Genomic DNA, 56918 nt, shown 5'->3' with positions numbered 1-56918 from the left:
GCACCGCGAAGCACAGCAGGCCAAGGAAGGTTTCGCGGCTGTAGCCCAAGGTCGACACGCCGTAGCTCAGGGAAAACGCCGTGGTGATATAGAACAGCGCATAGCACACCACCATCGACGCGGCGCCCAGCAGTACGGGCAGCCAATGCTGGCTGAACAATTCCACCAGCGGCACCTTGACCGGTTTTTCCTTGGCCACGGCGTTGGCGAACACCGGGGTTTCATGCAGCTTCAACCGTGCATACAGGCCGACCATCACCAGCGCGGCGCTGAGGATGAACGGGATGCGCCAACCCCAACTGCGGAATTGCTCGTCGTCAAGGCTCATGGCCAGGATCAGGAACAGGCCGTTGGCCGCCAGAAACCCGATCGATGGGCCAAGCTGCGGGAACATGCCGAACCAGGCGCGTTTGCCTTTCGGAGCGTTCTCGGTGGCCAGCAGTGCCGCGCCGCCCCATTCCCCGCCCAGCCCAAGGCCTTGGCCGAAGCGCAGCACGCACAACAGGATCGGTGCCCAGGCCCCGATGGTGTCGTAGCCCGGCAGCAAGCCGATCAGCGTCGTGCACACGCCCATCAGCAGCAGCGAGGCCACCAACGTGGACTTGCGGCCGATACGGTCACCAAAGTGTCCGAACAGCGCCGAGCCCAGTGGGCGGGCGATGAAGGCGATGCCGAAAGTCAGGAACGACGCCAGCATCTGCGCGGTGCCGGAGGTCTGCGGGAAGAACACCGGGCCGATCACCAGGGCTGCGGCGGTGGCGTAGATATAGAAGTCGTAGAACTCGATGGCGGTGCCGACGATGCTCGCCGTGGCGACCCGTGCAGTCGAGTTGGTCGGGGCGGCGGTCGCGGCCTCGTTATAGGTGGTGCTCATTGAGTTATCCCTGACAGTCATTGCGCGTTTGGACGCGGATTATTATTGGTCGAACACCCGTGGATCAGGGTTGTACGCGGTCGGGCGAAGCTTGGGTAAGCCGCAGGGATTATAGGAAGGGGTCTGGAATTACAACAAGAGCCGACACGCCGCAAATCAAAATGTGGGAGGGGGCTGTTTACCGTCAGGCAGTTACGCGGCGACGGGTATCCGGCTGGTGTGCCAGATCAGCACCTTGGCCACGCGGTTGTCCTCGGTTTCAAGGATTTCCAGGCGGTAGCGGCCGATTTTCAGGCACACCGCGCAATCCGGAATGGTCTCCAGCGCTTCGGTCACCAGGCCGTTGAGGGTCTTGGGGCCGTCGCTGGGCAGGTGCCAGCCCAGGCTCTTGTTCAGTTCGCGGATCGAGGCGGCGCCATCAATGATGTAGCGGCCATCGGGTTGCGCTTCGATATGCGGATTGTCCGTGCCTTGTTCACTTTCGAATTCACCGACGATTTCTTCGAGGATGTCCTCAAGGGTCACGATGCCCAGTACTTCGCCATACTCATCCACCACCATGCCCAGACGTCGCTGCTGTTTGTGGAAGTTCAGCAGTTGCAGTTGCAGAGGCGTGCTTTCCGGGACGAAGTAGGGTTCGTGGCAGGCGGCGAGCAGCGCCTCTTTGGTCAGGCTGGCGTCGGGCAGCAGATGCTTGACCTGCCGGGTATTGAGCACGGCCTGGACCTGGTTGATATCACTGTGAAACACCGGCAGGCGTGTGCGTGGCGAGATGCGCAGCTGTTCGATGATGGCTTCGATCGAGTCGTCGAGGTTGATGCCGTCCACTTCGCTGCGGGGCACCAGGATGTCATTGACGGTAATGTTGTCCAAGGCGTGGATGCCGGGCATGCGAGGGGTGTGGTCGGCGTCGGGCTCGGGTTCGTCATCGTGATCGTGACCGGGCAGAGGCTCGTCGCTCTTTTTCACCGCGCCGGATTTTCGTGCAAACGGGCGCAACAACAGCAGGCTGATGCCATTGAGCAGCCAGGCTGCGGGGTAGAGGATTTTCAACGGCACGCCCAGCAACGTATTGCCAAAGCCCAGCACCGCGTGCGGATGACGGATAGCCAGGGCGCGAGGCAGGTAATCGGCCAGCACCAGCAGGAGTACGCAGGAAATCAGCCAGCCGAGCCAAGGACCATTCAGCGCCCAGGCATAGATCGCCAGCAGCGTGCAGAGAATCACCACAGCGGCGCGACACAGGCTGTTGCACAGGATCAGGCTGTTACGCGGGAAGTTCAGGCGGGCGGCCGCTTTATCACCCTGGCGTGTACCGGGGCGCAGGGCGAGCAAGTGGTGTTGTGCCGCTTCAATGGCGGTAAACAGCCCGGCCCATAACACCAGCAAGGCGATTACTGCGAGCATCGGCCCTAAGGGCAGGTTATCCATGATTGCTGCCCGTCAGATATGCAGGATGTATTCGCGAACCAGCTTGCTGCCGAAATAGGCCAGCATCAGCAGGCAGAAACCGGCCAGGGTCCAGCGGATCGCCTTGTGCCCACGCCAGCCGAGGCGGTTGCGGCCCCACAGCAACACGCTGAACACCACCCAGGCCAGGCACGCCAGCAGGGTTTTGTGCACCAGATGCTGGGCAAACAGGTTCTCCACGAACAGCCAGCCGGAAATCAGCGACAGCGAGAGGAGTGTCCAGCCGGCCCACAGGAAACCGAACAGCAGGCTTTCCATGGTTTGCAGCGGCGGGAAATTCTTGATCAGGCCGGAAGGGTGCTTGTGTTTGAGCTGATGGTCTTGCAACAGCAGGAGCAGGGCCTGGAACACCGCGATGGTGAACATGCCGTAGGCCAGGATCGATAACAGGATATGCGCGAGAATGCCGGGTTCTTCGTCGATCACCTGCACGGTGCCGGTGGGGGCGAATTGTGCCAGCAGCACCGTCAGCACGCCCAACGGGAAGAGCAGGACCAACAGGTTCTCGACGGGAATCCGATAACAGGCCATCAGCGTCAGGGCAATGACCGCAGCAGCGATCAGGCTGGCGGCGCTGAAAAAGTCCAGGCCCAGGCCAACCGGCGTCATCAGGTGGGTAAACAGGCTCGCGGCATGGGCCAGCAGGGCGAGGACGCCGAGGCCGACCAGCAGGCGTTTGTCTGCCTTGGTGCCTTGGGCAAGACGAGTGCCCTGATAGAGGGTCGCAGCGGCATACAAAATGGCGGCGGCGAGGCTGGGTAGCAAACTGGGTGACAAGGGGACCATAAATCCTGATAGACAAGCCCGAAAGGCGCTGAGTTTGGCATACACCTGCGTTCCACGAAAGACTCCAGGACCAGACAGCGGGTGTGCATGGGCGCAGTCTTCGCTATAATCCGCGACCTGCCCACGCCGCAGGCTCGCCGAGCGCTGTTTTTAATAGCGATTTACCACAGCCTGGGCCGTCATTACCTCGGTCTACCAATGCATTTCGATGAATGGGGCCTGAAAGGATCGCGCATGTTTGAAAACTTGACTGACCGTCTCTCGCAGACGCTGCGCCACGTAACCGGCAAGGCCAAGCTGACCGAGGACAATATTAAAGACACCCTGCGTGAAGTACGCATGGCGTTGCTGGAAGCCGACGTGGCCTTGCCTGTGGTCAAGGACTTCGTCAACTCGGTCAAAGAGCGCGCAGTGGGCACCGAAGTGTCCCGCAGCCTGACGCCGGGCCAGGCTTTTGTGAAGATCGTCCAGGCCGAACTCGAAAGCCTGATGGGCGCTGCCAACGAAGACCTGAACCTCAGCGCCGTGCCACCGGCCGTCGTGCTGATGGCGGGCCTGCAGGGGGCGGGTAAAACCACCACCGCCGGCAAGCTGGCGCGCTTCCTTAAAGAGCGCAAGAAGAAGTCTGTCATGGTGGTGTCGGCCGACGTATACCGTCCGGCGGCCATCAAGCAGTTGGAAATGCTGGCGGGCGAAGTCGGCGTGACCTTCTTCCCGTCCGACCTGAGCCAGAAGCCGGTCGACATTGCCAACGCGGCTATTAAAGAAGCCAAGCTCAAGTTCATTGATGTCGTGATCGTCGATACCGCCGGTCGCCTGCACATCGACGAAGAGATGATGGGCGAGATCAAGGCGTTGCATGCCGCGATCAACCCGGTCGAGACGCTGTTCGTGGTCGACGCCATGACCGGTCAGGATGCGGCCAACACCGCCAAGGCTTTCGGTGATGCACTGCCGCTGACCGGCGTGATCCTCACCAAGGTCGACGGCGACGCCCGTGGCGGTGCTGCGCTGTCGGTGCGTGCCATCACTGGCAAGCCGATCAAGTTCATCGGTATGGGCGAGAAGAGCGAAGCGCTCGAACCGTTCCACCCTGAGCGTATCGCCTCGCGTATCCTTGGCATGGGCGACGTACTCAGCCTGATCGAGCAGGCCGAAGCGACCCTCGACAAGGACAAGGCCGATAAACTGGCCAAGAAGCTGAAGAAGGGCAAGGGCTTCGATCTCGAAGACTTCCGTGACCAGCTGCAACAAATGAAGAACATGGGCGGCCTCGGCGGCCTGATGGACAAGCTGCCGAATATCGGCGGTGTGAACCTGGCGCAAATGGGCAATGCCCAGGGCGCGGCAGAGAAGCAGTTCAAGCAGATGGAAGCCATCATCAACTCCATGACCCCGGCCGAGCGCCGCGACCCTGAGCTGATCAGCGGTTCGCGCAAACGTCGGATCGCCATGGGCTCCGGCACCCAGGTGCAGGACATCGGTCGCTTGATCAAGCAGCACAAGCAGATGCAGAAGATGATGAAGAAATTCTCCGCCAAAGGCGGAATGGCCAAGATGATGCGCGGCATGGGCGGTATGTTGCCCGGCGGCGGCATGCCGAAAATGTAAAGAATTCGAGCGGGGGCGTGCCCCTGCTCCGACCCACAGGGATGTGGGATCTCCAGCAAACCCGCCGTTGGCGGGGGCTGACCTGCCGTTTTAACCGACGGCTCTCTAGCAGATCTGAATGGCACGCTGATAGGCGCCAGAAAAAGACATTTGCAAAAGTCCGGATATTCCTTAGAATATGCGGCCTTTCGGGCACCTATGCCCGCTGTGCATTTAGATTTGCAGCACCGACTACAGGAACGATGTTCACATGCTAACAATCCGTCTTGCCCTTGGCGGCTCCAAAAAGCGCCCGTTTTACCACTTGACCGTAACTGACAGCCGCAACCCACGTGACGGCTCTCACAAGGAACAAGTAGGCTTCTTCAACCCGATCGCTCGTGGTCAAGAAGTCCGTCTGTCTGTGAACCAAGAGCGCGTAGCCTACTGGCTGAGCGTTGGTGCACAACCGTCTGAGCGTGTTGCTAAGTTGTTGAAGGACTCGGCTAAGGCCGCAGCCTGAGCAATATGAACGCGACGCCAGCTGTTGCTGATGATTTGATCGTTATCGGCAAGATTTATTCTGTTCATGGCGTTCGCGGCGAAGTGAAGGTGTATTCCTTTACTGATCCGACTGAAAACCTGTTGCAGTACAAAACCTGGACGCTCAGGCGCGAAGGGAGTGTGAAACAGGTCGAGCTGGTCAGCGGACGCGGGAGCGATAAGTTCCTGGTCGCGAAGCTCAAGGGTCTTGATGATCGTGAAGAAGCTCGTCTTCTGGCTGGTTATGAGATCTGCGTGCCGCGCAACCTGTTCCCTGAATTGACCGACGGCGAGTACTACTGGTACCAGCTGGAAGGTCTGAAGGTTATTGATCAACTCGGGCAATTGTTCGGGAAAATCGATCATCTTCTGGAAACCGGCGCCAATGATGTAATGGTGGTCAAGCCTTGCGCTGGCAGCCTGGATGATCGCGAACGCCTGCTGCCCTATACGGAGCAGTGTGTGTTGGCTATCGACCTGGTAGCGGGCGAGATGAAGGTGGAATGGGACGCGGACTTCTAAGCGTGGCTAATTTGCGCATTGAAGTGATCAGTTTGTTTCCCGAGATGTTTTCCGCCATCAGCGAGTACGGCATCACCAGTCGGGCGGTGAAACAGGGGCTCTTGCAGCTCACCTGTTGGAACCCGCGAGACTACACGACGGATCGACATCACACTGTGGACGATCGCCCATTTGGCGGTGGCCCGGGCATGGTGATGAAGATCAAGCCCCTGGAAGACGCGTTGGTTCAGGCCAAGGCAGCTGCCGGGGAGAAGGCGAAGGTAATTTACCTGTCCCCTCAAGGCCGTCAGCTGAAACAGGCTGCGGTACGCGACATGGCGAATGAGGAAGCATTAATCCTGATTGCCGGTCGCTATGAAGGCATTGACGAGCGATTTATTGAAGCTCATGTCGATGAAGAGTGGTCGATTGGGGACTATGTCCTGTCTGGCGGCGAGCTGCCGGCGATGGTCCTGATAGATGCGGTTACACGACTGCTGCCTGGAGCTTTAGGGCATGCGGACTCCGCGGAGGAAGACTCCTTCACGGACGGTTTGCTGGATTGCCCGCACTACACCCGACCGGAGGTGTATGCGGATCAGCGTGTTCCCGACGTATTGCTAAGTGGCAATCACGCACACATCCGGCGTTGGCGTTTACAGCAGTCCCTTGGTCGGACCTATGAACGACGCGCCGATCTTCTGGAAAGCCGCTCGCTTTCTGGAGAAGAGAAGAAGCTGCTCGAGGAATACATCCTCGCGCGGGACGATAGTTAACAACGTATCGATGGTAGGTCCATTGACTTACCTTAGGAGCACAGCATGACTAACAAAATCATCCTTGCACTCGAAGCAGAGCAGATGACCAAAGAGATCCCTACCTTTGCCCCGGGCGACACTATTGTCGTTCAGGTGAAAGTGAAGGAAGGCGACCGTTCGCGTCTGCAAGCGTTCGAAGGCGTGGTAATTGCCAAGCGTAACCGTGGTGTGAACAGTGCTTTCACTGTTCGTAAAATCTCCAACGGTGTTGGCGTAGAGCGTACTTTCCAGACCTACAGCCCGCAAATCGACAGCATGGCCGTCAAGCGTCGCGGTGACGTACGTAAAGCCAAGCTGTACTACCTGCGTGACCTGTCCGGTAAAGCAGCTCGCATCAAGGAAAAACTGGCTTAAGTCCAGCTTCCCGATGCAGAAAGAAGCAGCCTACGGGCTGCTTTTTTGTGCCTGAAATTTGTCCATTCCCCGGTATTTGTCCATGACCACCCGCCCCGAAGAAATCCAGCGTCGCACCGATCTGTCCGTGACCCACGTGACCAAGGCCGTATTCCCGCCCACCACCAACCACCACAACACCCTGTTCGGCGGCACCGCGTTGGCCTGGATGGATGAAGTGTCGTTCATCACCGCCACGCGCTTCTGTCGTTTGCCGTTGGTGACGGTCTCCACTGACCGCATCGACTTCAATCACGCGATCCCGGCGGGCTCTATCGTTGAACTCATCGGGCGGGTTATCAAGGTAGGGAACACCAGCCTCAAGGTGGAGGTTGAGGTGTTCGTTGAGAGCATGAGCGCCGATGGCCGCGAGAAGGCGATCCAAGGTGTGTTCAGTTTTGTGGCGATTGATGCCGATAAGCGTCCGGTGCCTGTGCTGCCTGGGTTTGTAGACTGATCCTGGACCGAGCCGCGGCCATCGCAGGCAAGCCAGCTCCCACATTTGATCGGTGGAGGGTGCAAATCAGTGACCCGACACAAAACCCCTGTGGGAGCTGGCTTGCCTGCGATAGGATCTAACAGACACTACAGTAATCCGCCCGAGCCCTCATGCCTGCCATTGACCACCCCCTGATCGACCGCTTCCTCGACGCCCTCTGGCTGGAAAAGGGCCTGTCGGACAACACCCGTCAGGCCTACCGCAGCGACCTTGCCCTGTTCAACGGCTGGTTGCAGGATAAAAACCTTGAATTGGTCAATGCTGGCCGCGAGCTGATCCTCGATCACTTGGCCTGGCGCCTGGAGCAGAATTACAAGCCGCGTTCCACTGCGCGATTCCTCTCCGGTGTACGTGGCTTTTATCGCTATCTGCTGCGGGAAAAACTCATCACCCTGGACCCGACGCTGCAGGTCGATATGCCGCAGCTCGGTAGGCCTTTGCCCAAGTCCTTGTCGGAAGCCGATGTCGATGCTCTGCTTGCCGCGCCCGACCTCAGCGAGGCTATCGGCCAGCGCGACCGCGCCATGCTGGAAGTCTTGTATGCCTGTGGCCTGAGGGTCACCGAGTTGATCAGCCTGACGCTGGAGCAGGTCAACCTGCGTCAGGGCGTACTGCGGGTGATGGGCAAGGGCAGCAAGGAGCGGCTGGTGCCGATGGGGGAGGAGGCGATTGTGTGGGTCGAGCGCTATATGCGCGATGCCCGTGGCGAGTTGCTCGGCGGCCGTCCCAGTGATGTGTTGTTCCCCAGCCAGCGCGGTGAGCAAATGACCCGCCAGACGTTCTGGCATCGCATCAAGCACCAGGCCAAGGTCGCGGGGATTGGCAAGAGCCTGTCGCCCCATACGTTACGCCATGCATTTGCCACCCATTTGCTCAACCACGGCGCGGATTTGCGCGTGGTGCAAATGCTGCTCGGGCACAGCGACTTATCCACCACCCAGATCTACACCCATGTGGCGCGCGCGCGATTGCAGGATATGCACGCCAAGCACCACCCACGAGGCTGAAAACCGCCAATTTATACCGCCACGGGCTGCCCTGCGGCCCAACTGTGGTAGGCTTTGCCGGTTAGCAAAGGTGACGGTGCCGGCCCGTGTCTACTGAGATCGCGGTGTTCCTTCCCGTCCCTGCATCTGCCTTCAGGAGTTCCCATGCGCTTGACCCAGATTATTGCCGCCGCAGCCATTGCGTTGGTTTCCACCTTTGCCGTCGCTGATGACGCTGCCGAGCAGATCATTCGCAAGAGCCTGGCCAACCTGCAGCTCGACACCCCGATCGAAAGCATCAGCGCCAGCCCGATGGCCGGCCTGTATGAAGTCAAGCTCAAGGGCAGCCGCGTGCTGTACGCCAGTGCCGACGGCCAGTACATCGTTCAGGGCTATCTGTTTCAGCTCAAGGACGGCAAGCCGGTCAACCTGACCGAGAAAGCCGAGCGTCTGGGCGTGTCCAAGCTGATCAATGGTATCCCAGTGGCTGAAACCGTGGTTTACCCGGCCATTGGCGAGACCAAGACCCACATCACGGTGTTCACCGACACCACCTGCCCGTACTGCCACAAGCTGCACGCCGAAGTGCCGGCGCTGAACAAGCTCGGTGTGGAAGTTCGCTACGTTGCGTTCCCGCGCCAGGGCCTGGGTTCGCCGGGTGACGAGCAGTTGCAAGCCGTATGGTGCTCGGCCGACAAGAAAGCGGCCATGGACAAGATGGTCGACGGCAAGGAAATCAAGGCTGCCAAGTGCGCCAATCCGGTCTCCAAGCAATTCGCCCTGGGCCAGTCCATCGGTGTGAACGGTACGCCGGCCATCGTTTTGGCTGACGGCCAGGTGATTCCGGGCTACCAGCCGGCACCACAAGTTGCCAAACTGGCGCTGAGTGCCAAATAAACCAGCATCGTCGAACCTTTGACGATCATGGCCCGTTGATAAGTCGACGGGCCATCAATTGAAAGCCGCAGTCGTGCGGCTGTTTTCCACGGCCGACCTTGCGTCGGCCGTTTCATGGGGAGTTCTTCAGTGAAACCGGTCAAAGTAGGCATCTGTGGATTAGGGACCGTCGGTGGCGGCACCTTCAACGTACTTCAGCGTAATGCTGAAGAAATTTCCCGCCGTGCAGGGCGTGGGATTGAAGTGGCGCAAATTGCCACGCGTTCGCCAAAGCCTCAGTTCGAAACGACCGGTATTGCGATTACCAACGATGTCTTCGCCGTGGCCACCAACCCTGAGATCGATATCGTCATTGAGCTGGTGGGCGGCTACACCGTAGCCCGTGAGCTGGTGCTCAAGGCCATCGAGAACGGCAAGCACGTGGTCACTGCCAACAAGGCGCTGATCGCCGTGCACGGCAACGAGATCTTCGCCAAGGCCCGCGAGAAGGGCGTGATCGTGGCGTTCGAAGCCGCCGTGGCCGGTGGTATCCCGGTAATCAAGGCGATCCGTGAAGGCCTGTCCGCCAACCGTATCAACTGGGTGGCCGGCATCATCAACGGCACCGGTAACTTCATCCTTACCGAAATGCGCGAGAAGGGCCGTACCTTCGAAGACGTGCTGGCCGAAGCCCAGGCGCTGGGCTACGCCGAAGCCGACCCGACATTCGACGTGGAAGGCATCGATGCCGCCCACAAGCTGACCATCCTGGCGTCCATCGCCTTTGGTATCCCGCTGCAGTTCGACAAGGCCTACACCGAAGGCATCACCAAGCTGACTACCGCCGACGTGAACTATGCCGAAGCCCTGGGCTATCGCATCAAGCACCTCGGTGTAGCGCGCAGCACCCCGGCCGGTATCGAGCTGCGTGTGCACCCGACGCTGATCCCGGCTGATCGCCTGATCGCCAACGTCAACGGCGTGATGAACGCGGTGATGGTCAATGGTGATGCTGCCGGTTCCACGTTGTTCTACGGCGCCGGCGCCGGCATGGAGCCGACCGCTTCTTCGGTGATCGCCGACCTGGTGGACGTGGTTCGCGCCATGACCAGCGACCCGGAAAACCGCGTACCGCACCTGGCCTTTCAGCCGGATTCGCTGTCGGCCCACCCGATCCTGCCGATCGAAGCGTGCGAAAGCGCCTACTACCTGCGCATCCAGGCCAAGGATCATCCGGGCGTGTTGGCCCAGGTCGCCAGCATCCTGTCCGAGCGCGGTATCAACATCGAGTCGATCATGCAGAAGGAAGTCGAGGAGCAAAACGGCCAGGTGCCGATGATCCTGCTGACCCACCGCGTGCTTGAGCAGCACATCAACGATGCCATCACCGCGTTGGAAGCCTTGCAAGGCGTCGTCGGCCCGGTCGTGCGTATTCGTGTCGAACACTTGAACTAACCGATTGTTCCAGGGGCCCCGCGCGTTCGGCGGCCTCTGTTCGAGAATGTTTTAGAGGAGCCAGTCATGCGTTATATCAGTACCCGCGGCCAGGCACCGGCCCTGAATTTCGAAGACGTCCTGCTGGCAGGCCTTGCCACCGACGGCGGCCTGTACGTGCCGGAAAACCTGCCACGCTTCACCCAGGAAGAAATCGCCTCCTGGGCCGGCCTGCCGTACCACGAGCTGGCGTTCCGGGTGATGCGCCCGTTCGTCACCGGCAGCATTCCGGATGCGGATTTCAAGAAGATCCTGGAAGAAACCTACGGCGTGTTTTCCCACAGCGCCATCGCGCCGTTGCGCCAACTGAACGGCAACGAGTGGGTATTGGAGCTGTTCCACGGCCCGACCCTGGCGTTCAAGGACTTCGCCCTGCAACTGCTCGGTCGTTTGCTGGACTACGTGCTGGAGAAGCGCGGCGAGCGCGTGGTGATCATCGGCGCGACCTCCGGTGACACCGGCTCGGCGGCGATTGAAGGCTGCAAGCACTGCGAAAACGTCGACATCTTCATCCTGCACCCGCATAAGCGTGTGTCCGAAGTGCAGCGTCGCCAGATGACCACCATCTTTGGTGAGAACATCCACAACATCGCCATCGAAGGCAACTTCGACGACTGCCAGGAAATGGTCAAGAACAGCTTCGCTGACCAGAGCTTCCTGAAAGGCACACGCCTGGTTGCGGTGAACTCGATCAACTGGGCGCGGATCATGGCCCAGATCGTCTACTACTTCCACGCCTCCCTGCAGTTGGGCGGCCCGGCGCGCTCGGTGTCGTTCTCGGTGCCGACCGGCAACTTCGGCGACATCTTCGCCGGCTACCTGGCGCGCAACATGGGCCTGCCGATCAACCAGTTGATCGTCGCCACCAACCGCAACGACATCCTGCACCGCTTCATGAGCGGCAATCAGTACGTCAAGGAAACCCTGCACGCGACCCTGTCGCCGTCCATGGACATCATGGTTTCGTCGAACTTCGAGCGTCTGCTGTTCGACATGCACGGTCGCAACGGCTCGGCGATTGCCGGCTTGATGGACACCTTCAAGAGCGGTGGCGGTTTCAGCGTGGATGAAGAGCGCTGGACCGAAACCCGCAAGCTCTTCGACTCCCTGGCCGTGGACGATGCTCAGACCTGCGAGACCATTGCCGAAGTCTATGCCCAGACCGGCGAGCTGCTCGACCCGCACACCGCCATCGGTGTGAAGGCCGCCCGCGAATGTCGTCGCAGCCTGGATATCCCGATGGTGATCCTGGGCACTGCCCACCCGGTCAAATTCCCCGAAGCGGTGGAGAAGGCTGGTGTTGGCAAAGCGCTAGAGCTGCCGGTGCACCTGACCGACCTGTTCGAACGTGAAGAGCGTTGCACGGTGTTGGCCAATGACTTGAAAGCCGTGCAGGCGTTTGTCAGCCAGCATGGCAACCGGGGCAAGCCGTTGTAAGGCAAACCGCGTACACAAAAACGCCGCTGTCCCTTCCTTGGGGCAGCGGCGTTTTTTGTTTTTGGCAGGCCCGATTAAACGACGGTCTACGTAAGCAGCTTATGTGCCAGGGCCATTACCGTACCTACGGCTGTGAAGAAGCCTATCGCGATGCCTACGGGGTACCAGAAGACTTCACGGGTTATCTTGTGGACTTCAGCGTTGAACTTGCGCTGTTCAGCATAGATACGTGATATGTCTGCGTGAATTTTCTCGATCGAGGCTTGTTGTTCATTGTGTTCCAGCATCATGTTCATCCTTCGCAATAAGGGCCTTTTGATATGCGCTCTCGCCTGCGCGGCGCAGTGAAAAACACTCAACGAGTATAGGATTCGCTCTGCGCCCCGGCGTCTGCAAACCCCAAAACAGCCACCCATTGCGTAAGCACTTATGTGCGGCCGTTTTTTCGTTGTCATGTTGCAAGTGCATGCTGGTTCTCGTCATCCCCTGACGGGCCTATAAAGACGAAAAAGCGAACTTTCCTACGTAACAACCAGTCACTTAGGATAGATGCAGCTCCCGTTAAAACGATTGTTCCCGAACTATTGAGTGGTGATCGAGATGGAAAGTATCAGCCTATTGCTCGAAGAAGCACTGAGCCCTTATCAGGTTACGCTGACCACCGCGGGTGTTCAGGACGAGTGCTTGGTGACGGTGAAGAATCCTGCTGGCGCTATCGTCGTCGAGCGTGAAGTCGACCGCGCCCAATTGATGGATAAGCGCGTGCTGGTGGACGTAGTGGACTGCTTGCTGCGCTATATCAAAATCGCGGAAGGGCGCGTGGAGCCCTCGGTCATCGCGGCCTTGCGTAACGCTGCCCAGACCCGCAGCGCTGCCCGCGCATGAAGAATTGTTCACTGATGGAAACTTCCTACAGCATGGCCGGTCAGATTTTGTAACAGCAAGAGCAAACATTGTGCTCCGGTGTTTGTGGCTTGCTGTACTGGTCTTTGTTGGCCACGTTTAACCCCGAAGTGTCTCCCCACGCTTCGGGGTTTCTTTTTGCCCGCGATTTGTCAGGGCATGGGCGTGTCCTGGTAGAACCGGGGGTGGTCGATCAGGTATTGCGCGCGTAGCGTCGGGTCGAGCCAGGCCGCGTAGGAGTGCAGCAGTTGAGCTTGGGGCAGTTCGCTCAACACTTGGTTGATGTGTTCAATCGCCTGGTGGCCCTGGCGCGTATTGGAGCAACCGATGTGAACACGCTGGTAGGGCATGGAGCCGGCAATGGGATAGAACGCCAATGTCAGCGGCTCAATACCCTGGCGCAGCGCGTGATAGCGAATTTCAGTCCAGTAGCCCAGCACCGCTTCCAGACGCCCCAAGCGCTGCATTTGCAGCAGGCTGCCCAGTGCGTCGTTTCCGTAGTGCAGTACGCGGTTGTGTGCGTCCGTGTGCTCCAGCACGTCGTCGATGAACGCCCCGTAGCTGCGCTCGGCCACCACGCCCAGGCGTGCGTGTTTATCCAGCAGGAGCGCCGAGAGGTCGACCCGCTGCTGTGCGATAAACGGCGCGAGCACTTCACGGTGGTCCTGGCGTACCACCACGCCGTTGCTGACGATGGAAAAAGCCGGACGCGAATACACCACCCACTTGGCCCGCTCCGGCGTCCACAGCATGGTGGGGTCGCAGGTCAGGGCGGTTGTCTGCAGCATTTGCAGGCCGCGCGCACGGTTGACGTGCAGAATCTTGTGCTGGTACTCGGGCAGGCGATCCATCAGCATCGGCAGCAATTCGTCGATGGCGCCCTGACCCTTTTGCGGGCCGTCGAAGATGATCATCGGCGGCAAGTCGCGGATCAGCCAGGTCAAGGTGTCCGCCGCCTGGGCTGGCAATGGCAGAAGTCCGAACAACGGTGCACAAAGGCCCAGCAGCCAACGATGCGCCATTATCTTGAGTTGGCCATCAGATCGCCCCTTGCTCACGTAAACGGGTAATGGCCGCGGCGTCGTAGCCCAGTTCGTTGAGCAACACACTGTTGTGTTCGCCCAACTGCGGCCCGACCCACTCGCAACTGCCGGGAGTATCTGACAGCTTGGGCACGATGCCTGGCATTTTGAAGTCCTTGCCGCCTGGCAACCGGGCCTTGAGGAACATCTCTCGCGCCAGGAATTGCGGGTCACCCAGCATATCCTCGGCACTGTAGATCCGACTGGCGGGCACCTCGGCCTTGTTCAGTCGCTCCACCACCTGCTCCAGTGACAGTGAGCTGACCCAGCGATCAATCACGCCATACAGCTCATCACGGCGGCCATCGCGGCCGTCATTGCTCGCCAACTGCGGGTCGTTCGCCAGGTCTTCACGGCCGATGGCGCTCATGAACCGTTTGAAGATCGCATCCCCATTGGCGCCGATCTGCACATGCTTGCCGTCCGCGCTGGTATGGATCGACGACGGCGTAATGCCGGGCATGATGTTGCCGGTGCGCTCGCGGATAAAGCCGAACACGTCGAACTCGGGGATCATGCTTTCCATCATGGCGAAGATGGCTTCATACAGTGCTACATCCACCACTTGCCCCACGCCGCCATTCACTTCGCGATGACGCAGCGCCATCAGCGCCCCGATCACTGCCCACAAAGCAGCGATAGAGTCGCCAATGGAAATCCCGGTGCGCACCGGCGGGCGGTCCTCGAAACCGGTGATGTAACGCAGCCCGCCCATGGATTCGCCCACGGCGCCAAAGCCCGGCTGATCCTTCATCGGCCCGGTCTGGCCAAAGCCCGAGAGCCGCACCATCACCAGTTTCGGGTTCAGCGCGTGCAGGGTTTCCCAGCTCAGGCCGAGCTTTTCCAGCACGCCGGGGCGAAAGTTCTCGATGAGGATGTCGGCGTCCGCCAGCAGTTGCTTGAGAATCGCCAGCCCGTCCGGGTGCTTGAGGTTCAGCGTCAGGGATTTCTTGTTGCGCGCTTGTACGAACCACCACAGCGAGGTGCCCTCGTACAGCTTCCGCCATTTGCGCAGCGGGTCGCCTCCATCCGGGGATTCGACCTTGATCACCTCGGCGCCGAATTCCGCGCAGATACGCGAAGCGAACGGGCCGGCGATCAGGGTGCCGAGTTCGATGACTTTCAGGCCGGCAAGCGGTTTGGCATTAAACGACATGAGGATCCTTGGCTACGCAGAGCGGGTGTGTGAAGCCTTTTAACATAGGCGGGCGGCCAGGGATAAGCATGATGCAGCGCAGGATTCGTTGAATGGCCCCGCCATCGGTTAGACTGGCCGCCTTTCCCTGTCTCTAGAAGCCCGTTCATGGCCCAGCCGTCCACGACCTACAAATTCGAACTCAACCTCACCGACCTTGATCGTTCGGTGTACGAGAGCGTCAAACAGACCATCGCCCGTCACCCTTCGGAAACCGAAGAGCGCATGACCGTGCGCTTGCTGGCCTATGCCCTGTTTTACAACGAGCAATTGGCGTTCGGTCGTGGCTTGTCAGATGTAGACGAACCAGCCCTGTGGGAAAAAAGCCTGGATGATCGGGTTCTGCACTGGATCGAAGTCGGCCAGCCCGATGCTGATCGCCTGACCTGGTGTTCGCGTCGCACCGAACGCACCAGCCTACTGGCGTATGGCAGCCTGCGTGTGTGGGAAGGCAAAGTGGTGCCGGTGGCGAATAACCTGAAGAACGTGCACATCGCCGCGGTGCCTCAGGAGATTCTGGAGACCCTGGCCAAGGACATGCCCCGCGTGATCAAGTGGGACGTTATGATCAGCGAAGGCACGATCTTCGTCACCGATGACCGTGGCCAGCATGAAGTGCAACTGCAATGGCTGGTTGGCGGACGCGATTGAAAAATGTGGGAGCGAGCAAGCCCCCTCCCACAGTGATTTGTGTTGTATGAAGAATTGTCGTTTAACCGTTGTATCCGCAGAGAAGTCATCACCCCCGTATGCGTATCGATCCTCGCCCGTTGCCCGCCGTCCTGCCATTCCTCGGCGATCTGCCGCCGCTGTTGACCCGTCTCTACGCCGCACGCGGTGTGCAGTCCGAGGCCGAGCTGGATAAAGGCCTCGCGCGGTTGATTCCCTATCAGCAGCTCAAGGGTATCGACGCGGCGGTTGATCTGCTGGTGACGGCCCTGGAGCAGCGCCAGCGCATCCTGATCGTTGGCGACTTCGACGCCGATGGCGCCACCGCCAGCACCGTGGGCACTTTGGGCCTGCGTTTGCTCGGTGCGGCCCATGTGGATTACCTGGTGCCCAACCGCTTCGAATACGGCTATGGCCTGACCCCGGAGATTGTCGCCGTGGCGTTGCAGCGCGAGCCGCAGTTGCTGATCACCGTGGACAACGGCATCTCCAGCGTCGAAGGCGTGGCGGCGGCGAAGGCGGCGGGGTTGCAGGTGTTGGTCACCGACCACCACTTGCCGGGTGATGAGTTGCCGGCGGCCGATGCCATCGTCAACCCGAATCAGCCAGGTTGTGAGTTTCCCAGCAAGGCCTTGGCTGGGGTGGGCGTGATCTTTTATGTGTTGATGGCCCTGCGCGCACGCCTGCGCGATATGGGCTGGTATGCGAACAAGCCGCAACCGAACATCGGCGATCTGCTTGATCTGGTCGCCCTGGGCAGCGTCGCCGACGTGGTGCCGCTGGACGCCAACAACCGCATCCTGGTGCATCAGGGCCTGGAGCGCATTCGTGCTGGTCGCGCTCGGCCGGGGATCAAGGCGATCCTGGAAGTGGCCAAGCGTGACGCCGCGCGCATCACCTCTACCGACCTGGGCTTTATCGTGGGGCCACGGCTCAATGCCGCCGGGCGCCTGGACGACATGAGCCTGGGTATCGAATGCCTGCTCACCACGGATTTCGCGGCGGCGCGGGAAATGGCAGCGCAACTGGACGGCATGAACCAGGACCGTAAATCCATCGAGCAAGGCATGCAGCGCGAGGCCCTGGCCCAGCTCAAGGACCTGCCGGTGGAATCGATGCCCTACGGTCTGTGCTTGTTCGACCCCGAATGGCATCAGGGCGTGATCGGCATCCTGGCTTCGCGCATGAAAGAGCGCTATTTCCGCCCGACCATCGCCTTCGCCGACGCCGGCGATGGCTTGCTCAAGGGCTCTGGGCGCTCTGTGCCGGGTTTTCACATCCGTGATGCCCTGGCGGTGGTCGCCAGCCAGCATCCCACCCTGATCGCCAAATACGGCGGCCACGCCATGGCGGCTGGTCTGACATTGCCCGAGGCGAATTTCCCACTGTTTGCCGAAGCCTTTGATGCCGAAGTACGTCGGCAATTGCGAGAAGAAGACCTCACCGGACGCCTGCTGTCCGACGGCACCCTGGCGGTCGAGGAGTTCCACCTGGAGCTGGCCCGCGCCCTGCGGCATGCCGGGCCGTGGGGGCAACACTTTCCCGAGCCGTTGTTTCACGGTGTGTTCCAGCTGGTAGAACAGCGGGTGGTGGGTGAGCGGCACCTGAAGGTGGTGCTCAAGAGCGAATGTGGCTCAGTGAAGCTCGATGGCATTGCCTTTGGGGTGGACCGTGAGGTCTGGCCGAACCCGACTGTGCGCTGGGTGGAACTGGCCTACAAGCTGGATGTGAACGAGTTTCGTGGGAATGAAACCGTGCAACTGATGATTGCGCATATCGAGCCGCGCTGAATCTTACTGGCAATGCAAAACAAATGTGGGAGGGGGCTTGCCCCCTCCCACATTTGGTTTAATTACTCGGCCTTGGCCTGGTGCTTGACGATGATATCCACCAACCGCTGGGCCAGCGCCGGGTAGTTCTCGTCGAAGTGATGCCCACCGGGCAGCTTCAGCGCCTCACCTACGGCTGTCTTGTCGGTGCAGCCACTCTCGTCGACTTCTTCGGCGCCATAGATGCACACCACTTTCTCCGGCGGCAGCTTGGCCATTTCCGGGCCGGTCGCGGCTTCTTTGCCGGCGTTGCCCAGCCAACCTTCCACTTCGATCTCAAAGCTGCCGGTGCGGGCGAAGGCCAGGAGAATGATCGCGTCGACGCGCTGCTGCTCGTTTTCCGGCATGCGGTTGTAGATCGCCGGCAGCACGTCGGCGCCGAACGAATAACCGGTCAGCACGAAGCGCTTGGTGCCCCATTTCTGGCGGTAGTGCTGCATCAGCTCGGTCAGGTCTTTGGCGCTTTGTTCCGGGGTCTTGTGCTGCCAGTAGTAGCGCAGGGTGTCGATGCCGACCACCGGGTAGCCGATCTTGGCCATTTCGCCCGCGACGTCACGGTCCAGATCACGCCAGCCGCCATCACCGGAGAGGAACAGGGTCACAGTGTCCTTGGCCTGGCCCGCCGGGACTTCTACTACGGGAATCGCCAGGCCGCCGTTGTCCGAACCCACCAGTTGCTTGCGCAATTCGTTGTTCAGCACCTGCGGGTAGTGAATGTCGTAGTCGCTGATGCTGGTGGTGGCGCGCGGTGTGTCGCGTACGAAACTGGCGCTTTCGTCGTCAGGGTTATCGTTCCACGCGACCAGCCAGTTGCCGTGTGCGGCCGTTTTCGGCAGTGGGTCCTTGCAGCCTTCCTGCACCAGAGCGAAGCCGACGGAGATGGCGTTGGCGTTGTCGTCGTTCTGTGCGGCCAGCCAGCGCCAGGCCAGCGCCGCGCCAGGCCCGATGCCGCTGACCAGGGTCGCCGGGCCTTTGAGCTGGCCCAGGGCGCTTTGCAGCGCTTGTTCCTGCAGCTTGCAGTCATCTTTTGGCAGGATCACCTGGACGATCTGCGCCTTGCCACCCTGGCTGAGGGTGATCAACTGGCTGTCGGTCAGGGTTTCGTCGGCCATCACCGCCACGGCGACGCGGGCTTTGGACGTGCCGGCTGGGGTGACGCGGGTCATCACCGAGCCGTCGGCCTGGGGCAGTTGCTCCAGGGTCGGCTGCGGGGCAGGGCGTTTCAAGTACCAAAAGCTGCCACCCAGGACCAGGGCCAGCAGCACTACAAAGGCCAATACATACCGCCAGGAGCGTCGAATCATCAGCGTTTCACCAATCCAGTCAAGCCGCCCGCGATCAGGGCGGCGGTATCGGCCAGTGCCACCAGCGGATCAAGTCCTGCGGGCACGGCCATGTAACGGGGTTCCCAGTCGGGCTGGAACTTGTCTTTGAAGCGGCGCAAACCTTGGAAGTTATACAGCTGCTCACCGCGCCGGAACACCATCGAACCCAGGCGCTGGGTCAGTGGCGCGCCGCGTCGCGGTTGCAGGCCCGACAACGGCACCATGCCGAGGCTGAAGCGGGCGTAGCCGTGACTCTTATAGTGTTGAATCAGGCCGACCATCATGAACTCCATGGTCAACTTGGGTGCTTCCGGATGGGCACGCATCAGGTCAAGGCTGGCCAGGTCGTGATTGTACGTCTCAAGCAGGTTGGCGAAGGCTACCGGGCGTCCTTCGAAGCGAATGATCGCAATGCGAAAGTGCTTGAGGTAGTCATCACTGAAGCGTCCCAGGGAAAAGCCCTTTTCGCGCACATTCTTACCCGTCAGCCAAGCGTCCGAGATGACTTTTAATTCATCCATCGGCGCCGTACCCGGTTCATGGATCTCCAGGGACAAGCCGTCCCGGGTGCCACGGTTCCAGGTGTAGCGCAGGTCCTTCATCTCTTTGCCCTTGGCTTCCAGGTCAAAGCGTTTCAGGTCGACGCGGGCTTCTTCGCCCAGCTTGATGGCGGTGAGGCCGATGTCCATGTAATACGGCAGGTTCTCTGCCCGCACCTGATAGAACACTGGGCGCGCATGGTGGATATCGCACAGGTCGCGGAACTGCCAGATCATCTCGGCCCGTTGTTGTGTCGGCCCGATCGGGTCGTACAAGGCCACCAGGCTGCGGCCGCGACGGGCATACATCAGGAAGGCTTCGTCGTTGGGGTGGAACAGCAGCGCCTTGTCACCGGTCAGCGCCAGGCCGCCGTCGGGCTGGGACGAGGCCATCAGGATCCTGGAAGCACGCTCCAGCTCATCCGGGGTCGGCAGGTGAATCACCGGGCGTGCGGTGCGCAGCAGCCAGGTCAGCGACACGATCACCAGTAGCACGGCGGCCCCCAGCAATGAGCGCAGGCCGCGTGGGGCGTTGGCGTCGAGGGTGAACTGCCACCACAGTTGATGGCTGTACGGCACATCTTGATAGGCAAACAGCAGCAGCCAGATCGAGGCGCCCAGCACGCAGACGCTGGCCACCAGATACAGCGGCGAAAACGGCAGTTCGGTCAGGCGGCTGGCGCGGTAGAACGAGCGGCGGAAGATCGCCAGCAGTATCGCGGTCATGGTCATCAGGCTGGCTTCTTCCCAGTCGAAACCCTTGAGCAGCGAAAGCAGGGCGCCCACCAGCAGCAGCACCATGGTCAGCATCCAGGCCGCCGACAGACGTCGACGCAGGCCCTGGGCGAGCAACAGGCACAGCACGCCGATCAGACTGGCACCAAAGTGCGAGGCGTCAATCAGGCGGTGGGGAATCAGGAAGCCGATGTTTTCCAGGCGTGAGTCGATCTCTGGCGTGGCGCCGGAAAACAGCAGGACCACGCCGGACAAAAAAACCAGTACGGCCAACACCGGTGCCGCCAGGCCTGAGGCGACGCGCAGGCTCTGCTGGGTCTGGAACAGCCGCTGCGCTTCGTTGATCAGCAGGAACACGCACGCGATCAGCAGTGGCAGCACCACGTAGATCATGCGATACAGCAGCAGCGCGGCGGCCAGTGGCGCTGCGCCAAGCTTGTCTGCAAACGCGGCGAGCAGGATCGCTTCGAACACCCCGACACCGCCCGGCACATGGCTGAGCACGCCGGCGGCGAGCGCCAGCAGGTACACCAGCAGGAACGGGCCGAAGGGCGGCGCTTCCGGCAGCAGCAGATAAAGGACGGTGGCGGCAGCGGCGACATCCAGCGCAGTGATCACCAGTTGCAGGAACGTCAGGCGCCGGCCGGGCAGGCGCAGGGTGCGACGGCCGACCTTGACCAGCAGGTTGTCGGGGTAAGGTTGCTCCGGCAAGCGGCGGCGATAGATACCGATGCACAGCGCGGCCGACAACAGCAGCACGGCACCGGCAATCGCGCCGAGCAAACCTTGCGACAGGTGCAAGTAGGTCGACGCCGCCGGCAGGTTGCTCAGCGTCGCGAGTGCGGCCAGTGGCGGCAGGGCACAACCCAGGGCCAGGCTGGCGAACACGGTCATATGGGCGACTTCCGAAGCCCCGATGCCATGGCGTGCATATAAACGGTAACGCACCGAACCGCCGGAGAGCATCGACAGGCCAATCGCGTTGCCAATGGCAAAGGCGGTGAAGCCACCATGGGCCAGGGTCTTGGCAGGCAACTTCACTCCGGCGTAGCGCGCCCCGGAAAACTCATAACCCAGCAGAATGATGAATCCTGCAACGGCAGCGGCAAAGGCTCCGAGCAGGGCGGGTTTGGGCACTTCCAGGATCGAGTCGTGGAGGGCGTAGAGATCCAGTTCCAGCAGCAAGTGGCGGCAGGCGATCAGGGCGATGCCGAACAGCAACAGAGTGACCGCCAGCCCGATGGGTTGCCGGTATTTGCTCAACAGATCCAGCCAACGTAAACGGGTGGGAGTGATCGGATGTTCTGCTGTGACGGTGTCTTGTGGTTCAGACGAGTTGGCGCGCATCAATCACCTCGTGGATTGTGCGCGACAGGATGGGGGTATCCAGCCAAGTTACCAATCCCTATGGACAAAATAATCACAAATATTAACGCGGATCACCGAGTGCGGCGACAGCGGCCATTGGTCGTAGAGGAGTAAGCATAGCGTGTGATGAGATGGACTCCACAAACCGTGTACGGTTTCATGAAAGATGCCATGCCATTGTTTCAGAAGAACTTTTTCGTCAGATACAAAAAAGGCCACTCTTTCGAGTAGCCTTTTTTGATGTTTGGTTGCGGGAGCCGGATTTGAACCGACGACCTTCGGGTTATGAGCCCGACGAGCTACCAGACTGCTCCATCCCGCGTCTGTGGGCGGCATTCTACAGCCAAGCGGCGAGGTGTCAACCGTTAATCAACCGATGAGTCAAATAAGTGTGAATTAACTGCCCAGGCAACCTAAGTTCACGATTGAAAACGCTTTTTGGTCGGCGTGCTTGCTGTGGTGAGTGGTCTTGCTGTGGTGAGCGGGCTTGCTGTGGTGAGCGGGCTTGCCCCGCGCCGGGCTGCGAAGCAGCCCATAGTGAAGTTCACGCGATCCCCGATTGAAAAACAGCCACGCACAAAAAAGGCCACTCTTTCGAGTAGCCTTTTTTGATGTTTGGTTGCGGGAGCCGGATTTGAACCGACGACCTTCGGGTTATGAGCCCGACGAGCTACCAGACTGCTCCATCCCGCGTCTGTGTGTCGGCATTCTACAGAGGATCGCGAGTGTGTCAACCCGCGATTCGAAGAAAAGCGCTTGCGGTTCAATCGGTTAGCTCTCCATATGGGCGTATATGGGCTGCGCGGGCCAGTCGGGCCAAGGGTTTGGGCTCTATCGGGATGCTGATTTCGATTGAGAAAATAAATTCTTCTGCGAAATTTCCTACCGCTCAGGCGGAAGATTCAAACTACTGGTGCTATATACAGGGGTGAGTGCGATACTGCCCGCCCGTTGGATTTCACCCCTTCTATATATGACGCAGCGCAAAATCATCCACGTCGACTGTGATTGCTTCTACGCCGCCATCGAGATGCGCGATAACCCGAGCCTGGCGCAAAAACCGCTGGCGGTGGGCGGCTCGGCGGACCGACGGGGCGTGATCGCTACGTGCAATTACGAGGCGCGGGCGTATGGCGTGCGTTCGGCCATGTCGTCGCGCCATGCCTTAAAGCTCTGCCCGGACCTGACCATCGTCAAGCCGCGTATGGATGCCTATAAGGAAGCGTCGAAGGAAATCCAGACGATCTTTCGCGACTACACCGACCTGATCGAGCCATTGTCCTTGGATGAGGCCTATCTGGACGTGTCCGACAGCCCACATTTTGGCGGCAGCGCCACGCGCATCGCCCAGGATATTCGCCGTCGCGTGTCCAACCAGTTGCATATCACCGTGTCGGCAGGCGTGGCGCCGAACAAATTCCTGGCCAAGATCGCCAGCGACTGGAAAAAGCCCAACGGTCTGTTCGTGATTACGCCGGACCAGGTCGAAGATTTTGTCTCTCAGTTGCGCGTCAGCAAGTTGCACGGCGTGGGCAAGGTCACGGCCGACAAGCTGGCACGTTTGGGTATTGAAGACTGCCTGCAACTACGCGAGTGGAACAAGCTGGCGCTGGTGCGCGAATTCGGCAGTTTTGGTGAGCGGCTTTGGAACCTGGCCCGTGGTATTGACGAGCGCATTGTGCAGAACGACAACCGCCGGCAATCGATCAGTGTGGAAAATACCTACGATGTGGACCTGCCGGATCTCTCAAGCTGCCTGGAAAAACTCCCTGAGCTGATGGAAACCCTGGCGGGGCGCATGGCGCGCATCGACAGCAGTTACCGTGCGGGCAAGCCATTCGTTAAGGTGAAGTTTCATGACTTTACCCAAACGACCTTGGAGCAGGCCGGGGCGGGGAGGGATTTGGAGAGTTATCAACAGCTGATGACCCAGGCGTTTAATCGCGGAGGGAAACCGGTGCGGTTGCTGGGGATCGGGGTGCGGTTGCTGGATTTGAGCAGTGGCAATGAACAGCTGGAGTTCTCCTGGTAGCAACCGTGAGCAAAATGTGGGAGGGGACAAGCCCGCTCCCACATTTGGATCTTCACATGGCCTAAGGCTTAGCGTGCGCCGGGATCTGCCACCAGCCGCCCTGCATCCTTGGTCAACGCCTGCAGAAATTCCTGCTGCAACTCCGGATCATTGCGGGTCAGTTCGATCAGGCTTTGTTCCAGTTCACTGGCTTCTTCTTCCAGGCCCAGCTCCGACAGGCGCTTGACCCGGTGCACCCACTGGCTGACTTCGTCATCTTCCAGGTCGTCGTAGATCAGGCCGTGGGCTTCCAGCAGCTTGCCACGCAAGGTGCTGCTGATGGCCAGGGTCGAGTCCGAATGCACGTCGTCCTGGCCATCTTCCACGCTGATCTTCAAGGTCGTGACGCGGTTCAGGTCTTGCTCGGCAAACGGGCTGTCCAACAGGTTCAGGCGCAGCACGCCGTTGCGGTCGGTGGTCAGCTCGTGGATCTTTTTGCCGGCAGTCACCTGTACCGGTCGTTCGCTCCAAGGCAAGCTCGAATACTCCACACGTTTATCACGCTGGACTTCATCGATACCCGCCAGGTTCTGTTGCGCGCGGCCGTGGGATTGCACGTTCATGAACGGGTTGAGGCCGTCCACGCCGTAGCTCAGCCAGTCGTGGGTCATGCTGGTCGGCAAGTTGCCGAGGGCGAAGATATTCGCCACGTTGGCACCCGCGCCCGCCACCAATGCCACCGCACCCAGGGGCAGCTCATAGAGTTTGCGCCAGGGCTGGTAGGGCGTGTAGCGGTCGTAACGACGGGTGACTTCGAACTCGGTGACCTCGAAGGTCTTCTGCTCGTGAATGCGAACCCGGCGTTGCGGCAGCTCCAGCACTTTAGGCTCGCCTACATCGATCTGCAGGCTGTGGTCGAGCAACTTACGCTCGACCCGCTCCTCGTGCTCACTGCGTTGTGACATCTGGTTGGCGCAGCCGCTGACCAGCAGGGCGCCGCACAAGGCGGCGCCCCCCAGGGCTCTGGTGTTTCGCTTGAACATGACTTCTCTTGATCTGGTTTTCAGCGACGAATACGCGCCTGAAGGAAAGACAGCACGTCAGCCACCGGCAACGGTTGGGCTTCGGCTTCGGTCCGGCTCTTGTATTCCAGATTGCCATCGGCCAGGCCGCGGTCACTGACCACGATCCGGTGCGGGATGCCAATCAGCTCCATGTCGGCGAACTTGATGCCCGGGCTGGTTTTCTTGTCCCGGTCATCGAGCAACACTTCAAAACCGGCGGCCGTCAGTTCGGCATACAGTTTGTCGGTGGCTTCGCGTACTTGCTCGGTTTCATAACGCAGCGGTACCAGGGCGATCTGGAACGGCGCCAGGGTGTCGCTCCAGATGATGCCTTTCTCGTCGTTGTTCTGCTCGATGGCAGCTGCAACCACGCGGGATACGCCGATGCCGTAGCAGCCCATGTCCAGGGTGATCGGCTTGCCGTTCTCGCCCAGCACTTCGCACTTCATCGCCTTGCTGTACTTGTTACCCAGCTGGAAGATGTGCCCGACTTCGATGCCGCGCTTGATTTCCAGGGTACCCTTGCCATCCGGGCTCGGGTCGCCTGCAACCACGTTGCGCAGGTCGGCCACGGTCGGAACCGGCAGGTCACGTTCCCAGTTCACGCCGAAGTAGTGCTTGTCGTCGATGTTCGCGCCGATGCCGAAGTCGCTCATCAGCTCGACCGAACGGTCGATGATGATCGGCAGCGGCAGGTTCAACGGGCCGAGGGAGCCGGCGCCGGCGCCAATGGCGTTGCGCAGTTCGTCATCGGTGGCCATGACCAGCGGGCTGGCTACGCCAGGTTGCTGGGCAGCCTTGATTTCGTTGAGTTCGTGGTCGCCACGGATCACCAGGGCGATCAGCTTGCCTTCTTCCTCGGCGCGCACGATCAGGGTCTTGATGGTCTTTTCAATCGGCAGATTGAATTTTTCCACCAGGGCCGCGATGGTCTTGGTCTCTGGCGTGTCCACCAGGCGCAGCTCTTCAGCCGGTGCTGCACGCGAGGTTTCACGTGGCACGGCTTCGGCTTTCTCGATGTTCGCCGCGTAGTCGGAACCGTTGCTGAACGCGATATCGTCTTCGCCAGACTCAGCCAGTACGTGGAACTCGTGGGAACCAGCACCGCCGATGGAGCCGTTGTCCGCTTCAACCGCGCGGAACTTCAGGCCCAGGCGCGTGAACACGTTGCAGTAGGCCTGGTGCATGCGGTCGTAGGTGGCCTGCAGCGATGCCTGGTCAGCGTGGAACGAATAGGCGTCCTTCATGATGAATTCGCGGCCGCGCATCAAACCGAAGCGTGGGCGGATTTCATCACGGAATTTGGTCTGGATCTGATACAGGTTCAGCGGCAGCTGCTTGTAGCTGCTCAGCTCGTTGCGCATCAGGTCGGTGATCACTTCTTCGTGGGTCGGGCCGGCGCAGAAGTCGCGGCCGTGACGGTCCTTGAAGCGCAGCAACTCAGGGCCGTACTCTTCCCAGCGCCCGGATTCCTGCCACAGCTCAGCCGGTTGGGTGCTCGGCATCAACACTTCGAGAGAGCCGGCGGCGTTCATTTCTTCACGAACGATGGCTTCGACCTTGCGCATCACCTTCAAGCCCATGGGCAGCCAGGTGTACAGGCCGGAGGCCAGTTTGCGGATCATGCCGGCGCGCAGCATCAGCTGATGGCTGATCACAACCGCGTCGGAAGGCGTTTCTTTCTGTGTGGCGAGCAAATATTGACTGGTACGCATGGTAGGCCGTTGTCGGTTGCTTGGACTTGAAATGACTTGGGATTGTACGGGCGCAAACTGCTGGAGTACAGGCATCAGAATGCAGAGGGGTGTGCAGGCTAATGTGGGAGGGGGCTTGCCCCCGATTGCGGTGTGTCAGCTATGTATAAGCTGACTGACACTCTGCCATCGGTGGCAAACCCCCTCGCACATTGTCCGGCTGGTGTCAGTCTTCCTGCGGGGGATTCAACCGAATCCGCCGATTTTCCTGATACCAGTGCAGCGCAATCAACAGCAGCGTCGGCACGCCCAGCATGCAGGTGATCAGGAAGAAGTTGTGGTACCCGAACTTCTCAACCATCACCCCCGAATACCCACCGATCAGGCGCGGCAGCAGCAGCATGATCGAACTGAGCAGCGCATATTGGGTGGCGGAAAACTTGAGGTTGGTCAGGCTCGACAGATAGGCCACAAATGCCGACGTGGCGAGGCCGGAGCTGAAGTTATCCAGGGAGATGGTGAAGATCAGCATCTGCAGGTCCGGGCCCATGTCGGCGAGCATCACGAACAGCAGGTTGGTACCGGCCGACGCCACGCCGCCGATGAACAGGATCGGCAGGATGCCGAAGCGCACAATCAGCAGGCCGCCCATGCCGGCGCCGAGCAGGGTCATGATCAGGCCGAAGATCTTGCTGACCCCGGCGATCTGGTCCTTGGTGAAGCCCTGGTCGATATAGAACACGTTGGCCATCACGCCCATCACCGTGTCGGACATGCGATAGGTGGCGATCAGTCCGAGCAACAGCAATGCCTGCCAGCGGTAGCGCAGGATAAAGTCGTTGACCGGCGTGAGCACGGGCGCCAGGCCGCGACGGCCCATGGTCGAGAGGCACAGGGCGGTGAGGGTGATATAGAGAATGGCGCGCAGGAATGCGCGGTCTTCCATCAGCAGGTCCCACACGCTGGTGTCGTGGAACAGCACGCTAGCGAAGTCGGTGTTGTACAGCTGGGTAAACATGGCGGGTACGGACACCAGCAGCACGATCAGCACAAACACCGACATCAGTTGATGCATGAAGCTGTAGCGCCCGGCCTGCAACTGGGTGCGCAGTGGCACATTCGGTTCGCGCATGAACAGGGTGGTCAGCAGCGCGGGGACCATCAGCACGCCGAACAGCACATAGGTGCCAGTCCACGCCGAGTGTTTATAGTTGAAACCGGTGGAGCCGAAGCCTTCGGCAAAGAACAGCGCGCCCGCCGTGGCGAGCAGGGCGGCGATGCGGTAGCCGGACATATAGCTGGCGGCCAGTGCGGCCTGGCGGCTGTCGTCGGCGATTTCCAGGCGATAGGCGTCGACCGCGATGTCCTGGGTGGCGGACGCGAAGGCAACGACGACGGCAATAGCGATCAGCCAGGACAAGTGTTTCTGCGGGTCGCAGAAACCCATGCCAATCAATCCGAGGATCACCAGCGATTGGGCCAATACCAACCAGGAACGACGTCGTCCAAGTTTGCCGAGCAGCGGCAGGCGCCATTGGTCGAGCAGCGGCGACCAGACCCACTTGAAGGCGTACGCCAGGCCGATCAGGCTCGCGTAGCCAATGGTCTCGCGGGCCACACCGGCCTCGCGCAACCACACCGAAAGCGTCGAGAACACCAACATGTAAGGCAGGCCGGCGGCAAAGCCGAGCAACAACAGGACTAACGTCGAGGGGCTGGCATAGGCGGCGAGCGCGGCGCGCCAGGTTTTACGGGGCATGGGCTGGAGTCTGCCTCAGGTTCGCGGAAACAAAGCGCGCACTCTAACCGCTGTGCTCTACCGGGCGCCAGCCATGGCGCTGAATATCCACGCGATTATTGCGGACAGTCACGCCTTCATCGCGCAAACGCGCGCGCTGCTCGTCGCCCGAGACGCTGCCCACCGGCAGACTTATCCGACCACCGGCACCCAGCACGCGGTGCCAGGGCAATGTGGTGCCTTCGGGAAGCTGGCTCAAGGTGCGTCCCACCCAGCGGGCGGCGCGTCCCAAGCCCGCCAGTTGCGCCAGCTCGCCGTAGCTCAACACGCAGCCGGCGGGGACTTGCGCCAAGGTCAGGTACAGCGCGGTGCGGCGCATCTCGGCGGGGCTTTGCGGGGTGTCGGCAGAGAGGTTCACTGAGCAGCTATCCGTTGAAATCGTCTGTCTATCTGTAAGAAACGTCTGTAAACATGGCGATGAGAATTGAACTCAACACAAAACCTTGAGTCAGTCCTAGCTATCTAACACGATAACCGCCCCTTTTCGCCAACCCTGAGCTCCTTATCCGCTTATGTTGTCCAGAACCCTGCTGTGCCTCGCTGTCCTCAGTGCCTCCACGCCCTTACTTGCCGATACGGTCTGGTTGAAAAACGGTGACCGCCTGACCGGCAAAATCAAGGTCTTCGACGGTGGCAAATTACTGATCCAGACTGACTATGCCGGCGCCATCCCGGTGGACTGGAAGCAGGTCAAGACCCTGGAAAGCGACCAGGAATTGCTGGTCAAGCAGGACGCCTACACCGGCGAAAAGGCGAAATCCCTGAAGGCCGCAGACGATGGCAAAGTGGTGTTGGCCAATGGCGAGGCGCCGAAGACCGTTGACCTGGCCAGCATCCAGCAGATCATCAAGCCAAAGCCGGTGATCGAAGACCTGGTGTGGAAGGGTAATGTCGACCTGGCGCTGGACTACAAGCGTGCCGAGAACGACACCAACGACTACGACATCGACTTCAAGACCACGGCGCGTCATGGTCAATGGCGTCACACCGGCCAGGGCGAATACAACCGCGAGTTTCAGGACGATGTCACCACCACGGACAACTGGGCCCTGGAATACGACCTGGACCGATTCCTCACCGAACACTGGTTCTGGCAGGGGCGCCTGACCTACAAGCGCGACAAGGTTGAAGACCTCGCGCGCCAACGCACAGTCGGTACCGGCCCGGGCTATCAGTTCTGGGATGATGAGCTGGGCGCGTTCTCCCTTGGCTCGCTGGTCAACCGCACCGACTATGAATACGCCACGGGCGGTAAGGACAATTTCTACTCGGTGGCCATGAAGTGGAATTACAACCGCTATCTGGTCGGCAAGACAGTCGAGTTCTTTACCACCGGTGAATTGGGCCGTCCTATCGACGGGCCTGTGGATTATTCCCTGGATGCCGAGATGGGCCTGCGCTACAAGGTCACCGAATGGGCTTCCCTCAATCTCAAGGCCGAGCGCGACGTCATCAGTGGCGATTCGGAAAGCAGCTTGAGCAAGACCCGCTACACCGCAGGCTTCGGCGTGGCCTGGTAACACAGAGCCGCTGGCAACCTGCGCGTATATTGATTACCTTGTGTTGAGATCCATTCCCATATGCTGTGGGCGGCTGAATACCCGAGGAGTCATACGTTGAGCGCGCACGTTGCCAAGAACGCCCGAGAGCTGTTGCTCAAGGAATACCGTGGGGCTCTCGCCACACAATCCAAAGCCATGCCAGGATTCCCCTTCGGCTCGGTCGTGCCGTACTGCCTGGACGAGCAGGGCCGCCCACTGATCCTGATCAGCCGTATTGCCCAGCACACCCACAACCTGCAAAAAGACCCGAAGTGCTCGCTGCTGGTCGGCGAACGCGAGGCCGATGATGTGCAGGCAGTGGGGCGCCTGACCTACCTGGCCGAAGCCGAGAAGCTGGAGGAGGGCGCCGCCATCGAAGCCGCCGCCGAACGCTATTACCGCTACTTCCCCGATTCCGCCAACTACCACAAGGCCCATGACTTTGACTTCTGGGTGCTCAAGCCGGTGCGCCACCGTTACATCGGCGGCTTTGGCGCGATTCACTGGGTCGATCAGTTGAACCTGGCCAATCCATTCGCGGGCAAGGCCGAGCGCAGCATGATCGATCACATGAACAGCGATCACACCCAGGCTATCACCCATTACGTTCAGCTTGCCGGCCTGCCGACTTCCGAGCCCGCGCAACTGGCCGGCATCGACAGCGAAGGCATGCACCTGCGCATCGGCCAATCCTTGTACTGGCTGCCGTTTGCCGAGTCTTGCAACACGCCGACACAAGTGCGCGAAGCCTTGGTTTCATTGGCTCACGCCGACGTCTGGCCGAAAAAAGCCGCGGCTGACGCTTGAATTCACATAATGGCGACGTCATCTAAGGTGGACTGGCAAGGCATTCTTGCGTTGAGGAACCTTTTGATGCGCCCTTTTTTATTGCTCTTTCTGCTGTTCCCGGTGTTGGAGCTGTTCGTATTCGTTCAAGTCAGCAGTGCGATCGGTTTTTTCCCGGCCCTGTTGCTGATCATTCTCGGCTCGATGCTCGGCGTCCTGGTGCTGCGCGTCGCCGGCCTGGCCACGGCACTGCGTGCCCGTGAAAGCCTGAACCGCGGCGAACTGCCGGCCCAGACCATGCTTGAAGGCCTGATGATGGCCCTGGCCGGTGGCCTGTTGATCCTGCCGGGTTTCGTCAGCGATGTGCTCGGGCTGTTCCTGTTGTTGCCGTTCACCCGCAAGCTGCTGGCCGGCAAGATGCGTCAGCGCGCCGAAGAGGCGGCGATCCGCCAGCGTGCGTTTGCCGACGACCTGCAACCCCGTGGCGGCCCGGCTCCGCGCCAGCCGTTGGGGCGTGAAGGTGATGTGATCGAAGGTGAGTTCGAACACCGCGACAGCAAATAACCGCTTGATTGGCACGGCACCCTGGGGTGCCGTGTTGCTTTTATCGCTCGGCAGCTGCAAAAAAATTCCGCCGAGCGCCCTTGTAATAAGCTTACGCGCCCTTATGTAACGGTCACCGCAAGGTTTCTGGTGGCAACACCAGACAGACTTCCGCGTCTTGCCTGGCGAGGCGCGACCGGCACCGCCGGATAACAACCTGCCGGTACTGACACCGGCCGATGAAAAACACAATTAGGAGAGATCGACAATGAGCAAGCTTCGTCCTCTGCACGACCGCGTCGTAATCCGTCGCAGCGAAGAAGAAAAGAAAACCGCTGGCGGTATCGTTCTGCCAGGTTCGGCTGCTGAAAAAGCCAACCACGGTGTGATCGTCGCTGCAGGCCCAGGCAAGACTCTGGAAAACGGTGATGTGCGTGCGCTGGCCGTTAAAGTCGGTGACAAGGTTGTATTCGGCCCTTACTCCGGCAGCAACACTGTGAAAGTTGATGGCGAAGACCTGCTGGTTATGGCTGAGAACGAGATTCTCGCTGTTCTGGAAGACTGATTTCCCCGCTCATTTTCCCGTTACTACAAAGTATTTAAGGAATATCGATCATGGCTGCTAAAGAAGTTAAATTCGGCGATTCCGCCCGTAAAAAAATGCTCACCGGTGTCAACATCCTGGCTGACGCAGTAAAAGCGACCCTGGGCCCTAAAGGCCGTAACGTGATCATCGAGAAGAGCTTCGGCGCTCCGACCATCACCAAGGACGGCGTTTCCGTAGCAAAAGAAATCGAACTGGAAGACCGTTTCGAAAACATGGGCGCGCAGCTGGTCAAAGACGTTGCCTCCCGTGCCAACGATGACGCAGGCGACGGCACCACCACCGCTACCGTCCTGGCTCAGTCGATCGTCAACGAAGGCCTGAAAGCCGTCGCTGCCGGCATGAACCCGATGGACCTCAAGCGCGGCATCGACAAGGCGACCATCGCCGTTGTTGCCGAGCTGAAAAACCTGTCCAAGCCATGCGCTGACACCAAGGCTATCGCTCAGGTAGGCACCATCTCCGCCAACTCCGACAGCTCCATCGGCGACATCATTGCCGAAGCCATGGAAAAAGTCGGTAAAGAAGGCGTGATCACCGTTGAAGAAGGCACTGGCCTGGAAAACGAACTGTCGGTTGTAGAAGGCATGCAGTTCGACCGTGGCTACCTGTCCCCGTACTTCGTCAACAAGCCAGAAACCATGGTTGCCGAGCTGGAAAGCCCGCTGATCCTGCTGGTCGACAAAAAGATCTCCAACATCCGCGAAATGCTGCCAGTGCTGGAAGCCGTTGCCAAAGCCGGCCGCCCACTGCTGATCGTTTCCGAAGACGTTGAAGGCGAAGCCCTGGCGACGCTGGTTGTGAACAACATGCGTGGCATCGTCAAGGTTGCAGCCGTCAAGGCTCCAGGCTTCGGCGACCGTCGCAAGGCCATGCTGCAGGACATCGCTGTCCTGACCGGCGGTACCGTTATCTCCGAAGAGATCGGCCTGAGCCTGGAAAGCGCTACCCTGGAAAACCTGGGTAGCGCCAAGCGCGTGACCATCTCCAAGGAAAACACCATCATCGTTGACGGTGCTGGCGTTGACGGCGACATCCAGTCGCGCATCACTCAGATCCGCGCCCAGGTTGCCGAGACTTCCTCGGACTACGACCGTGAAAAACTGCAAGAGCGTCTGGCCAAGCTGTCCGGCGGCGTAGCAGTGATCAAGGTTGGCGCTGGTTCCGAAGTTGAAATGAAAGAGAAAAAAGCCCGCGTTGAAGACGCCCTGCACGCAACCCGTGCAGCCGTTGAAGAAGGCGTGGTACCTGGCGGTGGCGTTGCGCTGATCCGTGCTCTGGAAGCCCTGGTTGACCTGAAAGGCGACAACGCTGACCAGAACGTCGGTATCGCTGTTCTGCGTCGCGCCGTTGAATCCCCACTGCGCCAGATTGCTTCCAACAGCGGCGACGAGCCAAGTGTTGTGGTCAACGAAGTGAAGAACGGCAAAGGTAACTACGGTTACAACGCTGCAACCAGCGAATACGGCGACATGGTCGAAATGGGCATCCTGGATCCAACCAAGGTGACTCGTTCGGCCCTGCAGGCAGCCGCTTCGATTGCTGGTCTGTTGCTGACCACCGAAGTTGCGATTGCTGACAAGCCGAAGGCTGAAGGCGCTGGCGGCGGTATGCCAGACATGGGCGGCATGGGTGGCATGGGCGGCATGATGTAAGCCAGCCTTACCCGGCTAACCTAAAAGCCCCGCCTGCAGTGATGCAGGCGGGGCTTTTTTGTGTGCGGTGCGTGGGGTTCAGGGACGCGCGGCGTGCCTCGACGGCCGGTACAGCAACAAGCAATACACGCCCAGGCAGATCAGCCAACAGAAAATCGCTGTCCACACATTGTGCGAAAAGAAGTGCGCGCCTTGCAGCATGCGGCTCACTGAAAAGACGCTGCCCAAGCCTGCGGCGAAGACAAATGCGTAGCGTGCCATGCGCGGCCGACGGTCACGCAGTGCAAAAAACCAGGCGAACAAGGCGAAGCCGGTAGCGGCATGACCCCCTGGCCAGCAACGTCCGGGTTTATCCGTAGGCGGGCGAGGGCTCAGCAGCGCGCTGTAGGTTTCCTGCCCTGCGAACTCCTTGAGGCTCCAGGGGCACTGCACGGCGGTGATGGTTTTCAGCGGTGAGACGTAGGCAGTCGCCAACCCCAGCGAAAGCACCAGACAGCCCAGTTCGCGACGGTAGGGTTTGAGCCTTTGTAAAATGAATGTGCCGGCAAACCCCAGAATTGCCAGCACCGAGAACAGGATCACCAACTGCTTGGCGCGGTCATGCAGGATGTCTTCGAGGAAGAAACTGTAACGACCGATAAATCCGCCATCCGCCGCGTTGTAGAAACGTTTGGCAAGGTCCATGTCCAGGGACGTCAGCTCCAGCAGAAGCAATGCCAGTGCAGCGCCGGCCGGAATGCCCAGGCACAGCCACAGATTAAGCGGTTTGGAAACGGGCCCAGCGGCGCAGTTATTCATGGCTAGCCTTGGTAGGCATGCCCCGTACTGACCTGTACGGGGCAATGGTTTAGCGTGTGCTCAGGGCGGGCGCCTCCTCCTTGGGGGCCCTCCAACTCAGCAACTGTTGTTTGAACCCATAACTGGCGGCCTGGTAGTAGGTGATCGCCCGCTGGATCAACGGGTCATCGCTGCCCACCCGTAATTCCTGGCTTTCACCCAGCGCCTCGTCGTGGCGACGCAGCCCGAGGCGCGGGCTGAGGATTGCCAGGTCCTTGCCGTCAAACAACCCCAGGTGCTGATAGTTACCGACCACCACGCGCGCTGGCAGCGGGTTGTCTTGCAACAGGTTGCGACCAAAGAAGGTCGACTCGTAGCTCAGGTTGATCAGGCCCAGCAGTGTCGGTGCAAGGTCGATCTGGCTGGCCAGTTGAGCAGTTTCCCGGGCATCGATCAGTTTCGGTGCGTAGATGAACAACGGGATCTGGTAGTTGGTGATGGGCAGGTCTTCCTTGCCCGCGCTGCCGGCGGTGTGGTCGGCGACGAACACGAAGATCGTATTGTCGAACCACGGTTTCTGGCGTGCGGCCTCAAGGAACTGGCCGATGGCGTGGTCGGTGTACTTCACTGCACCGTCGCGTCCGTTGCCGGATTTGATATCGATGCGCCCGTCCGGGTAGGTGTACGGGCGGTGGTTGGAGGTGGTCATCAGTTGCAGCAAAAACGGCTGCTGCTTGGCGTAGTCGGCGTCTGCGAGCTTGAGGGTTTGGTTGTAGAGATCTTCGTCGGCCATGCCCCAGGCGTTTTTAAACGAGATTTCAGACTCGGGCACGCTGCTCTGGTCCACGACCCGATAGCCGTTGCCACTGAAGAACGCGTTCATATTGTCGAAGTAACCGCGCCCGCCATACACAAACACGCTGTCATAACCGATAGCACTGAGTTGCTGCCCCAGGCTGGCAAAGCCGCTTTCGCGACCAATGCGCTTGACGATCGAACGCCCCGGCGTGGGTGGGATTGCCAGGGTGATGGCCTCAAGTCCGCGGTCGGTACGGGTCCCGGTGGCGTAGAAGTTATTGAAGTACAGGCTTTGCTTGCGCAGCGCATCGAGATTGGGCGTGAGGTTGCGTTCGTCGCCGTTGCTGCCCATGTACTTGGCGCTGAAACTTTCGATGGTCACCAGCACGATATTGGGTTTGCGCAGCGTTCCCGGATTGGTGATGGCGCGACGGATATCCAGCGGATCGTTGCCGATAAAGCGGGCATTGGGCTCGCTGAGCTCGTTGCGCAATTGCTGGGCGACGACCTCTGTAGGCAAGGTCTTGTAGAACTGTGGGTAGTCCAGCTCGTTGTTACGGAAAGCGGCGAAGAACTGATAGGGGCCATTGCTGGCCAGCTCGTTTTTGTAGGCGTTGCCACCCTGAGTGCGTGGGCTGTCCTGGCTGATCAATTGCAGGCTGAGGCCGGCGACGACCAACAGCGCCAGCGCATTCACCATACGGCCGCGCATCGTCGGCAAGGGCGCATTCATTGTTGCGTTGAACGTCTTGCGCAAGGCCAGGCTCAGCACCAGGGCCAGCATCGCCAGCAGGCTCAGCAGCTTGCCGATCGGGTATGACTCCAAAAGGTTGTTCAATACCTCGTCGGAATACACCAGGTAGTCAACGGCGATAAAGTTGAAGCGCACGCCGAACTCGTCCCAGAACAGCCATTCGGCAACGGAGGTGAACAGCATCGCAAACAGACTGACCGTGAGCACCGCTTGCAGGAACCAGCGGTGACCACGACGACGCCACAGACCGGGCGGGCATAGCAGCACATACAGCCCCAGCGGCAGCGCCGCATAGGCCAGGAAGCCCAGGTCATACAGCAAGCCCACCCCAAACACCGGCAGCAGATTGCCGCCGACTTCGTCCAGGTGAGTGAGGAGCAGCACGCTGCGCGTGAGCAAGAAAACCAGTAGCCAGGCACCGGTTACCAACAGCAAATAGCGCATAGGCGCTGTTTTGAGAAACCCCATGTCCATGTTCCTTATATCAATGGGTGGCGATCTTCACGCTGACACTGTAGTCAGTTTGTGAAGCTATAGTGAAAAACTCGTTCAACTCAAGAAACGGTTGAAAACCTTAATCGACGGGCCGTTCAGCTCTATCCCTGAGCCACACTTGGCCTTAAGCTGCGCGAGCCAACACGGCCGTTACCGCGTACGGAGACACTGCCCATGCGAATTTTATTGGTTGAAGACAACCGCGATATTCTGGCCAACCTGGCTGATTACCTGGGGCTGAAGGGCTACACCGTTGACTGTGCGCAGGACGGCTTGTCGGGCCTGCACCTGGCGGCCACCGAGCACTACGACCTGATTGTGCTCGACATCATGCTGCCCGGTATCGATGGCTACACCCTCTGCAAACGCCTGCGCGAAGACGCACGCCGCGATACGCCGGTGATCATGCTCACCGCTCGCGACCAACTGGATGACCGGCTGCAGGGCTTCAAGTCCGGCGCCGATGACTACCTGCTCAAACCGTTTGCCCTGTCGGAGCTGGCCGCGCGCATCGAAGCGGTGCTGCGCCGTGCCCAAGGCGGCGGACGCCGTGCCCTGCAAGTGGCCGACCTGAATTATGACCTCGACACACTGGAGGTCACCCGTGAAGGGCGTCTGCTCAAGCTCAACCCGGTCGGCCTCAAGCTGCTGGCGGTACTGATGCAGAAGAGCCCGCACGTGCTGCGTCGGGAAGTGCTCGAAGAAGCGTTGTGGGGCGATGACTGCCCGGACAGCGACAGCCTGCGCAGCCACGTCCACCAATTGCGCCAAGTGATCGATAAACCCTTTGCCAAGCCGTTGCTGCAAACGGTGCACGGCGTCGGCTATCGCCTGGCCGAGGGTCGTGATGGAGTTTAAGCAAAGCCTTGCCCAGCGGATCATCATTGCCTTTGCCCTGATGAGCGCGTTAGTGGCGGGGGCCTTCGCCATGGGCATCGTCGCCACCGTGCATCTGGTGGAAGAGAAGCTGATTTCGGCGGGTTTGGGTGGTGACCTGCAGCGGCTGCTGTTGATGGACAGCGTCGAGGACTGGAACCACCGGCCGGAGCCGGACCAGTTGTTCTACTTCAGCGGTGGTCCGGGTGATTTCGAGTTACCCAAGGACCTGCGGCACCTGGAGCCGGGCTTTCATGAGGTGTTTCGCGAGTCGCTGTCCTACCACGCCATGGTCGAAGTGATCGACGGCCGTCGCTATGTGCTGCTGCAAGACCAAAGCGATTTCGAAGAGCGCGAGCGCGTGCTGTTCGCCGTGGTGCTGGTGGGCTTTGTGCTCAGCCTGGCGCTGGCGGTATTCCTCGGTTGGGTGCTGGCGCGCAAAGTGATGGCGCCGGTGGTGCGCCTGGCGCGCCAAGTGCGGCATCGCGACCAGTTGCTGGGCCTGGCGCCGCCCCTGGCGCCGGACTATGCCGCCGATGAAGTCGGTGAGCTGGCCGTGGCCTTCGATGCCACCCTGGGGCGCCTGCGCCAGGCGCTGTCCCGTGAGCAAATGTTTACCAGCGACGTAAGCCACGAATTGCGCACGCCCTTGATGGTGCTGGCCAGCTCCTGTGAACTGCTGTTGGAAAACCCAGCCATCGACCAGCGCGGGCGTAACCAGGTGCTGCGTATTGCTCGGGCCTGTGAAGAAATGCGTGAACTGGTGCAGACCTTCCTGATGCTGGCCCGTGCCCAGCATAACGATGCGGCCATGTCGCCTCAGGTCACCCTGACGCAAGTGGCGGACGATTTGCTCGGCATCTGGCGTGAGCAAATCGAGCGCAAGGGCCTGGAGCTGATCTACCAGCCGGGCAACCCGCTGGACACGCGCTACAACACCACCTTCCTGCACGCGGTGATGGGCAACCTGTTGCGCAATGCCTTGCACTACACCGAGCACGGTTTTATCCGGCTCACACTTGAACCCAATGGTTTTGTGGTGGAGGACTCGGGGGTCGGCATTCCCGAAGACAAGCGCGAAGCGATGTTCGAGCCGTTCGTACGCGGCAGCGAAAAACGCGGTGAGGGCCTGGGGTTGGGTTTGTCACTGGTCCAGCGCATCTGCGAGAACCAGGGCTGGAGTGTCAGCCTCAGCACCATGGAGCCCAATGGCTGTCGCTTTCATGTCGAGTTGAGTCAGGTCAAGGCCTGACCGCTCACCCTGCCGCTATCCTGCCAGACATTCCCGTCATTCGGCGAAGATGGCCCCATGCTACTGAATGTGTCTGTAAAGTCTTGAAATGTATGGGGTTGGACAGGACAAGTTTTTCACACACGGTTGACCTGTTGATCACAGTTCGCTGCCTAAGGTGGTAGGCATCAGTCACTGGAGACCTGTGATGTCTGACCCCATCAAGCTCGAATTTTCCGAAAAGTACGACGACGAACACGCCCACGAATATTTGCTCAAGCATCAGGACAATCTGGCCCGCCGGTTGTCCCACAAACGCGACGAGCAATTGGCCCGTGGCGCGCTGGCGATGGCGGGTGAGCCTGGCCTGGTGCTGGACTTGCCCTGTGGGGCGGGGCGCTTCTGGCCGTTGCTGGCGGAAAAACCCAACCGTGTGATTATCGGTGCGGACAATTCGGCATCGATGTTGAAGGTTGCAACCGTCGCCCAACCTGCGGATGTGGTGAAACGGGTACGACCCTTGCAGACATCTGCCTTTGATATCGATTTGCCGGATAACTCGGTCGACAGCATTTTCTGTATGCGCTTGTTGCACCACATTGGTGATCCGGCGCACCGACTGGCGATATTGCGGGAGTTTCAGCGTGTTACCCGCGACAGCGTGATCATTTCGCTGTGGGTCGATGGCAATTTCAAAGCCTGGAAACGCAAGCGCCTCGAAGATCAGCGGCGCAAGAAGGGTGAGCAGGAAGGTTACCAAAACAGATTTGTGTTACCGGCTGCTACTGTTGAAGCAGAGTTTGAGCAAGCCGGTTTCCGTGTCCAGGAGTCCCTGGACTTCATACCGCTGTACGCCATGTGGCGTGTGTATGTATTGCGCAAGAGGTAACAGGATGGCAGTTGAGTGCGTAGCAGGCAGTCACGTAACTCCCGAAGAAAGGTTTGACTATTTCTGGCGCCAACAAGGCGAATGGGTTGAAGAACCCAATCGTCGGCGCGGCGGTGAAAGCGGTGTGCAGCGGGTGATGAGCGCCAACGGGCGTCTGCTCTATAGCAAGCGCCAGACCGGCCATATCTACCGCAGTTGGCTGCATCCGTTTGGGCGCCCCACCGTGCTGCGCGAGCGTGATGCCCTCAAGGGCCTGCGCCTGCTCGATGTGCGGGTACCGGAACTGGTGTTCTGCGAGGCCCGCCGTGATGCCGAGCATCATTGGCAGGCGTTGCTGGTCACGGCGTCTCTCGACGGTTTCGACGAAATTGAAAACTGGTACTCGGTCGGTGGCCGTGAACGCTACGGCGAGCGGGTTCACGAGCGCGTACTCAAGGAATTGGCCGGCACCCTGGCGCGCATGCACAAGGGGCGTTGGCAGCATGGTTGCCTGTACATCAAGCATATCTTTGTACGGGTGACGGGCGAGGGCGACTCGGCCAACGTGGAAGTGGCACTCCTGGACTTCGAGAAGTGCCGTCAGCGAATGACCGCTCATCAGGCGGCATCCCATGACATGCGGCAACTGCGCCGCCATTCGTCGTGGAACGATAGCGACTGGGCAAAACTCAGCTACTTTTACGAGACGGCGTTTGGCAGCGCTATCAAGGGTTTAACCAAATGAAGCTAGAAATAGCACGAGGTGTGTTTCTGGTGGGGGCGTTAGGCGTTGCAGCCTTGGCCCTGGCCGCATGGGAGCAGCCTCGCACACAGGTACTCAGTGCGACGCAGGGCGGGGCGCAATGCCTGTTGCCGCGTGTCGCCAAGGCGAGTACGGCAGCCAAGCCTGATCATGAGTTGCTCCTGTTCATGTTCGGCATGTCTCAAGGGATGAGGCCGCAGAGTTGAAGCGATTGAAACCACCGGGAAAGGGCCTTGCGATGCGAGGCCCTTTTTTTTGCGAATGAATTCCAGCGGGGCGCGGCCTTCAGTCAGATCAGATGCAGGTGGTTATCCCAAAGCCCCGCCGGCAATTCCAACGGTTTCGCGACCAACTGCTTCTGGCGGCAATCGTAGAAACGGCACCGGCCCTGGCCCGATGTGACGACAAACCCATCCGCCACCGCACCGACGCCGGCGCAATCGGGCAACGGCCCGTCCAGGCGCAGTTCGCCGCTGTCCATGTCCCAGATAAAGAAGCGATTGCCACGCGGCGCCGTCAATGCCACCAGGCGCAACTCGCTGTGCACCGCGACGCTGGCGGTGTAATGCCCCATGGCCTGCAACTGCTCATCCGCCACCGGGAACGTCACGAACGGCTGACCCGGCCGCTTGATCGCCAGCAACTCGGAACGCTCCTGTGACGGCCCCATGAACTGTTGCCCGGTAAGGATGGTGCCATCGCTGGCGATGCCCATATGGCGCACGCTGTTCATCTGCTGGGCCAGGGTTTCCTTGCTGATCAGCGTGCCGTCGCGCTGCATCAACACCAGGCTTGGCTCCATGGCGTTGAGGTTCATTTCCACTCGGCTTTCGGCTTCGGTACGAATGCCGCCGTTGGCCACGATCAGCGTTTCGCCATCGGGCATCCACGACACCTGGTGCGGGCCGATACCGTGGGTAGAAATCTCGCCGCTGTGCACCAGCCGCTCGCCTTCGAACTTATACACACCGAGCAAACCTCGGCCGGGATCGGACGTGTCGTTCTCGGTGGCGTACAGCCAGTCGCCGCTCTTGTGGATCACCGCATGGCCGTAGAAGTGGCGATTGGCGTTCGAGGTGATGGTTTGCAGCAACGCGCCATCACGCAGGTCGATCAGGTAACTCTCGGTGCCCGGACGACGGGCGACGAACAGCGCAATCGGCAGCGTCGGGTGGTTGATGATGTCGTGGCAGCGTTGGCCGACCTGGGTGGCAAACACTGGCTTGCCGTCCAGGTGATAACCCACGGCGTAGTGCTTGCCGTCTGCATCATCGCGCGCCGACAGCAGCAGCGGGCCCTTGTCTTTTTGCTTGAACAGCGTCCAGCCACCCAGCGTGAGTGCGCTGAGCAGCACGCTGCCAACCGCCAAAGCCTGTCGCCTGAGCATCATCAGTCACCGTCGTTGGCGTTAAAGCCCAGTTGAATGCCCAGCGCCTTGGCCAGTTCGCCTTCGTGCAGGCGGTGGACGACGTTGAGGCTGTCGTAGATGTCGTTGAGTTGCTGGCGCCCGGCGTCATCGTTCAACAGTTCGTTGAGGGTGCGCTGGTTGCTGGCGAACAGTTTCAGGGACGCGGCGTAGGCGGCATCGATCTTGTCGGCCAATGGCTTCTGATCCGACGGCAGCAGGCCACGCAGGCCTTTGTTGTCGACGCCGACCCATACGGTCTGGGCGGCGGCGAGGCTGGCCTCCAGGCTTTGCAGGGACGACTGGCTGCGCCATGCATCGGCCTGGAACGGCTGCGGGATGCCCTTGGTCTGGCGACCCATGGGCGTGCCGAGTTTTTTCTTCAGGCTGTCCAGTGCGGTCACTTGGACGCGCAGCAGATCGGCGATGGCTTCGTGGGAATCAGCGTAGCGCTGGTTCGGAAACTTGGTCATCTGCGCGAGCATGCCGTCGGTGCTGTTCCAACTGGCCAGGATCTCTTCGGCCAGGACTTTCTGGCGGTCGCCGATGGCCACCAACAGAGGGCAATAACGGGCTTTGTTCGCGTCGTCGGCGAGGTCGGTCTTGGCGTCGTAGAGGATATATTCATAGGCCGACAGGCCTTGCACCACCACGCTGGACTTGGCCAGTGCGGCGCCGTCGATCTGCGGCTGGCTGGTGACCAGTTGCTCGACCTGGCGACCGACCAGGTTTTTCTTGTCTGGCCAGAACTGCACTTGCCAGGCACGGTTGCCCTCGGCCAGCGGGCCGATCAGCAGCGGCTGCAACTCGGCCCAGGCTTTTTGCGCGTGGAGGAAGTCGGCGCGGGCGGTGTCCAGGCTTTCCTTGCCCTGGCAGTAGGCGAGGGCGCTGACGGCCAATTGGCGGTCGGCTTCAACCCAGCGGCTGTAGGTCGGCAGGATCACTTGTTTGGCGATCGCCGCCGAGGTCACGGCTTGCGGGTCTTGTGGCGAGCAGGCGCCCAGAGCAAGGGCGGCCAGGCTGGTGAACAACAACTTGGGACGGAACATGTCGAGCTCCCTTCGGTAAGTGGGGCGAAGCTTATAAAGAATTCAGGAACGCCAGCAACGCAGCGCGCTGTTCGGCATTAAAGGACAACACATGCTGCTGCGCCGCTTGGGCTTCACCGCCGTGCCAGAGCACGGCTTCGAGCAGGTTGCGGGCGCGGCCGTCATGCAGGAACTGGGTATGGCCACTCACGGTTTGTGTCAGGCCGATGCCCCACAATGGCGGCGTGCGCCAGTCGCGGCCGCCGGCCTTGAATTCGCTGCGGTTGTCGGCCAGGCCATCGCCCATGTCGTGCAGCAGCAAATCGCTGTAGGGGCGGATCACTTGGTTGGCCAACTCAGGTTCGGCGGCATTCGCGGCGGTGGTGAACGTCGGCTTATGGCAACCCTGGCAACCGGCCTGGTAGAACAGGTTTTTCCCGGCCAGCACCTGCGGATCATTGACGTTGCGACGCACGGGCACGGCAAGGTTGCGGGTGTAGAACAGCACCAGGCGCAGGATGTTATCGCTGACTTCCGGCTCGCCATCGGCGCCATTGCCGTTGGGCGCCTGTTTGCAGGCCACTTGGGCGTCGGTGCAGTCATCGAAGGGTCTCAGGGACGTGGTGAGGCTCATATCACCAGAAAACGCGTGAACATTTTGTTGATTGAGGTTGGGTTGTCCGGCTTTCCAGCCAAAACGCCCGAGGACGGTTTTTTGCCGGGCGTCATCCCAGACCTGATTGGCCCGGCCGACGATGGCTTCTTTATCGGCGGTTTTCGGATCGGTGTTGCGCAGGATATCCGCGTCGCTGATCGCTTCGAGCAGGCCCAGGCCGATCATCGGCGGGGCGATGCGCGCCGAGACGCGGGTGTCTGGGTGCATTGGGCCGTAGCCGAGCTGGGTGATCTGCAGGTTTGGCTTGCGCAACTCGACGACGGTGCCGTCCTTGAACGTGACGTTGACCGGCGTGTAGTCGACCCGCACCTTGCCTTCCGGCGCCACGCCCGGCACGGCCATGTCTTGCAGTTGCCCGCCGTAGACGGGCTCGGGCACGACGCCCGCCTGCTCGATGAGCTTGGCGTAGAGCGGCTCATCGGGAATCGACAGGCGCACCAGCATCGACACCGCATTGGCCGCATCGGGCAGCGGCGGGTGGCCACGGCCGTCCTTGATATGGCAGTTCTGGCAGGCGTTGGTGTTGAACAGCGGGCCGAGACCATCGCGGGCGGTGGTGGTGGACGGCGCGATCACCCAGGGGTTGCGAAAGAAGCTGTTGCCGACGCTGAAGTCCAGGCGGCGCGTCGGCGACAGGTTGGCCGACGGCAGGGAAAATGCGTTCTGGTCGCGCTTGTTCACCGTCGTCGCGCCGCCGGCCCGCGATTCACCCGGCTCGGCCTTGGTGAATCTGGGGGCGTCATCGCACGCAGTCAGGCCCAGGGCCATGCATGCTACAGACAGACGAAGAAGCGAACGGAACATCAGGTTTCCTGAACGAAGGCGAAAAACAGGGTCACAAAGTTTAACAGGGCCGGGGGGAATGAATAAGAGCAATTATCGTTTGGTGGTAGCCGATTCATTCCCGCTAGAATGGCCACACATTTTTTTCTGGAGGTGGCCAATGCAGGCTCTCGACGCTTTGCTCAACCGTGTTTCCGTGCCGCGTTTGCTGGAGCCGGCACCGACCCAGGAGCAGCGCGACGTGCTGTTCGCCGCTGCCATGCGTGCGCCCGACCATGGTCAACTGCGTCCTTGGCGTTTCCTCACCGTAGAAGGCGCCGCCCGTGAGCAGATGGGTACGCTGCTGGCCGAGGCCGCACGCCTGCAAGACGCCGACGCCCCGCAAGCCGCCATCGACAAGGCCCAGAACGGCCCGTTGCGCGCCCCGCTGGTGGTGGTGGTGATTGCCCGTTTGCAGGAGCACTTCAAGGTGCCCAAGTCCGAGCAACTGCTGGCGGCGGCGTGTGCGGCCCATGGCATATTGCTGGCGGCGTATGCACAGGGGATTGGTGCGGTGTGGCGTACCGGGGAATTGTCGTACTCGGCCCATGTGGCCAAAGGTTTGGGGCTGACGGCGGATGAGGAGGTGATTGGCTTCCTTTACCTGGGCACCCCGCAGAACCCGCCGCGTACGGCAGCTAAAGAAGACCTGACGCAGTTTGTCAGTACCTGGACCGGTCTTTAAGACACAGGTGATCCAAATGTGGGAGAGGGCTTGCCCCTCCCACTTTTGATCTGTGGTGTTTCTTAAACCTTGAACTGATCCATGAGTTTCATCTGTTGGCTGGCCAACGCATTCAGTTGACTGCTGATAGCCGCCGATTCGGTAGCCTGGCCGGTCAGGGTTTCGGTCACCGTGCGAATCGCCGAGACATTGCGGTTGACCTCTTCGGCCACCGCGCTCTGTTGTTCGGCGGCGCTGGCGATTTGCAGGTTCATGTCGCTGATCACCGTCACCGCATCGCTGATCTTGCCCAACGCCTGCACGGCGTGATGGATCTGCCCGGCATTGCTCTGGGCCTGGCTTTGGCTTGAGTGCATGGTCGCGACCACGCCACGGGTGCCGCTCTGGATGCGCTCGATCACCAGGCGGATTTCCTCCACGGAGTCCTGGGTGCGTTTGGCCAGGTTGCGCACTTCATCGGCCACCACCGCAAACCCACGGCCGGTTTCGCCGGCGCGGGCCGCTTCAATCGCCGCGTTGAGCGCCAGCAGGTTGGTCTGCTCGGCGATGCTGCGGATCACTTCCAGCACCGAACCAATCTGCTCGCTGTTGACCGCCAGGGCTTCTACTTCGCCCACTGCCTTGCTGACCTCTTCGGCGAGGGTGGTGATATCCCGCGTACTCTTTTCAATGATCTGCATGCCTTCACGTGCCGACTGATCGGCGCCGCGTGCCGCGCTGGCGGCATTGGAGGCGCTGTTGGCCACGTCGTGGGCGGTGGCGCTCATTTCGTTGGACGCCGTGGCCACTTGGTCGATTTCACGGAACTGCACCTGCATGCCTTCGCTGGTCTGACGGGCGATGGCTGAGGATTGATCCGCTGTGCCGCGGGCCTCGGTGATGCTTTGCTTGATCTGCGCGATAGTCGGTTGCAGCTTGTCGAGGAAGCGGTTGAACCAGTTCACCAGTTCGCCCAGTTCGTCTTTCTTGGCATAAGCCAGTCGCTGGGTGAGGTCGCCGTCGCCGCTGGCGATGTCCTTGAGCATGGCGGCGACGCTGTTGATCGGGCGGGTCACGCCGGTGGCGGTCAGCCAGATCAGCAGCAGGCCGAGCAGCGCTGCGGCGGCCGCCACCAGCAACGCTTTAAGCGTGCCAGCGGCCTGGGCATCGTCGAGCACGGCTTGCAGCTTGACGTTATCGGCCAGCATCACGGCTTTTGGCAGCTTGATCACCACGCCCCAGGACTTGGCATCGCTGATCGGCTTGACCGGGTACACGGCCCGGATGGTGTCGCCCTGTTCGCGGATCATGCGGCTGTCACTGGCCAGCAGTTGCACGATTTCCTTGCCTTCGGCGCCAAGGGTGTCGATCAGGTTCTTGCCGACCTTGGCCGGTTCGCCACTGTAGGCGGCGATCAAGCCGGTACTGGAGAGAATTTCCAGGTGTGCCGCGCCGTTGAACAGGTCTTTCTGCGCGGCGTCGGTGGTCGCTTGCAGGGCGGTGAGGGCGATGTCGACGCCGACAATGCCAATGACCTTGCCGTCCACGATCAGCGGCAGGGAAATAGTGGTCATCAGCACGGGTTTGCCGGCCACCGTGTCTTCATACGGGTCCAGCAGGCAAATGCTGCGGGTGTCGCGTGGGCAGGTGTACCAGATGTTGTAGGGCGTGCCGCTGAGGTTGAGGGCGGTTTTGTTGAGGTCGTCCTCGACCATGATGGTGTTCAGGCCTGCGCCACCGGCCCGGCTCCAGTAGCTGGAGAAACGGCCTTTTTCATTGGACACGCGGGCCTTGTCATCAATGAATTCGCTGTCCTTGCCATCCAGGCCGTTGGGCTCGAACGACAGCCAGATCCCCAGCACCTTATTGTTGCGCTCGAATGCAGTTTTTACGCTTTGGTTGAGTTCTTCGCGCAGGGCTCCGGCGTCTAGGCCGCGATGGGTCCCCAGGTTGCGCAGGTCTTTGATCTGGTCAGCCAGGGCGTTCAACGCCACCTGGCTGTCGCCGAAGGTTTTCTGCAATTGCACGGCCTGTTCGGCGGCCTTGGCTTGCAGCAGCTGTTCCACGCTGGCGGTGAGCATTCGTGAGCTTGAATCGCTGACCAACTGATCGTTCTGGTTGGTGGTGTAGATATTGATGCCGACCACCAGCGCAATCACGCCCAGTAGGCAGAGCCCGGAGAGCAGCACGATTTTCAAGCGGATAGAGAGGGTGTCGAACATAGGTTCACTCACGAATGGACTTGTTGGAATGCACAGCACGGCCAAGTCCATTCAGCGCTATATCCGGAGCATCGGCGCGGTAGGAGGTTTCATGAGAGGGAGGCGATGAGCGGTAGGAAAATGCCTACACGCTGCGTTATACGGGCTGTGCGAGCCGTTCGGGGCGTGACCAGATCCACAGGTTGCCCAGGCCCATCCCGGCCATCGCCAGGTAGATCGGCCAGCCATGGTCGAGCATCACCAGCATCAGGATCGCGCACAGCAGCATGCTCACGGTGGCGCTGACTTTGGCCCGGCGGGCAATGATCTTGCCGTTGCGCCAGTTGAACAGGATGGGGCCGAACAGGCGGTGGTTTTCCAGCCAGGCGCTGAGGCGCGGCGAGCTTTTGGTCGCGGCCCAGGCGGCCAGCAGGATGAATTCGGTGGTGGGCAAACCCGGTATCACAATCGCCACCAGCCCAATGCCCAGGCTGACGTAGGCCAGCAGGCCGAACAGGATCTGCGCGATTTTCGAGGTGGATTGGGTTTTGCCGGTCATGGGTCGGGTATCAAAGAAAATCAGTTTGGAACGAGGGGGAAATGCAGGAGGGGCCTTGCCCCTCCCACAAAGTTGGCAGGCTCAGGCCACTTCAGGGGCGCTAGCGTACGCCTGTTCCAGCAACACGGTGAAGCGCACAAACGCATCCACCGCGCCTTTTTCCACCGCCGCTTCTTCTTCGGCGCTCAATTGCAGGCCGTCGAGGGTGCGGGTAAAGCTCTTCCAGCCTTCAGCACGACCACCGGCCGGCTCACCCAGGTGTCGGGCCCCGAAAGTTTCGCTCAGGCCCAGGCCCACCGCACGCTTGATCAGGAATGCGGCGCCCAGCTTGGAACCTTCGGACACGAACAGCCAGCCCAGGGCTTGGGCTTTGCTCGGGTTGCTCACGGCACCGGCCACCGGCGCCGGCACGTCGGTGTCCAGGTCGGCGAGGTCCAGCTTGGCGGCTTCGGCGCGGCAGCGTGCGGCCAGGTCAGGGACGATCTTGATCAGTTCGGGATCGTTGTACAGGGCCACCAGTTCGGACTGGAACAGGTACTGCGCCACCACGAAACGGGCAAAGTTGGCCGGGGTTTCGAACGGGGCGTGGGCCTTCACCAGGGCATCGAGCTTGGTGTGTGGCTCGTTGGTGATCTGGTTCAGGCGCTGGGAGCGCAGGCTTGGGCGTTCAGCGGTAGAAGAAGCGGTCATGAAAAAGTCCTTGAGAAGGGGAGCGCCTTGGTGCCCGAAAGAGAGCTGTTATCAACTAGACGAACAAGAAGACGCGGCACAGTAAAAAATCCTCACCCCGCCGGTGAATAATTCCGGCGCGGCAAGGCGGCTGCCGTCAGATGTCCCAGATCACATTGATCGCAAAGTTGCGGCCGGGCTGGGTCAGGCGGTCGAGGTTGGCCGGGCCGGTCACCGCGGCTTCGCCGACGCTGTCGTAGCTGCGCACGTCGTCCCAGTTCCAGTACTTCTTGTCGGTGAGGTTGTAGAGGCCGCCGTTGAGGGTCACGTCGTTGGTGACTTTGTAGTAGGCCGTCAGGTCGATGACGCCGAAGCCGGGCGTTTTGAAGGGGGCGCTGGTGTCGCCGTCCGGAGCGTGGAAGGTGGAACTGTCAACGCGATTCTGTTTCTTCACCAGGGTCCAGCTCAGCAGGCCGCCGTAGTTGTCTTGGTCGTAGCCCAGGCCGAACACGCCTTTGAGCGGGTTGACGCTGTTCAGCGGTTCTCCGTTTTCGTCGTTGCGACCGTAGGCGTAGGAGACAGAACCCTGGGTGTACAGGCCGTGTGGCGCACCGAATGCGTCCAGGTTCAGACGGCCCTTGGCTTCGGCACCTTTGATGGTGGCGCGCTTGATATTGACGGCCTGGAACTGCTCGACAGTGCCACCGACCACGGCGTTGTCTTCGTCGATAAAGTCGCGGTATTTGTTATAGAACACTGCGATCTCGAAGGAACCCTCGTCGAAATTGCCACGGAGGCCGGTTTCGATGCCTTTGCTGGTTTCCGGCTTGAGGTCCGGATTGGGTTCGACGGTGTAGCCCAGGTTCAGGTTTTCAAATCGGCCGTACAGCGCCTTGGCGGACGGCGTGCGGAAACCTTCGGCGTATTGGCCGAACCAGGTGTATTGATCGGTCAGCGCGTAGGTCAGGCCAAACTTGGGTGTTACGCGGTGCCAGGTTTTTTCCTTATCGCTGACAGAATCCGCACCGGTAGGGTTCACCGTATTAAGGAATTCCTGGGTGAGTTTGGGCTTGAGCTGGGTGTAGTCGTAGCGTACCGCGGGCAGGAAGGTCCACTTGTTCCAGGTGATCTGGTCCTGTGCAAACAGCGAATACGTGTTGATGGTCGGGTCTGGGAAATCGCTGGATTTCTTCACACTGTCGGTGGCGATTGGGCTGGGTGCTCCAATGGCGGTGCAGCCACTGCCGACGGCCACGCAGGTCGCGCTGCCTTCGCGCGACCCCGTCACTTTTTGTTGCTTGAGCGTGGTGCCGTAGGTGACTTGGTGGCCGGTTTCACCGAGGTTGAACGCTTTGTCCAACTGCGCATCGAAGATCCACTGTTTTTCCTGGTAAAGCGTGTCGCGGGTGCGCAATACGCGACGCCCAGACTGATAGATCTCGGCTGTGGTCTGGTCGGTCTTGGCGATCTGGTAATTGAAGCTGGTCTTGATGCGGTCAGCAATGGGGGACTCAAGGGCGAAGGTGTTTTCCAGGCCGAAACGTTCACGGGTGATCGTGTCGTTACCCCGACGGTCTCGGTAGAGGTTAAAGCCTCTGCCACCGATAAACGGGCCACCCACCGCGTTCTTCAGGTTGACGTCTCGATCATCCTTGTACTTCTCATAAGTCAGGCCCAGACGGTTGTCATCGCCATAGTTCCAGCCGAGTTTCGCCAGGACATTGGTGGTGCGCGCTTCTTCCGGGTTGGCACCAGTGCGGTCCAGGCCGGTGGCGTTGTTGCCGTTATAGGATTCCGTTTCATGGCCATTGCGCTGGCTCAGGTGCAACAAACCGTCGAAGTCCTGTACGCGGCCGGCGAAGGTGCCGGAGGTCAGCCAGCTTTCGTCGGCGGAGCTGTAGCCGGTCTTCAGGCGGGCGCCGACGTCCTGGCCGGGCTTGATGATGTCATCCGGGTCGAGGGTGAAGTAGCTGACGGCGCCGCCGATGGCGCTGCTGCCGTAGAGCGCCGAGGCCGGGCCGCGCAGGATTTCCACGCGTTTGACGATTTCCGGATCGACATAGTTGCGACGGGTCTTGGCGTAGGGGCCGTTGAAGAAGTTGTCCGGCACTTCCACGCCGTCCACCTGGGTGAGGATACGGTCGCCATCGATGCCGCGGATATTGAAGCCGGCGTTACCTGCACGGGTGCCGGCGCCGCCCACCGAGACGCCGGGCTCGTAGCGCACCAGCTCACGGATGTTATTGACGTTCTGGCGGTCGAGCTCTTCGCGCTCATGCACGCTGACGGTGCCTGGTACGCTGTTTACGTCCTGCTCGTTACGGGTGGCGCTGATGGTCACCTGTTGCAGATTGAGGGTGCTGCCGGCTGCGCGTTTTTCCAGCACGATGTTGTTGCTGCCCAGTTTGCGGTAGCTCAGGTTGGTCCCCACCAACAGCCGGTCCAGGGCTTTTTCCGGCGACAACGGGCCGTGTGCACCAGGGGACGACACGCCCTGGCCCAGCTCTGCTGGCAGGCCGACTTGCCAGCCGGTCACGGCGGTAAAAGCGTTGAGGGCCGAGACCAGCGGCTGCTGTTCGATGCTGAAGGTGTAGTTGCCCTGGCTGCGCGAAACCGGCTCGGCGGCGGTGGCGGCCATGACCGGCGCGCTGGCCAGCAGGACGGCGGCGGTCAACAGGGACAGGACGGGCGAAGAAGACCGGCGGTTGAAACGAGAGGACATCGAGAGCGCTCCGGGGTGCGAATCTTATAGTTGCGAACCGAATCAAATAGGAATCAGTTGCATTGGCTAAGACGAGACGTACCGCCGAAGGTTATCGAGTAAAAATAATTCTCATTTAGTTCAGGATGACCAGCGCTGGGTATTCCGACAGCTTGGCCGAGGTGATGTGCGCCAGGGAGCGCACCACGTCCAGCGGTTGATCGAGCCGGTAATTACCGGTGACCGCGACGCTGGCGAGTTGGTCGTTGGTGTTGACGATCCAGCCTGGGTAATAGCGGCGCAACTCGGCGAGCACCTCGCTCATCGGGCAGTTTTCGAAAATCAGCCGACCCTGCACCCAGGCCAGGTCCTTGCTGGCATCCAGCTTGGCCGGCTGGCCGAAGCCTTTGGGGCCGATGCGGATACTTTCACCAGCGCGCAGGCGTACACGGGCGTCGTCGAACGTGTTGCTCAGGTCCACATCACCGCGCTGCACCTGCACCTGGGCCTCGCCATTGAGGTAACGCACGGCGAAGGCGGTGTCGCGCACGCTGGCACGCACCGGGCCGGCGTCGATTTCCAGGGGCTGGCCATGACTGGGCGCGATCTCGAAAAAAGCCTCGCCCTGGTACAGGCGGGCGATGCGCTGTTGGTCCTTGATGCTGCTGGAGAACGCCGAGTTGGTGTTCAGCAATACTTTCGAGCCATCGTCCAGTTGCAGGCGCTGGCGTTCGCCCACCACGGTCAGGTGATCGGCTTGCAGGCGTACTGGCAGATTGCTGAAGCTGAACAGGCCAATCAGCAGCACAGCGGCGGTGGCCAGTGGTTTCCAATGGGGTTTGATCCGGCGCCAGGCGCTGGGCTTGCGTGGCGCGGCCAAAGCCATGGCAGCACTGTGCACGGGCGCGCCACCCCAGGCGGCCTGTGCCTTGGCGAAAGCCTGGACGTGGGCCGTGTCGTGGGCCAGCCAGGCTTCAAACTCGGCCTGCTGCCCGGGCTGCGGGCACTGCAAGGCGATCAGCCAGTCGAGGGCCTGGTCCATAGCCGTGTCTTGCAACACCTCATGAGCCAGCTCATGGGGGCGCAGTTTATTCGGGTCCGTCACGGTGTGCCTCGGGTCTTCGCCACGTTCTATTCATAAATCCTACAGCCTGGGTCGACACTTCTGTCGGGTGCAGCTTAAGGCCGATCCAGCCGTTCGGCCACACCTACGCAGATGGCCATGATCAATTTCAGTTCCTTTTGCACGGTGCTCAAGGACACCTCCAACTGATCGGCGATCTCCTGGTAGCTGCACCCGTGCAGGCGGCTGAGGATGAAAATCTGCTGCTGGCGGGCGCTCAACTGGCCCAGGCTGACGCTCAGGTGTTCAAGCAGTTGCTCGGCCTGGGTCGCATCTTCGGGGGTGCTGATGGGCGCTGCGACGCTTTGCAGGATGTCGAACGGGACATCTTCCTGCAGCGTTCGGGCCTGAATCCTGCGCGAACGCAGGTGATCCAACGCCAGATTGCGCGCGGTTTGGTAGACGAAAGGTTCAAGGTGATCGATCGGCCGCTCGCTGAGGGCCCGGGTGACGCGCAGGTAGGTTTCCTGCAACAGGTCCTCGGCGGTGCTGGGGTTATTCACCATCCGCTGCAAGGTGCGTAGCAGAATCACCCGTTGGGTGAGAAAGACTTGATTGAAGCGAGATTGGCTCACAGTGATACCAGACCGATTTGCAGTTAATGATAATGCTTATCATCAACTGAAATGGCAAGTGGCTATTTCTGCAGGCCTGCATCGATCAAATGTGGGGGGGCAAGCCCCTCCCACATAAGCTCATCACAAGACGGGTTTACTCGGCGTTGCACAACGCCAGGCAGTTATCCAGCATGCGGTTGGAGAAACCCCACTCGTTGTCATACCACGCCAACACTTTGAGCAACTTGCCACTTACTTTGGTGTGATTGGCATCGAAAATCGACGACAGCGGGTTGTGGTTGAAGTCACTGGATACCAGCGGCAGTGTGTTGTAACCGAGGATCTTCGAGTGCTGGCTGGCTTCCTTGAGCAGCGCATTGACTTCTTCGGCGGTGGCTTCTTTCTTCAGTGTCACGGTGAGGTCCACCAGCGACACGTTGATCACCGGCACCCGCACGGCCATGCCGGTCAGTTTGCCCGCCAGTTCCGGCAGCACCAGGCCGACCGCTTCGGCGGCACCGGTCTTGCTCGGGATCATGTTCTGGGTGGCCGAGCGCGCGCGGTACGGGTCGGTGTGGTAGACGTCGGTCAGGTTCTGGTCGTTGGTGTAGGCGTGAATGGTGGTCATCAGGCCGCTTTCGATGCCCAGCTCGCGGTGCAGCACCTGGGCGACTGGCGCCAGGCAGTTGGTGGTGCACGAGGCGTTGGAGATGATCTGGTGGGATTGACGCAGAATGTCGTGGTTCACGCCATACACCACGGTAGCGTCCGCGCCTTTGGCCGGTGCCGAGATGATCACCTTGCGCGCGCCGGCGCTAATATGGGCGGCAGCCTTGTCACGGTCGGTGAACAGACCGGTGCATTCAAAGACCACGTCGATCTTGTGTGCAGCCCATGGCAGGTCGGCCGGGTTGCGAATGGCACTCACGGCAATCCGGTCACCGTTGACGGTCAGGCTTTCCTGATCGTGAGCGACCTCTGCGTCGAATGTGCCATGTACGGTGTCGTATTTGAGCAGGTGGGCATTGATCGAGCTGTCGCCCAGATCGTTGATGGCGACGATCTGCAAATCCTGGCGGTAGCCTTGGGTATACAGTGCGCGCAGGACATTACGGCCTATACGGCCAAAACCATTGATTGCGATACGAAGAGTCATTGGAGAGTGCCTGTCGTCGATTTGTTGTAAGAATTACAAGATTATTCGCATAAAAATAGAAAACAAGCCTTTTTAGTGGCAATATTTTGTTCAATCTACAACGAGTGACCTGAATCAACTGGTCCGATGATTTAAACGACACCCTGCCATCCCATGAGCTGCGGGCGTTTGATCAGCATAGACACTCAGGTCGCCACATCCGTTAGCCTGGAGTTCTACACATGCATCCCCGCGTTCTTGAGGTCACCGAACGGCTTATCGCCCGCAGCCGCGCCACCCGCGAGGCTTACCTTGCGCTCATTCGCGGCGCCGCCAGCGACGGTCCGATGCGCGGCAAGCTGCAATGCGCCAACTTTGCCCACGGCGTGGCCGGTTGCGGCACTGAAGACAAAAACAGCCTGCGCATGATGAATGCCGCCAACGTGGCAATTGTTTCGTCATATAACGACATGCTTTCGGCGCATCAGCCGTACGAACATTTCCCTGAACAAATCAAGAAAGCCCTACGCGAAGTCGGCTCGGTCGGCCAGTTCGCCGGTGGTACGCCCGCGATGTGCGACGGCGTGACCCAGGGCGAGCCGGGCATGGAGCTGAGCCTGCTCAGCCGTGAAGTGATTGCCATGTCCACGGCGGTAGCGCTGTCCCACAACATGTTCGACGCCGCACTGATGCTGGGCATCTGCGACAAGATCGTCCCCGGCCTGATGATGGGTGCGCTGCGCTATGGCCACCTGCCGATGATCTTCGTGCCGGGCGGCCCAATGCCGTCGGGCATCTCCAACAAGCAGAAAGCCGATGTGCGCCAGCGCTATGCCGAAGGCAAGGCCACCCGCGAGGAGCTGCTGGAATCGGAGATGAAGTCCTACCACAGCCCCGGCACCTGCACGTTCTACGGCACCGCCAACACCAACCAGTTGCTGATGGAAGTGATGGGCCTGCACTTGCCGGGCGCCTCGTTCGTCAACCCGTACACGCCGCTGCGTGACGCCCTGACCCGCGAAGCCGCGCATCAGGTCACGCGACTGACCAAAGCCAACGGCAACTTCACGCCGATCGGCGAGATCGTCGACGAGAAATCCATCGTCAACTCCATCGTCGCCCTCAACGCCACCGGCGGCTCCACCAACCACACCCTGCACATGCCGGCCATCGCCATGTCGGCGGGCATCATCCTGACCTGGGACGACATGGCTGACCTCTCCGAGGTAGTGCCGACCCTGTCCCACGTGTATCCAAACGGCAAGGCCGACATCAACCACTTCCAGGCGGCGGGCGGCATGTCGTTCCTGATCCGTGAGTTGCTGGAAGCCGGGTTGCTCCACGAAGACGTCAACACCGTAGCCGGCAAGGGCCTGAGCCGCTATATCCAGGAACCGTTCCTGGTCGACGGTGAGTTGGTCTGGCGCGACGGCCCTATCGAAAGCCTCGACGAAACCATCCTGCGCCCGGTGGCTCGCGCGTTCTCGCCAGAAGGTGGCCTGCGCGTGATGGAAGGCAACCTGGGGCGCGGCGTGATGAAAGTCTCCGCCGTGGCGCCGGAACATCAAATCGTCGAAGCACCGGCAGTGGTGTTCCAGGATCAGCAAGACCTGGCCGACGCCTTCAAGGCTGGCCAGTTGGAAAAAGACTTCGTCGCGGTGATGCGCTTCCAGGGGCCGCGCTCCAACGGCATGCCGGAATTGCACAAGATGACGCCGTTCCTTGGCGTGTTGCAGGACCGTGGTTTCAAGGTGGCGCTGGTGACAGACGGGCGTATGTCCGGCGCGTCGGGTAAGATCCCCGCCGCGATTCACGTCAACCCCGAAGCCCAGAGCGGCGGGCCACTGGCGCGGGTGCGCGATGGCGATATCATTCGTGTGGATGGCGTGACCGGCACCTTGGAGCTTAAGGTGGACGCCGAAGCATTTGCAGCGCGCACGCCTGCCACGGGCCTTCTGGGCAATAACGTGGGAGCCGGTCGCGAGCTGTTTGCATTTATGCGCTTGGCCGCAAGCTCCGCAGAGCAGGGCGCCAGCGCCTTTACCTCTGCCTTGGAGACGCTTAAGTGAAGTTAGCGCTGGTCGGTGATATCGGGGGCACCAACGCCCGTTTTGCAGTGTGGCGAGATTCGGCGCTGCACTCGATCCGGGTGCATGCCACGGCGGATTACCCAAGCCCTGAAGCGGCGATCACGGTCTATCTGAAGGAAGAAGGCCTGGAAATCGGGGACATCGGTGCGGTGTGCCTGTCGGTGGCCGGGCCGGTGAGCGGCGATGAGTTCAAGTTCACCAACAATCACTGGCGCTTGAGCAAGACGGCGTTTTGCAAGACGTTACAGGTGGATGAACTGCTGCTGGTCAATGATTTCTCGGCCATGGCCCTGGGCATGACCCGCCTGCAGCCCGACGAATTCCGCGTGGTCTGCGAAGGCACGCCGGAGCCGTTGCGCCCGGCGGTGGTGATCGGGCCGGGCACTGGCCTGGGTGTCGGCACACTGCTGGACCTTGGTGCTGGTCGTTACGCGGCGTTGCCAGGGGAGGGCGGCCATGTCGACCTGCCCCTGAGCAGCCCGCGGGAAACCCAGCTGTGGCAGCACATCTACACCGAAATTGGCCACGTCAGCGCCGAAACGGCGTTGAGCGGCGGCGGCTTGCCGCGTTTGTACCGGGCGATTTGCGCGGTCGATGGCCACGCGCCGGTACTGGACACACCCGAAGCCATCACCGCTGCTGGCCTGGCCGGCGATCCGATCGCCATGGAAGTGTTGGACCAGTTCAGCATTTGGCTGGGCCGGGTTGCAGGCAATAATGTACTGACCACCGGTGGGCGCGGTGGCGTGTACATCGTGGGCGGGGTGATACCGAGGTTTGCCGACTTCTTTATCGCCAGCGGTTTCGCCAAAAGCTTCAGTGACAAAGGCTGCATGAGCGACTACTTCAAAGGCATTCCGGTGTGGTTGGTGACCGCGCCGTATTCCGGGTTGACCGGGGCGGGTGTGGCATTGGAACAGGCATTTGCTTAGGCAGTGATGGCCTCATCGGGGGCAAGCCCCCTCCCACACTTGGAACGCATTTCAAATGTGGGAGGGGGCTTGCCCCCGATGAGGCCATCAAGAACACCCATAACAACAAGGAGGACCCCGTGAGCGTAATCAGTAAATCGATTCTCCTCGTCGACGACGACCAGGAAATCCGCGAATTGCTGCAAA

Annotated in this window: 51 protein-coding genes, 2 tRNA genes and 2 pseudogenes (2 of these 55 cut by a window edge); 28 read left to right on the top strand and 27 right to left on the bottom strand. The window is 60.5% G+C overall.

Annotation, left to right across the window (positions count from 1 at the left end; all coding sequences use genetic code 11):
- From DNK50_RS26190 to DNK50_RS26180, 3 genes are all read right to left on the bottom strand, one after another.
- Positions 1 to 874: the 5' portion of an MFS transporter gene (locus DNK50_RS26190; protein ID WP_112196639.1), read on the bottom strand. Its footprint begins 437 nt before the window's first position; the window shows 874 of its 1311 coding nt (coding positions 1-874); it begins with the start codon at positions 872 to 874; its stop codon lies beyond the left edge, outside the window.
- 192 nt (positions 875 to 1066) lie between these two features.
- Complete coding sequence (locus DNK50_RS26185; RefSeq protein ID WP_099585576.1) at positions 1067 to 2305, bottom strand: transporter associated domain-containing protein; 1239 nt, start codon at positions 2303 to 2305, stop codon at positions 1067 to 1069.
- Between the two features lie 12 nt (positions 2306 to 2317).
- Positions 2318 to 3130 carry an inner membrane protein YpjD gene (locus tag DNK50_RS26180; protein WP_099585575.1) on the bottom strand — a complete coding sequence of 271 codons (813 nt, stop codon included), beginning with the start codon at positions 3128 to 3130 and terminating at the stop codon, positions 2318 to 2320.
- A 234-nt stretch (positions 3131 to 3364) separates the two neighbouring features.
- Between DNK50_RS26180 and ffh the strand changes: the two genes are divergently transcribed.
- From ffh to thrC, 10 genes are all read left to right on the top strand, one after another.
- Positions 3365 to 4741 carry a signal recognition particle protein gene (gene ffh, locus DNK50_RS26175; protein WP_003193965.1) on the top strand — a complete coding sequence of 459 codons (1377 nt, stop codon included), beginning with the start codon at positions 3365 to 3367 and terminating at the stop codon, positions 4739 to 4741.
- A gap of 250 nt (positions 4742 to 4991) precedes the next feature.
- Entirely contained in the window at positions 4992 to 5243 is a 252-nt protein-coding gene (gene rpsP, locus DNK50_RS26170; RefSeq protein WP_003238923.1) for a 30S ribosomal protein S16, read from the top strand.
- A gap of 5 nt (positions 5244 to 5248) precedes the next feature.
- On the top strand, positions 5249 to 5785 hold the full coding sequence (gene rimM, locus DNK50_RS26165; protein WP_099585574.1) for a ribosome maturation factor RimM: 537 nt from the start codon (positions 5249 to 5251) through the stop codon (positions 5783 to 5785).
- Positions 5767 to 6540 carry a tRNA (guanosine(37)-N1)-methyltransferase TrmD gene (trmD, locus tag DNK50_RS26160; RefSeq protein ID WP_152746780.1) on the top strand — a complete coding sequence of 258 codons (774 nt, stop codon included), beginning with the start codon at positions 5767 to 5769 and terminating at the stop codon, positions 6538 to 6540. The genes rimM and trmD overlap by 19 nt, the downstream gene beginning before the upstream one ends.
- A 45-nt stretch (positions 6541 to 6585) precedes the next feature.
- Entirely contained in the window at positions 6586 to 6936 is a 351-nt protein-coding gene (gene rplS / locus DNK50_RS26155; RefSeq protein WP_003175895.1) for a 50S ribosomal protein L19, read from the top strand.
- A gap of 82 nt (positions 6937 to 7018) precedes the next feature.
- A complete protein-coding gene (locus tag DNK50_RS26150; RefSeq protein ID WP_099585573.1) occupies positions 7019 to 7432 on the top strand; it encodes an acyl-CoA thioesterase in 414 nt (137 codons plus the stop codon).
- A gap of 152 nt (positions 7433 to 7584) precedes the next feature.
- Complete coding sequence (xerD, locus tag DNK50_RS26145; RefSeq protein ID WP_112196638.1) at positions 7585 to 8481, top strand: site-specific tyrosine recombinase XerD; 897 nt, start codon at positions 7585 to 7587, stop codon at positions 8479 to 8481.
- Between the two features lie 144 nt (positions 8482 to 8625).
- The gene (locus tag DNK50_RS26140; RefSeq protein ID WP_112196637.1) at positions 8626 to 9357 is read left to right on the top strand and encodes a thioredoxin fold domain-containing protein; all 732 of its coding nucleotides are present in this window, start codon (positions 8626 to 8628) and stop codon (positions 9355 to 9357) included.
- A gap of 129 nt (positions 9358 to 9486) precedes the next feature.
- Positions 9487 to 10791 carry a homoserine dehydrogenase gene (locus DNK50_RS26135; protein WP_032890791.1) on the top strand — a complete coding sequence of 435 codons (1305 nt, stop codon included), beginning with the start codon at positions 9487 to 9489 and terminating at the stop codon, positions 10789 to 10791.
- Between the two features lie 66 nt (positions 10792 to 10857).
- Positions 10858 to 12267 carry a threonine synthase gene (thrC, locus tag DNK50_RS26130; protein WP_032890793.1) on the top strand — a complete coding sequence of 470 codons (1410 nt, stop codon included), beginning with the start codon at positions 10858 to 10860 and terminating at the stop codon, positions 12265 to 12267.
- Positions 12268 to 12353: 86 nt separating this feature from the next.
- Here the strand turns inward: thrC and DNK50_RS26125 are convergent, their stop codons facing one another.
- On the bottom strand, positions 12354 to 12557 hold the full coding sequence (locus DNK50_RS26125; protein ID WP_371929460.1) for a hypothetical protein: 204 nt from the start codon (positions 12555 to 12557) through the stop codon (positions 12354 to 12356).
- Positions 12558 to 12867: 310 nt separating this feature from the next.
- On the opposite strand from DNK50_RS26125, the gene DNK50_RS26120 reads away from it, so the two are divergent.
- Complete coding sequence (locus tag DNK50_RS26120; protein ID WP_112196636.1) at positions 12868 to 13152, top strand: DUF3509 domain-containing protein; 285 nt, start codon at positions 12868 to 12870, stop codon at positions 13150 to 13152.
- Positions 13153 to 13322: 170 nt separating this feature from the next.
- On the opposite strand, the gene DNK50_RS26115 is transcribed toward DNK50_RS26120, so the two are convergent.
- Positions 13323 to 14192, bottom strand: a complete 870-nt coding sequence (locus DNK50_RS26115) for a TIGR02285 family protein (RefSeq protein WP_112196635.1) — start codon at positions 14190 to 14192, stop codon at positions 13323 to 13325.
- 16 nt (positions 14193 to 14208) lie between these two features.
- The gene (locus DNK50_RS26110) at positions 14209 to 15408 is read right to left on the bottom strand and encodes a CaiB/BaiF CoA-transferase family protein (protein WP_112196634.1); all 1200 of its coding nucleotides are present in this window, start codon (positions 15406 to 15408) and stop codon (positions 14209 to 14211) included.
- 147 nt (positions 15409 to 15555) lie between these two features.
- Here DNK50_RS26110 and DNK50_RS26105 point away from each other — a divergent pair, with 147 nt between their 5' ends.
- Positions 15556 to 16098: a YaeQ family protein gene (locus DNK50_RS26105; protein WP_112196633.1), complete on the top strand. Its 543-nt coding sequence runs from the start codon at positions 15556 to 15558 to the stop codon at positions 16096 to 16098.
- Positions 16099 to 16196: 98 nt separating this feature from the next.
- The gene (gene recJ / locus DNK50_RS26100; RefSeq protein WP_112196632.1) at positions 16197 to 17906 is read left to right on the top strand and encodes a single-stranded-DNA-specific exonuclease RecJ; all 1710 of its coding nucleotides are present in this window, start codon (positions 16197 to 16199) and stop codon (positions 17904 to 17906) included.
- Positions 17907 to 17968: 62 nt separating this feature from the next.
- On the opposite strand, the gene DNK50_RS26095 is transcribed toward recJ, so the two are convergent.
- The 4 genes from DNK50_RS26095 to DNK50_RS26080 all read right to left on the bottom strand — a co-directional run bounded on the left by DNK50_RS26095 (position 17969) and on the right by DNK50_RS26080 (position 22605).
- The gene (locus tag DNK50_RS26095) at positions 17969 to 19249 is read right to left on the bottom strand and encodes a virulence factor family protein (RefSeq protein WP_099585563.1); all 1281 of its coding nucleotides are present in this window, start codon (positions 19247 to 19249) and stop codon (positions 17969 to 17971) included.
- A complete protein-coding gene (mprF, locus tag DNK50_RS26090; RefSeq protein WP_099585562.1) occupies positions 19249 to 21891 on the bottom strand; it encodes a bifunctional lysylphosphatidylglycerol flippase/synthetase MprF in 2643 nt (880 codons plus the stop codon). Before mprF ends, DNK50_RS26095 begins: the two co-directional genes overlap by 1 nt.
- A 266-nt stretch (positions 21892 to 22157) precedes the next feature.
- Positions 22158 to 22234: transfer RNA gene (locus DNK50_RS26085), tRNA-Met, on the bottom strand.
- Between the two features lie 294 nt (positions 22235 to 22528).
- Positions 22529 to 22605 (bottom strand) — tRNA-Met (locus DNK50_RS26080).
- Positions 22606 to 22885: 280 nt separating this feature from the next.
- Here DNK50_RS26080 and dinB point away from each other — a divergent pair.
- Complete coding sequence (dinB, locus tag DNK50_RS26075; protein WP_112196631.1) at positions 22886 to 23944, top strand: DNA polymerase IV; 1059 nt, start codon at positions 22886 to 22888, stop codon at positions 23942 to 23944.
- A 68-nt stretch (positions 23945 to 24012) separates the two neighbouring features.
- Here dinB and DNK50_RS26070 read toward each other — a convergent pair whose 3' ends face one another.
- From DNK50_RS26070 to DNK50_RS26055, 4 genes are all read right to left on the bottom strand, one after another.
- Complete coding sequence (locus DNK50_RS26070; protein ID WP_099585560.1) at positions 24013 to 24966, bottom strand: hypothetical protein; 954 nt, start codon at positions 24964 to 24966, stop codon at positions 24013 to 24015.
- Between the two features lie 20 nt (positions 24967 to 24986).
- Positions 24987 to 26702: a proline--tRNA ligase gene (locus DNK50_RS26065; RefSeq protein WP_099585559.1), complete on the bottom strand. Its 1716-nt coding sequence runs from the start codon at positions 26700 to 26702 to the stop codon at positions 24987 to 24989.
- A gap of 205 nt (positions 26703 to 26907) precedes the next feature.
- Positions 26908 to 28440, bottom strand: coding sequence for an AmpG family muropeptide MFS transporter (locus tag DNK50_RS26060; RefSeq protein ID WP_099585558.1), 1533 nt, complete (start codon positions 28438 to 28440; stop codon positions 26908 to 26910).
- Positions 28441 to 28483: 43 nt separating this feature from the next.
- On the bottom strand, positions 28484 to 28798 hold the full coding sequence (locus tag DNK50_RS26055) for an MGMT family protein (protein ID WP_371929533.1): 315 nt from the start codon (positions 28796 to 28798) through the stop codon (positions 28484 to 28486).
- Between the two features lie 193 nt (positions 28799 to 28991).
- On the opposite strand from DNK50_RS26055, the gene DNK50_RS26050 reads away from it, so the two are divergent.
- From DNK50_RS26050 to groL, 5 genes are all read left to right on the top strand, one after another.
- A complete protein-coding gene (locus tag DNK50_RS26050; protein ID WP_099585556.1) occupies positions 28992 to 29999 on the top strand; it encodes a DUF481 domain-containing protein in 1008 nt (335 codons plus the stop codon).
- A 96-nt stretch (positions 30000 to 30095) separates the two neighbouring features.
- Complete coding sequence (locus DNK50_RS26045) at positions 30096 to 30827, top strand: HugZ family protein (RefSeq protein WP_112196629.1); 732 nt, start codon at positions 30096 to 30098, stop codon at positions 30825 to 30827.
- A 66-nt stretch (positions 30828 to 30893) separates the two neighbouring features.
- Positions 30894 to 31370: an FxsA family protein gene (locus DNK50_RS26040; RefSeq protein ID WP_099585554.1), complete on the top strand. Its 477-nt coding sequence runs from the start codon at positions 30894 to 30896 to the stop codon at positions 31368 to 31370.
- A gap of 247 nt (positions 31371 to 31617) precedes the next feature.
- Entirely contained in the window at positions 31618 to 31914 is a 297-nt protein-coding gene (groES, locus tag DNK50_RS26035; protein WP_003175874.1) for a co-chaperone GroES, read from the top strand.
- Positions 31915 to 31964: 50 nt separating this feature from the next.
- Positions 31965 to 33608, top strand: coding sequence for a chaperonin GroEL (gene groL / locus DNK50_RS26030; RefSeq protein WP_099585553.1), 1644 nt, complete (start codon positions 31965 to 31967; stop codon positions 33606 to 33608).
- A gap of 78 nt (positions 33609 to 33686) precedes the next feature.
- On the opposite strand, the gene DNK50_RS26025 is transcribed toward groL, so the two are convergent.
- Entirely contained in the window at positions 33687 to 34406 is a 720-nt protein-coding gene (locus DNK50_RS26025) for a phosphatase PAP2 family protein (protein ID WP_112196628.1), read from the bottom strand.
- Between the two features lie 49 nt (positions 34407 to 34455).
- Positions 34456 to 36405, bottom strand: coding sequence for an LTA synthase family protein (locus DNK50_RS26020; RefSeq protein ID WP_112196627.1), 1950 nt, complete (start codon positions 36403 to 36405; stop codon positions 34456 to 34458).
- A 201-nt stretch (positions 36406 to 36606) separates the two neighbouring features.
- Between DNK50_RS26020 and colR the strand changes: the two genes are divergently transcribed.
- The 5 genes from colR (at position 36607) to DNK50_RS25995 (ending at position 40376) form a co-directional block, all read left to right on the top strand.
- On the top strand, positions 36607 to 37290 hold the full coding sequence (gene colR / locus DNK50_RS26015) for a two-component system response regulator ColR (protein ID WP_027605482.1): 684 nt from the start codon (positions 36607 to 36609) through the stop codon (positions 37288 to 37290).
- Positions 37280 to 38560 (top strand): HAMP domain-containing sensor histidine kinase, encoded by a 1281-nt coding sequence (locus DNK50_RS26010; protein WP_099585552.1) that lies wholly within the window; start codon positions 37280 to 37282, stop codon positions 38558 to 38560. The genes colR and DNK50_RS26010 overlap by 11 nt, the downstream gene beginning before the upstream one ends.
- 187 nt (positions 38561 to 38747) lie before the next feature.
- Positions 38748 to 39428 (top strand): class I SAM-dependent methyltransferase, encoded by a 681-nt coding sequence (locus tag DNK50_RS26005; protein ID WP_099585551.1) that lies wholly within the window; start codon positions 38748 to 38750, stop codon positions 39426 to 39428.
- A 4-nt stretch (positions 39429 to 39432) separates the two neighbouring features.
- Positions 39433 to 40152: a lipopolysaccharide kinase InaA family protein gene (locus DNK50_RS26000; protein ID WP_099585550.1), complete on the top strand. Its 720-nt coding sequence runs from the start codon at positions 39433 to 39435 to the stop codon at positions 40150 to 40152.
- Entirely contained in the window at positions 40149 to 40376 is a 228-nt protein-coding gene (locus DNK50_RS25995; RefSeq protein ID WP_099585549.1) for a hypothetical protein, read from the top strand. The genes DNK50_RS26000 and DNK50_RS25995 overlap by 4 nt, the downstream gene beginning before the upstream one ends.
- A gap of 83 nt (positions 40377 to 40459) precedes the next feature.
- Here the strand turns inward: DNK50_RS25995 and DNK50_RS25990 are convergent, their stop codons facing one another.
- From DNK50_RS25990 to DNK50_RS25980, 3 genes are read right to left on the bottom strand one after another with little or no spacing between them, the layout of a single operon-like run.
- A complete protein-coding gene (locus tag DNK50_RS25990) occupies positions 40460 to 41557 on the bottom strand; it encodes a DUF1513 domain-containing protein (RefSeq protein WP_112196997.1) in 1098 nt (365 codons plus the stop codon).
- Between the two features lie 2 nt (positions 41558 to 41559).
- Positions 41560 to 42624, bottom strand: a complete 1065-nt coding sequence (locus DNK50_RS25985) for an imelysin family protein (RefSeq protein WP_112196626.1) — start codon at positions 42622 to 42624, stop codon at positions 41560 to 41562.
- A 31-nt stretch (positions 42625 to 42655) separates the two neighbouring features.
- Positions 42656 to 44047, bottom strand: coding sequence for a di-heme oxidoredictase family protein (locus DNK50_RS25980; RefSeq protein ID WP_371929532.1), 1392 nt, complete (start codon positions 44045 to 44047; stop codon positions 42656 to 42658).
- Positions 44048 to 44222: 175 nt separating this feature from the next.
- Here DNK50_RS25980 and DNK50_RS25975 point away from each other — a divergent pair, with 175 nt between their 5' ends.
- Positions 44223 to 44786 carry an NAD(P)H nitroreductase gene (locus DNK50_RS25975; RefSeq protein WP_099585546.1) on the top strand — a complete coding sequence of 188 codons (564 nt, stop codon included), beginning with the start codon at positions 44223 to 44225 and terminating at the stop codon, positions 44784 to 44786.
- Positions 44787 to 44848: 62 nt separating this feature from the next.
- Here the strand turns inward: DNK50_RS25975 and DNK50_RS29675 are convergent.
- The 8 genes and pseudogenes from DNK50_RS29675 to gap all read right to left on the bottom strand — a co-directional run.
- Positions 44849 to 45373, bottom strand: a pseudogene (locus DNK50_RS29675) (methyl-accepting chemotaxis protein); the annotation flags it as partial.
- Positions 45374 to 45754: 381 nt separating this feature from the next.
- A pseudogene (locus tag DNK50_RS29670) lies at positions 45755 to 46846 on the bottom strand (cache domain-containing protein); the annotation flags it as partial.
- A 277-nt stretch (positions 46847 to 47123) separates the two neighbouring features.
- Complete coding sequence (locus DNK50_RS25965; protein ID WP_099585544.1) at positions 47124 to 47525, bottom strand: YbaN family protein; 402 nt, start codon at positions 47523 to 47525, stop codon at positions 47124 to 47126.
- 81 nt (positions 47526 to 47606) lie between these two features.
- On the bottom strand, positions 47607 to 48215 hold the full coding sequence (locus DNK50_RS25960; RefSeq protein ID WP_099585543.1) for a biliverdin-producing heme oxygenase: 609 nt from the start codon (positions 48213 to 48215) through the stop codon (positions 47607 to 47609).
- 136 nt (positions 48216 to 48351) lie between these two features.
- Positions 48352 to 50916, bottom strand: coding sequence for a TonB-dependent receptor (locus DNK50_RS25955; RefSeq protein WP_112196623.1), 2565 nt, complete (start codon positions 50914 to 50916; stop codon positions 48352 to 48354).
- A gap of 115 nt (positions 50917 to 51031) precedes the next feature.
- Positions 51032 to 52000, bottom strand: coding sequence for a FecR domain-containing protein (locus DNK50_RS25950; RefSeq protein ID WP_099585541.1), 969 nt, complete (start codon positions 51998 to 52000; stop codon positions 51032 to 51034).
- A gap of 74 nt (positions 52001 to 52074) precedes the next feature.
- On the bottom strand, positions 52075 to 52593 hold the full coding sequence (locus tag DNK50_RS25945) for an RNA polymerase sigma factor (protein WP_112196622.1): 519 nt from the start codon (positions 52591 to 52593) through the stop codon (positions 52075 to 52077).
- Positions 52594 to 52729: 136 nt separating this feature from the next.
- The gene (gap, locus tag DNK50_RS25940) at positions 52730 to 53731 is read right to left on the bottom strand and encodes a type I glyceraldehyde-3-phosphate dehydrogenase (RefSeq protein WP_099585539.1); all 1002 of its coding nucleotides are present in this window, start codon (positions 53729 to 53731) and stop codon (positions 52730 to 52732) included.
- Positions 53732 to 53952: 221 nt separating this feature from the next.
- Between gap and edd the strand changes: the two genes are divergently transcribed.
- From edd to DNK50_RS25925, 3 genes are all read left to right on the top strand, one after another.
- The gene (gene edd, locus DNK50_RS25935) at positions 53953 to 55779 is read left to right on the top strand and encodes a phosphogluconate dehydratase (protein WP_112196621.1); all 1827 of its coding nucleotides are present in this window, start codon (positions 53953 to 53955) and stop codon (positions 55777 to 55779) included.
- The gene (locus tag DNK50_RS25930) at positions 55776 to 56732 is read left to right on the top strand and encodes a glucokinase (RefSeq protein WP_112196620.1); all 957 of its coding nucleotides are present in this window, start codon (positions 55776 to 55778) and stop codon (positions 56730 to 56732) included. Before edd ends, DNK50_RS25930 begins: the two co-directional genes overlap by 4 nt.
- A 119-nt stretch (positions 56733 to 56851) precedes the next feature.
- Positions 56852 to 56918: the 5' portion of a response regulator gene (locus DNK50_RS25925; RefSeq protein WP_099585536.1), read on the top strand. It continues 668 nt past the right edge of the window; only the first 67 of its 735 coding nucleotides appear in the window; the start codon lies at positions 56852 to 56854; its stop codon lies off the right edge, out of view.

This window comes from Pseudomonas sp. LG1E9 (genome assembly GCF_003290225.1).
Classification (GTDB): domain Bacteria; phylum Pseudomonadota; class Gammaproteobacteria; order Pseudomonadales; family Pseudomonadaceae; genus Aquipseudomonas; species Aquipseudomonas cyclaminis.
The sequence above is the reverse complement of the archived record's forward strand: the minus strand, read 5'-3'. Positions and strand labels throughout refer to the sequence as shown.

Bases quoted from the DNA above. Each gene is read 5' to 3' on its own strand.
- DNK50_RS26185 (WP_099585576.1), bottom strand. From the start codon at position 2,305: ATGGATAACCTGCCCTTAGGGCCGATGCTCGCAGTAATCGCCTTGCTG.
- DNK50_RS26180 (WP_099585575.1), bottom strand. From the start codon at position 3,130: ATGGTCCCCTTGTCACCCAGTTTGCTACCCAGCCTCGCCGCCGCCATT.
- ffh (WP_003193965.1), top strand. From the start codon at position 3,365: ATGTTTGAAAACTTGACTGACCGTCTCTCGCAGACGCTGCGCCACGTA.
- rpsP (WP_003238923.1), top strand. From the start codon at position 4,992: ATGCTAACAATCCGTCTTGCCCTTGGCGGCTCCAAAAAGCGCCCGTTT.
- rimM (WP_099585574.1), top strand. From the start codon at position 5,249: ATGAACGCGACGCCAGCTGTTGCTGATGATTTGATCGTTATCGGCAAG.
- trmD (WP_152746780.1), top strand. From the start codon at position 5,767: ATGGGACGCGGACTTCTAAGCGTGGCTAATTTGCGCATTGAAGTGATC.
- rplS (WP_003175895.1), top strand. From the start codon at position 6,586: ATGACTAACAAAATCATCCTTGCACTCGAAGCAGAGCAGATGACCAAA.
- DNK50_RS26150 (WP_099585573.1), top strand. From the start codon at position 7,019: ATGACCACCCGCCCCGAAGAAATCCAGCGTCGCACCGATCTGTCCGTG.
- xerD (WP_112196638.1), top strand. From the start codon at position 7,585: ATGCCTGCCATTGACCACCCCCTGATCGACCGCTTCCTCGACGCCCTC.
- DNK50_RS26140 (WP_112196637.1), top strand. From the start codon at position 8,626: ATGCGCTTGACCCAGATTATTGCCGCCGCAGCCATTGCGTTGGTTTCC.
- thrC (WP_032890793.1), top strand. From the start codon at position 10,858: ATGCGTTATATCAGTACCCGCGGCCAGGCACCGGCCCTGAATTTCGAA.
- DNK50_RS26125 (WP_371929460.1), bottom strand. From the start codon at position 12,557: ATGATGCTGGAACACAATGAACAACAAGCCTCGATCGAGAAAATTCAC.
- DNK50_RS26120 (WP_112196636.1), top strand. From the start codon at position 12,868: ATGGAAAGTATCAGCCTATTGCTCGAAGAAGCACTGAGCCCTTATCAG.
- DNK50_RS26115 (WP_112196635.1), bottom strand. From the start codon at position 14,192: ATGGCGCATCGTTGGCTGCTGGGCCTTTGTGCACCGTTGTTCGGACTT.
- DNK50_RS26110 (WP_112196634.1), bottom strand. From the start codon at position 15,408: ATGTCGTTTAATGCCAAACCGCTTGCCGGCCTGAAAGTCATCGAACTC.
- DNK50_RS26105 (WP_112196633.1), top strand. From the start codon at position 15,556: ATGGCCCAGCCGTCCACGACCTACAAATTCGAACTCAACCTCACCGAC.
- recJ (WP_112196632.1), top strand. From the start codon at position 16,197: ATGCGTATCGATCCTCGCCCGTTGCCCGCCGTCCTGCCATTCCTCGGC.
- DNK50_RS26095 (WP_099585563.1), bottom strand. From the start codon at position 19,249: ATGATTCGACGCTCCTGGCGGTATGTATTGGCCTTTGTAGTGCTGCTG.
- mprF (WP_099585562.1), bottom strand. From the start codon at position 21,891: ATGCGCGCCAACTCGTCTGAACCACAAGACACCGTCACAGCAGAACAT.
- dinB (WP_112196631.1), top strand. From the start codon at position 22,886: ATGACGCAGCGCAAAATCATCCACGTCGACTGTGATTGCTTCTACGCC.
- DNK50_RS26070 (WP_099585560.1), bottom strand. From the start codon at position 24,966: ATGTTCAAGCGAAACACCAGAGCCCTGGGGGGCGCCGCCTTGTGCGGC.
- DNK50_RS26065 (WP_099585559.1), bottom strand. From the start codon at position 26,702: ATGCGTACCAGTCAATATTTGCTCGCCACACAGAAAGAAACGCCTTCC.
- DNK50_RS26060 (WP_099585558.1), bottom strand. From the start codon at position 28,440: ATGCCCCGTAAAACCTGGCGCGCCGCGCTCGCCGCCTATGCCAGCCCC.
- DNK50_RS26055 (WP_371929533.1), bottom strand. From the start codon at position 28,798: ATGCGCCGCACCGCGCTGTACCTGACCTTGGCGCAAGTCCCCGCCGGC.
- DNK50_RS26050 (WP_099585556.1), top strand. From the start codon at position 28,992: ATGTTGTCCAGAACCCTGCTGTGCCTCGCTGTCCTCAGTGCCTCCACG.
- DNK50_RS26040 (WP_099585554.1), top strand. From the start codon at position 30,894: ATGCGCCCTTTTTTATTGCTCTTTCTGCTGTTCCCGGTGTTGGAGCTG.
- groES (WP_003175874.1), top strand. From the start codon at position 31,618: ATGAGCAAGCTTCGTCCTCTGCACGACCGCGTCGTAATCCGTCGCAGC.
- groL (WP_099585553.1), top strand. From the start codon at position 31,965: ATGGCTGCTAAAGAAGTTAAATTCGGCGATTCCGCCCGTAAAAAAATG.
- DNK50_RS26025 (WP_112196628.1), bottom strand. From the start codon at position 34,406: ATGAATAACTGCGCCGCTGGGCCCGTTTCCAAACCGCTTAATCTGTGG.
- DNK50_RS26020 (WP_112196627.1), bottom strand. From the start codon at position 36,405: ATGGGGTTTCTCAAAACAGCGCCTATGCGCTATTTGCTGTTGGTAACC.
- colR (WP_027605482.1), top strand. From the start codon at position 36,607: ATGCGAATTTTATTGGTTGAAGACAACCGCGATATTCTGGCCAACCTG.
- DNK50_RS26010 (WP_099585552.1), top strand. From the start codon at position 37,280: ATGGAGTTTAAGCAAAGCCTTGCCCAGCGGATCATCATTGCCTTTGCC.
- DNK50_RS26005 (WP_099585551.1), top strand. From the start codon at position 38,748: ATGTCTGACCCCATCAAGCTCGAATTTTCCGAAAAGTACGACGACGAA.
- DNK50_RS26000 (WP_099585550.1), top strand. From the start codon at position 39,433: ATGGCAGTTGAGTGCGTAGCAGGCAGTCACGTAACTCCCGAAGAAAGG.
- DNK50_RS25995 (WP_099585549.1), top strand. From the start codon at position 40,149: ATGAAGCTAGAAATAGCACGAGGTGTGTTTCTGGTGGGGGCGTTAGGC.
- DNK50_RS25990 (WP_112196997.1), bottom strand. From the start codon at position 41,557: ATGCTCAGGCGACAGGCTTTGGCGGTTGGCAGCGTGCTGCTCAGCGCA.
- DNK50_RS25985 (WP_112196626.1), bottom strand. From the start codon at position 42,624: ATGTTCCGTCCCAAGTTGTTGTTCACCAGCCTGGCCGCCCTTGCTCTG.
- DNK50_RS25980 (WP_371929532.1), bottom strand. From the start codon at position 44,047: ATGGCCCTGGGCCTGACTGCGTGCGATGACGCCCCCAGATTCACCAAG.
- DNK50_RS25975 (WP_099585546.1), top strand. From the start codon at position 44,223: ATGCAGGCTCTCGACGCTTTGCTCAACCGTGTTTCCGTGCCGCGTTTG.
- DNK50_RS25965 (WP_099585544.1), bottom strand. From the start codon at position 47,525: ATGACCGGCAAAACCCAATCCACCTCGAAAATCGCGCAGATCCTGTTC.
- DNK50_RS25960 (WP_099585543.1), bottom strand. From the start codon at position 48,215: ATGACCGCTTCTTCTACCGCTGAACGCCCAAGCCTGCGCTCCCAGCGC.
- DNK50_RS25955 (WP_112196623.1), bottom strand. From the start codon at position 50,916: ATGTCCTCTCGTTTCAACCGCCGGTCTTCTTCGCCCGTCCTGTCCCTG.
- gap (WP_099585539.1), bottom strand. From the start codon at position 53,731: ATGACTCTTCGTATCGCAATCAATGGTTTTGGCCGTATAGGCCGTAAT.
- edd (WP_112196621.1), top strand. From the start codon at position 53,953: ATGCATCCCCGCGTTCTTGAGGTCACCGAACGGCTTATCGCCCGCAGC.